This is a genomic window from Pseudomonas sp. ANT_J12 (genome assembly GCF_008370045.1).
Classification (GTDB): Bacteria; Pseudomonadota; Gammaproteobacteria; order Pseudomonadales; family Pseudomonadaceae; genus Aquipseudomonas.
This window is the reverse complement of record NZ_VOBN01000008.1, coordinates 167012-223195: the sequence shown is the minus strand read 5'-3', so window position 1 is coordinate 223195 and position 56184 is coordinate 167012. Positions and strand designations below refer to the sequence as shown.

54 protein-coding genes and 1 pseudogene (2 of these 55 only partly in view) are annotated in these 56184 nt (G+C 60.3%); 16 read left to right on the top strand and 39 right to left on the bottom strand.

The window, feature by feature from the left end; translation table 11 throughout:
• From nuoN to FQ192_RS18835, 22 genes are all read right to left on the bottom strand, one after another.
• Positions 1-843: the 5' portion of an NADH-quinone oxidoreductase subunit NuoN gene (nuoN, locus tag FQ192_RS18945; protein ID WP_123403085.1), read on the bottom strand. The gene continues 621 nt to the left of window position 1, outside the view; the window shows 843 of its 1464 coding nt (coding positions 1-843); the start codon lies at positions 841-843; its stop codon lies beyond the left edge, outside the window.
• A 7-nt stretch (positions 844-850) separates the two neighbouring features.
• A complete protein-coding gene (nuoM, locus tag FQ192_RS18940; protein ID WP_123403083.1) occupies positions 851-2383 on the bottom strand; it encodes an NADH-quinone oxidoreductase subunit M in 1533 nt (510 codons plus the stop codon).
• Between the two features lie 40 nt (positions 2384-2423).
• Positions 2424-4277: an NADH-quinone oxidoreductase subunit L gene (gene nuoL / locus FQ192_RS18935; protein WP_149659923.1), complete on the bottom strand. Its 1854-nt coding sequence runs from the start codon at positions 4275-4277 to the stop codon at positions 2424-2426.
• Positions 4274-4582, bottom strand: a complete 309-nt coding sequence (gene nuoK, locus FQ192_RS18930; RefSeq protein ID WP_133838688.1) for an NADH-quinone oxidoreductase subunit NuoK — start codon at positions 4580-4582, stop codon at positions 4274-4276. Before nuoK ends, nuoL begins: the two co-directional genes overlap by 4 nt.
• Before the next feature lie 2 nt (positions 4583-4584).
• Positions 4585-5088 (bottom strand): NADH-quinone oxidoreductase subunit J, encoded by a 504-nt coding sequence (gene nuoJ / locus FQ192_RS18925; protein WP_149659922.1) that lies wholly within the window; start codon positions 5086-5088, stop codon positions 4585-4587.
• Between the two features lie 9 nt (positions 5089-5097).
• A complete protein-coding gene (gene nuoI, locus FQ192_RS18920) occupies positions 5098-5643 on the bottom strand; it encodes an NADH-quinone oxidoreductase subunit NuoI (RefSeq protein WP_007946418.1) in 546 nt (181 codons plus the stop codon).
• 12 nt (positions 5644-5655) lie between these two features.
• On the bottom strand, positions 5656-6663 hold the full coding sequence (nuoH, locus tag FQ192_RS18915) for an NADH-quinone oxidoreductase subunit NuoH (protein WP_149659921.1): 1008 nt from the start codon (positions 6661-6663) through the stop codon (positions 5656-5658).
• Positions 6660-9374 (bottom strand): NADH-quinone oxidoreductase subunit NuoG, encoded by a 2715-nt coding sequence (nuoG, locus tag FQ192_RS18910; RefSeq protein ID WP_149659920.1) that lies wholly within the window; start codon positions 9372-9374, stop codon positions 6660-6662. The genes nuoH and nuoG overlap by 4 nt, the downstream gene beginning before the upstream one ends.
• A 137-nt stretch (positions 9375-9511) precedes the next feature.
• A complete protein-coding gene (gene nuoF, locus FQ192_RS18905) occupies positions 9512-10867 on the bottom strand; it encodes an NADH-quinone oxidoreductase subunit NuoF (RefSeq protein ID WP_123403075.1) in 1356 nt (451 codons plus the stop codon).
• Complete coding sequence (gene nuoE, locus FQ192_RS18900) at positions 10864-11361, bottom strand: NADH-quinone oxidoreductase subunit NuoE (protein WP_149659919.1); 498 nt, start codon at positions 11359-11361, stop codon at positions 10864-10866. Before nuoE ends, nuoF begins: the two co-directional genes overlap by 4 nt.
• Positions 11362-11363: 2 nt before the next feature.
• Positions 11364-13148 (bottom strand): NADH-quinone oxidoreductase subunit C/D, encoded by a 1785-nt coding sequence (gene nuoC / locus FQ192_RS18895; RefSeq protein WP_133838684.1) that lies wholly within the window; start codon positions 13146-13148, stop codon positions 11364-11366.
• A gap of 72 nt (positions 13149-13220) precedes the next feature.
• Positions 13221-13895: an NADH-quinone oxidoreductase subunit B family protein gene (locus FQ192_RS18890; RefSeq protein WP_008146035.1), complete on the bottom strand. Its 675-nt coding sequence runs from the start codon at positions 13893-13895 to the stop codon at positions 13221-13223.
• 10 nt (positions 13896-13905) lie between these two features.
• Entirely contained in the window at positions 13906-14319 is a 414-nt protein-coding gene (locus FQ192_RS18885) for an NADH-quinone oxidoreductase subunit A (protein ID WP_003223812.1), read from the bottom strand.
• 615 nt (positions 14320-14934) lie between these two features.
• Complete coding sequence (gene aceA / locus FQ192_RS18880) at positions 14935-16260, bottom strand: isocitrate lyase (RefSeq protein WP_123403070.1); 1326 nt, start codon at positions 16258-16260, stop codon at positions 14935-14937.
• Positions 16261-16759: 499 nt separating this feature from the next.
• Positions 16760-17521 carry a secretin N-terminal domain-containing protein gene (locus tag FQ192_RS18870; RefSeq protein WP_149659918.1) on the bottom strand — a complete coding sequence of 254 codons (762 nt, stop codon included), beginning with the start codon at positions 17519-17521 and terminating at the stop codon, positions 16760-16762.
• A gap of 235 nt (positions 17522-17756) precedes the next feature.
• Positions 17757-18182, bottom strand: a complete 426-nt coding sequence (locus tag FQ192_RS18865; RefSeq protein ID WP_133838672.1) for a GNAT family N-acetyltransferase — start codon at positions 18180-18182, stop codon at positions 17757-17759.
• Complete coding sequence (locus tag FQ192_RS18860; protein ID WP_149659917.1) at positions 18175-19344, bottom strand: cupin domain-containing protein; 1170 nt, start codon at positions 19342-19344, stop codon at positions 18175-18177. Before FQ192_RS18860 ends, FQ192_RS18865 begins: the two co-directional genes overlap by 8 nt.
• Before the next feature lie 86 nt (positions 19345-19430).
• Positions 19431-20801, bottom strand: a complete 1371-nt coding sequence (gene purB / locus FQ192_RS18855) for an adenylosuccinate lyase (protein WP_054614119.1) — start codon at positions 20799-20801, stop codon at positions 19431-19433.
• A 126-nt stretch (positions 20802-20927) separates the two neighbouring features.
• Entirely contained in the window at positions 20928-21551 is a 624-nt protein-coding gene (hflD, locus tag FQ192_RS18850) for a high frequency lysogenization protein HflD (protein WP_054053662.1), read from the bottom strand.
• Positions 21548-22693, bottom strand: a complete 1146-nt coding sequence (gene mnmA, locus FQ192_RS18845) for a tRNA 2-thiouridine(34) synthase MnmA (protein WP_149659916.1) — start codon at positions 22691-22693, stop codon at positions 21548-21550. Before mnmA ends, hflD begins: the two co-directional genes overlap by 4 nt.
• A gap of 59 nt (positions 22694-22752) precedes the next feature.
• Positions 22753-23199, bottom strand: coding sequence for an NUDIX hydrolase (locus FQ192_RS18840; protein ID WP_149659915.1), 447 nt, complete (start codon positions 23197-23199; stop codon positions 22753-22755).
• 176 nt (positions 23200-23375) lie between these two features.
• A complete protein-coding gene (locus tag FQ192_RS18835) occupies positions 23376-25601 on the bottom strand; it encodes an NADP-dependent isocitrate dehydrogenase (RefSeq protein ID WP_149659914.1) in 2226 nt (741 codons plus the stop codon).
• Between the two features lie 493 nt (positions 25602-26094).
• On the opposite strand from FQ192_RS18835, the gene icd reads away from it, so the two are divergent.
• Entirely contained in the window at positions 26095-27351 is a 1257-nt protein-coding gene (icd, locus tag FQ192_RS18825; protein WP_010458895.1) for an NADP-dependent isocitrate dehydrogenase, read from the top strand.
• 81 nt (positions 27352-27432) lie between these two features.
• Here icd and cspD read toward each other — a convergent pair whose 3' ends face one another.
• The gene (cspD, locus tag FQ192_RS18820; RefSeq protein ID WP_149659913.1) at positions 27433-27723 is read right to left on the bottom strand and encodes a cold shock domain-containing protein CspD; all 291 of its coding nucleotides are present in this window, start codon (positions 27721-27723) and stop codon (positions 27433-27435) included.
• A 225-nt stretch (positions 27724-27948) separates the two neighbouring features.
• Between cspD and clpS the strand changes: the two genes are divergently transcribed.
• Both clpS and clpA read left to right on the top strand, forming a co-directional pair.
• Positions 27949-28332: an ATP-dependent Clp protease adapter ClpS gene (gene clpS, locus FQ192_RS18815; RefSeq protein WP_020799529.1), complete on the top strand. Its 384-nt coding sequence runs from the start codon at positions 27949-27951 to the stop codon at positions 28330-28332.
• A gap of 30 nt (positions 28333-28362) precedes the next feature.
• Positions 28363-30633: an ATP-dependent Clp protease ATP-binding subunit ClpA gene (gene clpA, locus FQ192_RS18810; RefSeq protein ID WP_123508924.1), complete on the top strand. Its 2271-nt coding sequence runs from the start codon at positions 28363-28365 to the stop codon at positions 30631-30633.
• A 246-nt stretch (positions 30634-30879) separates the two neighbouring features.
• Here clpA and infA read toward each other — a convergent pair whose 3' ends face one another.
• The 4 genes from infA to trxB all read right to left on the bottom strand — a co-directional run bounded on the left by infA (position 30880) and on the right by trxB (position 33679).
• Positions 30880-31098, bottom strand: coding sequence for a translation initiation factor IF-1 (gene infA, locus FQ192_RS18805; RefSeq protein ID WP_002553999.1), 219 nt, complete (start codon positions 31096-31098; stop codon positions 30880-30882).
• Positions 31099-31209: 111 nt separating this feature from the next.
• The gene (locus tag FQ192_RS18800; RefSeq protein ID WP_149659912.1) at positions 31210-31917 is read right to left on the bottom strand and encodes an arginyltransferase; all 708 of its coding nucleotides are present in this window, start codon (positions 31915-31917) and stop codon (positions 31210-31212) included.
• A gap of 57 nt (positions 31918-31974) precedes the next feature.
• The gene (gene aat / locus FQ192_RS18795) at positions 31975-32655 is read right to left on the bottom strand and encodes a leucyl/phenylalanyl-tRNA--protein transferase (protein WP_149659911.1); all 681 of its coding nucleotides are present in this window, start codon (positions 32653-32655) and stop codon (positions 31975-31977) included.
• 64 nt (positions 32656-32719) lie between these two features.
• The gene (gene trxB / locus FQ192_RS18790; protein ID WP_149659910.1) at positions 32720-33679 is read right to left on the bottom strand and encodes a thioredoxin-disulfide reductase; all 960 of its coding nucleotides are present in this window, start codon (positions 33677-33679) and stop codon (positions 32720-32722) included.
• Between the two features lie 99 nt (positions 33680-33778).
• Here trxB and FQ192_RS34070 point away from each other — a divergent pair, with 99 nt between their 5' ends.
• From FQ192_RS34070 to cysG, 7 genes are all read left to right on the top strand, one after another.
• A complete protein-coding gene (locus FQ192_RS34070) occupies positions 33779-33991 on the top strand; it encodes a hypothetical protein (protein ID WP_178129163.1) in 213 nt (70 codons plus the stop codon).
• On the top strand, positions 33988-36396 hold the full coding sequence (locus tag FQ192_RS18785; RefSeq protein WP_149659909.1) for a DNA translocase FtsK: 2409 nt from the start codon (positions 33988-33990) through the stop codon (positions 36394-36396). Before FQ192_RS34070 ends, FQ192_RS18785 begins: the two co-directional genes overlap by 4 nt.
• A gap of 64 nt (positions 36397-36460) precedes the next feature.
• Complete coding sequence (gene lolA, locus FQ192_RS18780) at positions 36461-37084, top strand: outer membrane lipoprotein chaperone LolA (RefSeq protein ID WP_149659908.1); 624 nt, start codon at positions 36461-36463, stop codon at positions 37082-37084.
• Between the two features lie 215 nt (positions 37085-37299).
• Positions 37300-38622: a replication-associated recombination protein A gene (locus FQ192_RS18775; RefSeq protein ID WP_149659953.1), complete on the top strand. Its 1323-nt coding sequence runs from the start codon at positions 37300-37302 to the stop codon at positions 38620-38622.
• On the top strand, positions 38622-38996 hold the full coding sequence (gene crcB, locus FQ192_RS18770; protein ID WP_149659907.1) for a fluoride efflux transporter CrcB: 375 nt from the start codon (positions 38622-38624) through the stop codon (positions 38994-38996). The genes FQ192_RS18775 and crcB overlap by 1 nt, the downstream gene beginning before the upstream one ends.
• 16 nt (positions 38997-39012) lie before the next feature.
• The gene (serS, locus tag FQ192_RS18765; protein ID WP_149659906.1) at positions 39013-40293 is read left to right on the top strand and encodes a serine--tRNA ligase; all 1281 of its coding nucleotides are present in this window, start codon (positions 39013-39015) and stop codon (positions 40291-40293) included.
• Complete coding sequence (cysG, locus tag FQ192_RS18760) at positions 40294-41688, top strand: siroheme synthase CysG (RefSeq protein ID WP_149659905.1); 1395 nt, start codon at positions 40294-40296, stop codon at positions 41686-41688.
• Positions 41689-41816: 128 nt separating this feature from the next.
• Here cysG and FQ192_RS18755 read toward each other — a convergent pair whose 3' ends face one another.
• From FQ192_RS18755 to FQ192_RS18715, 9 genes are all read right to left on the bottom strand, one after another.
• Positions 41817-42818: a glutathione S-transferase family protein gene (locus FQ192_RS18755; protein WP_149659904.1), complete on the bottom strand. Its 1002-nt coding sequence runs from the start codon at positions 42816-42818 to the stop codon at positions 41817-41819.
• Between the two features lie 89 nt (positions 42819-42907).
• Positions 42908-43909: a glycosyl transferase family protein gene (locus FQ192_RS18750; RefSeq protein ID WP_149659903.1), complete on the bottom strand. Its 1002-nt coding sequence runs from the start codon at positions 43907-43909 to the stop codon at positions 42908-42910.
• Complete coding sequence (locus FQ192_RS18745; protein WP_149659902.1) at positions 43906-44241, bottom strand: TusE/DsrC/DsvC family sulfur relay protein; 336 nt, start codon at positions 44239-44241, stop codon at positions 43906-43908. The genes FQ192_RS18750 and FQ192_RS18745 overlap by 4 nt, the downstream gene beginning before the upstream one ends.
• Positions 44238-44531, bottom strand: a complete 294-nt coding sequence (gene tusB, locus FQ192_RS18740; RefSeq protein ID WP_149659901.1) for a sulfurtransferase complex subunit TusB — start codon at positions 44529-44531, stop codon at positions 44238-44240. The genes FQ192_RS18745 and tusB overlap by 4 nt, the downstream gene beginning before the upstream one ends.
• On the bottom strand, positions 44531-44893 hold the full coding sequence (gene tusC, locus FQ192_RS18735) for a sulfurtransferase complex subunit TusC (RefSeq protein ID WP_149659900.1): 363 nt from the start codon (positions 44891-44893) through the stop codon (positions 44531-44533). The genes tusB and tusC overlap by 1 nt, the downstream gene beginning before the upstream one ends.
• 1 nt (position 44894) lies before the next feature.
• Positions 44895-45287 (bottom strand): sulfurtransferase complex subunit TusD, encoded by a 393-nt coding sequence (tusD, locus tag FQ192_RS18730; protein WP_149659899.1) that lies wholly within the window; start codon positions 45285-45287, stop codon positions 44895-44897.
• A 188-nt stretch (positions 45288-45475) separates the two neighbouring features.
• Positions 45476-46180 carry a YoaK family protein gene (locus FQ192_RS18725; RefSeq protein ID WP_149659898.1) on the bottom strand — a complete coding sequence of 235 codons (705 nt, stop codon included), beginning with the start codon at positions 46178-46180 and terminating at the stop codon, positions 45476-45478.
• A gap of 35 nt (positions 46181-46215) precedes the next feature.
• Positions 46216-46545: a DUF6388 family protein gene (locus FQ192_RS18720; RefSeq protein WP_149659897.1), complete on the bottom strand. Its 330-nt coding sequence runs from the start codon at positions 46543-46545 to the stop codon at positions 46216-46218.
• Positions 46546-46566: 21 nt separating this feature from the next.
• The gene (locus tag FQ192_RS18715; RefSeq protein ID WP_054053620.1) at positions 46567-46812 is read right to left on the bottom strand and encodes a hypothetical protein; all 246 of its coding nucleotides are present in this window, start codon (positions 46810-46812) and stop codon (positions 46567-46569) included.
• A 149-nt stretch (positions 46813-46961) separates the two neighbouring features.
• On the opposite strand from FQ192_RS18715, the gene FQ192_RS18705 reads away from it, so the two are divergent.
• Positions 46962-47312 (top strand): hypothetical protein, encoded by a 351-nt coding sequence (locus FQ192_RS18705; protein WP_149659895.1) that lies wholly within the window; start codon positions 46962-46964, stop codon positions 47310-47312.
• 105 nt (positions 47313-47417) lie between these two features.
• Here FQ192_RS18705 and FQ192_RS18700 read toward each other — a convergent pair whose 3' ends face one another.
• On the bottom strand, positions 47418-47846 hold the full coding sequence (locus FQ192_RS18700; RefSeq protein ID WP_149659894.1) for a GNAT family N-acetyltransferase: 429 nt from the start codon (positions 47844-47846) through the stop codon (positions 47418-47420).
• A gap of 144 nt (positions 47847-47990) precedes the next feature.
• Here FQ192_RS18700 and FQ192_RS18695 point away from each other — a divergent pair, with 144 nt between their 5' ends.
• From FQ192_RS18695 to FQ192_RS18680, 4 genes and pseudogenes are all read left to right on the top strand, one after another.
• On the top strand, positions 47991-48428 hold the full coding sequence (locus FQ192_RS18695; protein ID WP_149659893.1) for a hemerythrin domain-containing protein: 438 nt from the start codon (positions 47991-47993) through the stop codon (positions 48426-48428).
• A gap of 221 nt (positions 48429-48649) precedes the next feature.
• The gene (locus FQ192_RS18690) at positions 48650-49285 is read left to right on the top strand and encodes a lytic polysaccharide monooxygenase auxiliary activity family 9 protein (RefSeq protein ID WP_149659892.1); all 636 of its coding nucleotides are present in this window, start codon (positions 48650-48652) and stop codon (positions 49283-49285) included.
• A gap of 42 nt (positions 49286-49327) precedes the next feature.
• Positions 49328-50329: pseudogene (locus FQ192_RS18685) on the top strand (chitinase); the annotation flags it as partial.
• A gap of 142 nt (positions 50330-50471) precedes the next feature.
• On the top strand, positions 50472-51065 hold the full coding sequence (locus FQ192_RS18680; RefSeq protein WP_149659890.1) for an NUDIX domain-containing protein: 594 nt from the start codon (positions 50472-50474) through the stop codon (positions 51063-51065).
• Between the two features lie 169 nt (positions 51066-51234).
• Here FQ192_RS18680 and FQ192_RS18675 read toward each other — a convergent pair whose 3' ends face one another.
• Positions 51235-51750: a methylated-DNA--[protein]-cysteine S-methyltransferase gene (locus FQ192_RS18675; RefSeq protein ID WP_149659889.1), complete on the bottom strand. Its 516-nt coding sequence runs from the start codon at positions 51748-51750 to the stop codon at positions 51235-51237.
• 149 nt (positions 51751-51899) lie between these two features.
• Between FQ192_RS18675 and ggt the strand changes: the two genes are divergently transcribed.
• The gene (ggt, locus tag FQ192_RS18670; protein ID WP_149659888.1) at positions 51900-53627 is read left to right on the top strand and encodes a gamma-glutamyltransferase; all 1728 of its coding nucleotides are present in this window, start codon (positions 51900-51902) and stop codon (positions 53625-53627) included.
• A 36-nt stretch (positions 53628-53663) separates the two neighbouring features.
• Here ggt and FQ192_RS18665 read toward each other — a convergent pair whose 3' ends face one another.
• Positions 53664-56184, bottom strand: partial view of an Ice nucleation protein gene (locus tag FQ192_RS18665; protein WP_149659887.1) — the 3' portion only. The gene runs 437 nt beyond the window's last position; only the last 2521 of its 2958 coding nucleotides appear in the window; its start codon lies beyond the right edge, outside the window; the stop codon is at positions 53664-53666.

Sequence of the window (56184 nt, the reverse complement as noted above, 5' to 3'; positions counted from 1 at the left end):
GGCGATGATGGTCAGCACGTCGCTCAGGACACCGCTGCTTGCGGCAGGGGAGATCTGGAACAGACGCACCATCACGGCAAACACGGCGACTTTCGAAGCGGTCGCGAGGAACGCTGCAACCGGTGCCGGAGCCCCTTCGTAAACGTCCGGGGTCCAGAGGTGGAACGGTACCAGCGACAGTTTGAACGCCAGGCCGATCAACATCATGCCCAGGCCCATTTGCGCCAGGGAGCTTGGCAGGCCAGTGGCCGCCAGCGCTTGACCGATACCGACGAAGCTCAGGCTGCCGGAGTCGGCGTAGAGCAGGGCCATACCGAACAACAGGAACGCAGAGCCGGCGGCCGACAGCACCATGTACTTGATACCGGCTTCCAGCGAACGCTTGTTGAAGAAGGCATACGCCACCAGACCGTAGACCGGCACCGACAACAGTTCCAGACCGATGAACAACCCGGCCAGGTGTTGCGCGCTGACCAGAACCAGGCCACCGGCGGCGGCCATCAGGATCAGCAGGTACAGTTCTTCGCGGTTGCCCGGGTAACCCGTGCCGCCATCGCCGAGGTAGGCGTGGGCGAGGGTCACACAAGCGAGGGTGGCGACCAGGATCAGCGCCATATACAAGCAAGCGAAGTTATCGATCTGCAGCAGCGGGGTCACGGCCAGGGGCGCGACCTTCAAGGCTGGCAGGATCGACAGCAACGCCAGGTTCAAACCCGCCACGGAAATCAGGAAGGTCTGCGAGTGGTTGCGGCGCCAGGCGATGGCCAGCATCACCACGATGATCGTGGCGGTGGTGATCAACAACGGCGCGAGCGCGATAAAGTGTTGAGTCGTGAATTCCATAGCGCTCTTACCGGGCCGAAGCGAGTTGAGTGAAGGCGGTACCGAGCCACTGCTGCACGCCATGCATCGTCGCGGCAGAAGTGTCGAGGAACGGCTGCGGGTACACGCCGATGTAAATCAGCAGTACCGCCAGGCCGACCACCATGATCAGTTCGCGACCATCCATGCCGTGCAACACCGCGTCCGACTTGGACGGGCCGAAGTAGGCACGGTGGATCATGATCAGCGAGTAGACCGAACCGAACACCAGGCCCGACGTCGCGATCGCGGTGATCCACGGCGCAGCGGCAAAGGTGCCGATCAGGATCAGGAACTCACCGACGAAGTTACCGGTACCCGGCAAGCCCAGGGACGCGGCCGCGAAGAACAGGCTGATAGCCGGCAGGTAAGCGATCTTCGACCACAGGCCACCCATCTCACGCATGTCGCGGGTGTGGGTGCGTTCGTACAACTGACCACTGAGGATAAAGAGTGCTGCCGCCGAAACACCGTGCGCCAGCATCTGCATCACCGCGCCCTGCAGCGCCAGTTGGCTGCCGGAGTAGATGCCAATCAACACGAAGCCCATGTGGGAAACGGAGGAATAGGCGATCAGACGCTTGATGTCGGTTTGGGCGAAGGCCAGGAACGCACCGTAGAAGATCCCGACCAGACCGAGGGTCATGGCGATCGGCGCGAACTCGGCCGAGGCATTCGGGAACAGCGGCAGGGCGAAACGCAGCAGACCGTAAGCCGCCGTCTTCAACAAGATACCCGCGAGATCGACCGAACCCGCCGTTGGCGCCTGGGCGTGAGCATCAGGCAACCAGGAATGGAACGGTACGACCGGCAGCTTCACCGCGAAGGCGATGAAGAAGCCGAGCATCAGGATGTACTCGGTGGTGAGCGACATCTTGGTTTTCAGCAGGTCGGCGTAGTTGAACGTGATCACGCCAGTGCTGTTGAAGTTGACCAGCACCAGACCCAGGATCGCCACCAACATGATCAGGCCGGAAGCCTGGGTGAAGATGAAGAACTTGGTCGCCGCGTAGATCCGGGTTTTCTTGCCGTCCGAAGAACTGTGACCCCAGAGCGCGATGAGGAAGTACATCGGCACCAGCATCATTTCCCAGAAGAAGAAGAACATGAACAGGTCGAGGGCGAGGAACACGCCGACCACACCGCCCAGGATCCACATCAGGTTCAAGTGGAAGAAGCCGACGTGACGCTGGATCTCTTTCCACGAGCAGAGTACCGAGAGGATACCCAGCAAACCGGTCAGCAGGATCATCAGCAGCGACAGGCCATCGAGGGCCAGGTGCACGCTGATGCCGAAGCGCTGGATCCAGATGTGCTTGAACTCAAGCGCCCAGACCGGATCGGCGCCAGGCGCCGGAGCAAATGAATAGTTACCGTGGGCCCACAGCCAGAGGCCGAGTGCGAGTTCCAGGGTCATGGTCAACAGCGCAATCCAGCGGGGGAGGGTGGCGCCGAAGCGCTCACCCATCCAGCACAGCAGGCCGCCGATGAAGGGGATCAGGATTAGCCAAGGCAGAATCATGACGGGCTCAATTCCTTTCGCAAGTTCGCAAGGTTCATATTCAGACCGCTACCAGCACGATGGCGCCGATGACCAGCACGGAGCCGGCTGCCATCGAGGCCGCGTACCAACGCAGTTGACCGGTTTCGGTACGGCTCAGGGCGGTGTGGCCGCCCTTGGCCATACGCGGGATCAAACCGATGGTCTGATCGAGCGGGTCTTTGCGCAGTGCGTGGCTGATCGCAAGGTATGGCTTGACGAACAGTTTGTCGTAGATCCAGTCGAAGCCCCAGGCAGCGAACCACCAGGCCGAAAGGAAGCGGCCGATGCCGCTGTTGGCGATTGCAGTGACGAAACGACGCTTGCCGAGGAACAGCAGCGCGGCCAGCAGGATCCCGGCCAGGGCGATGGCGCCCGAGGCGATTTCCAGACTGTGCTTGGCTTCGCCGCCGGCATGGCCGACGCTCTCTGGCAACACGCCGTGCAGCGGTGGCACGATCATCGCGCCGACGAAGGTCGACAACACGATCAGCACCGACAGTGGCAGCCAGTGAGCGATGCCGTGACCGGCGTGGGCTTCGGTCTTCGCTTCACCGTGGAACGCGATGAAGATCAGGCGGAAGGTGTACAGCGAAGTCATGAACGCGCCGACCAGACCTGCGTAGAGCAGACCGTGGTTGCCGCTGGCGAACGCTTCCCAGAGGATTTCGTCCTTGGAGTAGAAGCCTGCGGTCACCAGTGGCAGGGCAGACAGGGCCGCGCCGCCGACGATGAAGCTGGTGTAGGCCAGCGGCAGTTTCTTCCACAGGCCGCCCATCTTGAAGATGTTCTGCTCGTGGTGGCAGGCAACGATCACCGCGCCGGACGCCAGGAACAGCAGCGCCTTGAAGAAGGCGTGGGTCATCAGGTGGAAAATCGCGCCATCCCATGCGCCAACGCCCAGTGCCAGGAACATGTAGCCGATCTGGCTCATGGTCGAATAGGCGAGGATACGTTTGATGTCGGTCTGGACCAGCGCGGCAAAACCGGCGAGAACCAGGGTCACGCCACCGACAACGCCGACCAGGTGCAGGATATCCGGCGCCAGGGCGAACAAGCCGTGGGTCCGGGCAATCAGGTAGACGCCTGCGGTCACCATGGTTGCGGCGTGGATCAGGGCCGAAACCGGGGTAGGACCGGCCATCGCATCCGCCAGCCAGGTTTGCAGCGGCAGTTGCGCGGATTTACCCACAGCGCCGCCCAGCAGCATCAGAGTCGCCAGGACGATCCAGAAGTCGCCGACCTGGAACTTCTGCGGTGCCAGCACCAGCAGTTCCTGGACGTTCAGCGTGCCCAACTGTTGGAACAGGATGAACAGGCCGATGGCCATGAACACGTCGCCGATCCGGGTCACGATAAAGGCTTTGAGTGCCGCGTTACCGTTGTTGCGGTTGCTGTAGTAGAAACCGATCAACAGGTACGAGCACAGGCCCACGCCTTCCCAGCCGAAGTACAGGAACAACAGGTTATCGCCCAGGATCAGGAACAGCATGCTGGCGATAAACAGGTTGGTGTAGGCGAAGAAGCGCGAGTAACCGTCTTCACCGCGCATGTACCAGGACGCGAACAGGTGGATCAGGAAGCCGACGCCGACCACCACACCGAGCATGGTGACCGACAGGCCATCCAGGTACAGGGCGAAGTTCGGCGTAAAGCCTTCAACCGCCATCCACTGCCACAACACTTGCGTGTAGTGGCCGCCTTCCGGCGGGGCGACGTTGAATTGCCAGATCACGTAAGCGGCGACAATCGCCGACAGACCGATGGAGCCGACGCCAATCAGCGCCGACAGGTTTTCCGAGAAGCGGCCGCGTGAGAACGACAGCAGCAGGAAACCTATGAGAGGGAATACGAAAGTCAGATAGAGAAGATTCATCCGCGCATCTCGCTGGCAGCGTCGATATCGAGAGTGTGGAAGCGGCGATACAGCTGCAACAGAATCGCCAGGCCAATACTGGCCTCGGCGGCTGCCAGGCTGATCACCAGGATGAACATGATCTGTCCATCCGGCTGGCCCCAGCGGCTACCGGCGACGATGAACGCCAACGCGGAGGCATTCATCATGACCTCCAGGCTCATCAGCACGAAGAGAATGTTGCGCCGGACCATCAGGCCGACCAGACCGAGGCAGAACAGGATGCCGGCGACCGCCAGACCATGCTCCATAGGGATAGCAGGCATCGTCATTGCTCCTTGGCTTCGTTGCGGCCCAAGTGGAACGCCGTGACGGCTGCGGCGAGCAGCAACATCGAGGCGAGTTCGACCACCAGCAGGTACGGACCGAACAGGCTGATGCCCACGGCCTTTGCGTCTACGGTGGTGTGGCCGACGGCCTGACCGCTGGAGTGGCTGAACAGTACGTACAGCAGTTCAGCCAGCAGCAGGGCGCCGAGAATCACCGGGCCGAGCCAGATGCCGGGCTTGAGCCAGACGCGCTCTTGCTGAACCGAGGCAGGGCCAAGGTTGAGCATCATTACCACGAACACGAACAGCACCATGATGGCGCCAGCGTAGGCGATCACTTCCAGCACACCGGCAAACGGCGCGCCGAGGGCGAAAAAGGTCATCGCCACGGCAATCAGCGAAATGATCAGGTAGAGCAGGGCGTGCACAGGGTTGGTGTTGGTGATCACGCGAAGCGTGGCCACAACCGCGATACCCGATGCGAAATAGAAAGCGAATTCCATCTTTCTTCCTTAAGGCAGCAAGCTCTTCACGTTGATCGGCTGGGCTTCGTTCTGCGCGGAGCCTTTCGGCTTCCCGGCAATCGCCATACCTGCAACACGATAGAAGTTGTAATCAGGGTTTTTGCCGGGGCCGGAGATCAGCAGATCTTCTTTCTCGTAAACCAGGTCCTGACGTTTGAACTCGGCCATCTCGAAATCCGGTGTCAGCTGGATCGCGGTGGTCGGGCAGGCTTCCTCGCAGAGGCCGCAAAAGATGCAGCGCGAGAAGTTGATGCGGAAGAAGTCCGGGTACCAGCGACCGTCTTCGGTTTCGGCTTTCTGCAGCGAGATGCAACCGACCGGGCACGCCACGGCGCACAGGTTGCAGGCAACACAACGCTCTTCGCCATCAGGGTCGCGGGTCAGGACGATACGGCCACGGTAGCGCGGCGGCAGGTACACGGCTTCTTCCGGGTACTGCAGCGTGTCGCGCTTGCGGAAGGCGTGGCCGAAGATCATCACCAGGCTGCGAAGCTGGGTGAAGAAGCCATGCACGATGTCAAATATGTACTTCATGATTCTCTATCCTCACTGAGCCGCGATGGCGGGCGTGTTGAGCAACACGATCGCAGCGGTCACCAGCATGTTGACGAGGGTCAGCGGCAGGCAGAACTTCCAGCTGAAATCCATCACTTGGTCATACCGTGGGCGCGGGATCGAGGCGCGCAGCAGGATGAAGATCATGATGAAGAACGCGGTTTTGAGCGCGAACCAGATGAACGGGATCTGCGGCAGAATGCCGAACGGACCGTGCCAGCCACCGAAGAACAGGGTCACCAGCAGCGCCGAAATCAACACGATGCCGATGTACTCACCCACGAAGAACATGCCCCATTTCATGCCGGCGTATTCAATGTGGTAACCGTCGGCCAGTTCCTGTTCCGCTTCCGGCTGGTCGAACGGGTGACGGTGAGTCACGGCGACGCCAGCGATGAAGAAGGTCAGGAAACCGAAGATCTGTGGGATGATGAACCACAGGTTCTGCGCTTGATATTCAACGATGTCGCGCATGTTGAACGAGCCGACCTGGATCACGATGCCCATCAGCGACAGGCCCATGAACACTTCGTACGACACGGTTTGTGCCGAGGCCCGCAAGCTGCCCAGCAGGGCGAACTTGTTGTTACTCGACCAGCCGGCGAACAACACCGCGTAGACCGACAGACCGGCCATGGCGAAGAAGAACAGGATGCCGATGTTGATGTCCGCCACGCCCCAGGTCGGGGTGATCGGGATGATCGCGAAGGCAATCAGCAGGGCGCTCATGGCGACTACCGGTGCCAGGGTGAAGATCATCTTGTCGGCGAACGGCGGCGTCCAGTCTTCCTTGAAGAACATCTTGATCATGTCGGCCGCGATCTGGAACGCGCCGAACGGGCCGACGCGGTTCGGACCGTAACGGTCCTGCCAGAGGGCGAGCAGACGACGCTCGACCCAGCTCAGCAGCGCGCCGCACACCACCACGGCGAGCAGAATCACGATGGCCTTGAGGACCGCGATGATCACGTCAATCACTTCAGGCGTGAACCAGGTCATTGAGCTGCCTCCTGCAGACCGTCAACGGTTTTGCCAAAGATCGCCGCCGGGATGCCGGCGATACCCGCAGGCAACGCCACCAGGCCAGCGCCCAACTCTTCGTTGATACGCAGCGGCAGACGCAAGGTCTGGCCATCCACGTTCACGCTGAGCAGGGCACCGTCATTGACACCCAGGCGATCGGCTTCGGATTTGGCCAGGGCGACGTAGGCGGCCGGGATGCGTTCCTGAACCGGTGCGGCTTTGGAAGAGTTCTCTTCGCTGCCGAGCAGGTGGAAGAACGGCACGACTTGCCAGGTGCCCGGCGCCGGGTTGAACGCACGTGGAACACTGGCGAACCAGTTCAGCGAGTCACCGGTGCTTTCGATCAGGCGGGTGCCCGGGTCGCCAGCGCGGATGTGACCACCGACTTCGTCCTGGAACTTGTTCCAGGCCTGCGGCGAGTTCCAGCCCGGAGACCAGGCGAATGGCACTTGCTGACGCGGTTCGACCGAGCCCGAGTAACCTTCCATCGAGAAGTTGAACGCGGTGTCGTTGTCTTGCGGGGTACGCGGTTCGTGCACGCTGATGTCAGCGCGCATGGCGGTACGACCGGAGTAACGCAGCGGTTCGCGGGCCAGCTTCATGCCCTTGATGCGGAACGCGGCGGACGGTGCGGCATCAACGATACGCGCCAGTTGCGGCGTGCTCGAAGCGACGGCAGCGGTGACGTGGTCCAGTTGGGTCCAGTCGATCGGCTGGTTCAACAGGGTTGCGCGCAGGGCGTGCAGCCAGCGCCAGCCTTCGTGAACCAGGATGCTCGCGTCCATGTATTTCGGGTCGAAGACCTGGAAGAAGCGCTGGGCGCGGCCTTCCTGGCTGACCAAGGTACCGTCGCCTTCAGCGAAGCTGGCGGCTGGCAGAACCAGGTGCGCGCGATCGCTGGTGGCGGTTTTCTGGTGGTCCGCCACGATCACCACTTTCGCGGCGTTCAGGGCAGCATCAACCTTGGCTTTGTCGGTACGGGTGTACAGATCGTTTTCCAGCACGACGATGGCGTCGGCCTTGCCATCGATCACCGCTTGCAGCGCGTCGTCGACCGAGTTGCCACCGAGCATGGCCAGGCCGAGGCTGTTGGCCTCTGGCACGATCAGGCTGATGGAACCGTTCTTCTCGCGCAGCTTCAGGGCCTTGGCGATGTTGGCGGCAGCTTCGATCAAGGCTTTGGAGCCCAACGAAGTACCGGCGATGATCAGCGGACGCTTGGCAGCGAGCAGGGCGTCGGCAATGCGCTTGGCCAGGTCGAGGGCTTCAGTATCGAGGCCTTCAACTGCTGGCGCGCTGGCGTCGAGGGCGTGAGCCACGGCGAAACCGATGCGGGCCAGATCGTCCGGGGCAGCGTGGACACATTCTTCGGCGATGTCGTCGAGCTTGGTTTCAGCCAGGCTGGCGATGAACAGCGGGTTCAGTTCTTTCTGACCGATGTTCTTCACCGCAGCGTCGAGCCACGGCTGAACGCGCATGGCGTCGGCCATGTCTTCGGCCTTGCCCTTGACCGATTGACGCAGGGACAGCGCCATACGGGCAGCGGTCTGGGTCAGGTCTTCACCGAGGACGAAGATCGCGTCGTGGTCTTCGATGTCGCGCATGTTCGGGATCGGCAGCGGGCTGTCTTTCAGCACCTGCATCACCAGGCGAATGCGTTCCAGCTCGGCGGCTTCGATACCGGAGTAGAAGTGCTCGGCGCCGACCAGTTCGCGCAACGCGAAGTTGCTTTCGAGGCTGGCGCGGGGCGAACCGATACCGACGATGTTGCGACCGCGCAGCAGGTCGGCGGCTTTATCCAGCGCTTCGTCGAGGCTCAGCTTGGCGCCATTGGCCAGCAATGGCTGACGCGGGCGGTCTTCGCGGTTGACATAGCCATAGCCGAAACGGCCACGGTCGCACAGGAAGTACTGGTTGACCGAACCGTTGAAACGGTTTTCGATCCGACGCAGTTCACCGTAGCGTTCGCCCGGGGAGATGTTGCAACCGCTGGAGCAGCCATGGCAGATGCTCGGCGAGAACTGCATATCCCACTTGCGGTTGTAGCGCTCGGAGTGAGTCTTGTCGGTGAACACACCGGTCGGGCAGACCTCGGTGAGGTTGCCGGAGAACTCGCTTTCCAGGGTGCCGTCTTCAACGCGACCGAAGTACACGTTGTCGTGGGCGCCGAACACACCGAGGTCGGTGCCGCCGGCGTAGTCCTTATAGAAGCGCACGCAACGGTAGCAAGCGATGCAGCGGTTCATCTCGTGACCGATGAACGGGCCGAGATCCTGGTTCTGGTGGGTACGCTTGGTGAAGCGGTAACGGCGCTCGTTGTGGCCGGTCATTACCGTCATGTCTTGCAGGTGGCAGTGACCGCCTTCCTCACAGACCGGGCAGTCGTGGGGGTGGTTGGTCATCAGCCATTCGACGACGCTGGCGCGGAATACTTTCGCCTCTTCGTCTTCGATGGAGATCCAGCTGCCGTCGGTGGCGGGGGTCATGCAGGACATGACGATCCGACCACGGGTGTCGTTGGCGTCGGTGTACTGCTTGACCGCGCACTGGCGGCAAGCGCCAACGCTGCCAAGGGCGGGGTGCCAGCAGAAATAAGGGATATCGAGGCCTAGCGACAGACATGCCTGTAACAGGTTGTCTGCCCCATCGACTTCGAGCTCTTTGCCGTCTACGTGGATAGTGGCCATGGTTCAAAGTTCTTCGTTGGCCCGGTGTCAGCGGGCGTGGCTAATGGAATCTTGTTATTCGTCCGAATCCAAACAGCCCATAAAGGCGTCATCGAACGAGAAGGCGAAGGGCACGGACCCTTCGCCTTTTTAAGCGTTTACGCGCCGACTACGATCGGCCTTGCCAGAGGCGGGACGACGGCGCTGGTTGGCGCGATGCCGGCTTCGAACTCATGGCGGAAGTATTTGATTGCGCTGCCCAATGGCTCCACGGCGCCCGGTGCGTGAGCACAGAAGGTCTTGCCAGGGCCGAGGAAACCGACCAGACCCAGGAGGGTCTCGATATCGCCGGCTTGCCCTTCACCGTTCTCGATGGCGCGCAGGAGCTTGACGCTCCATGGCAGACCGTCACGGCACGGGGTGCAGAAGCCGCACGACTCGCGGGAGAAGAACTCTTCCATGTTGCGCAGCAGGGACACCATGTTGACGCTGTCGTCCACCGCCATGGCCAGGCCGGTACCCATGCGGGTGCCCACTTTGGCGATGCCGCCGGCGTACATTTGTGCGTCGAGGTGTTCCGGCAACAGGAAACCGGTACCGGCGCCGCCTGGCTGCCAGGCCTTGAGCGTGAAGCCGTCGCGCATGCCTCCGGCGTAGTCTTCGAACAGCTCGCGACCGGTGATGCCGAACGGCAATTCCCACAGGCCCGGGTTCTTGACCTTGCCGGAGAAGCCCATGAGCTTGGTGCCCATGTCTTCGCTGCCTTCGCGGGCCAACGATTTGTACCAGTCCACGCCGTCGGCAATGATCGCCGGGACGTTGCACAGGGTTTCAACGTTGTTCACGCAAGTCGGCTTGCCCCACACGCCAACGGCGGCAGGGAAGGGCGGCTTGGAGCGCGGGTTGGCGCGGCGGCCTTCGAGGGAGTTGATCAGTGCGGTTTCTTCACCGCAGATGTAACGCCCGGCGCCAGTGTGGACGAACAGCTCGAAATCGAAGCCGCTGCCCAGGATGTTCTTGCCCAGCAGACCGGCTGCCTTGGCTTCTTCCACGGCACGGTTCAGGTGCTTGGCGGCGGTGGTGTATTCGCCACGCAGGAAGATGTAGCCACGGTAGGTTTTCAGCGCGCGGGCACTGATCAGCATGCCTTCGATCAGCAGATGGGGCAGTTGCTCCATCAGCATGCGGTCTTTCCAGGTGTTCGGTTCCATCTCGTCCGCGTTGCACAGCAGGTAGCGGATGTTGATGGATTCGTCTTTGGGCATCAGGCCCCACTTCACGCCCGTGGGGAAGCCTGCACCGCCGCGACCTTTCAGGCCGGCGTCTTTCACGGTCTGGACGATGTCGTCCTGGGCCATGTCGGCGAAGGCCTTGCGCGCCGCCGCGTAACCGTTCTTGGCCTGGTACTCGTCGAGCCACACGGCCTCGCCGTCGTCACGCAGGCGCCAGGTCAGCGGGTGAGTCTCGGCCGAACGCTTGATGCGGTTGGCAGGACCGAAGGAAGTCAGGGTCATACGTAGCCCTCGAGCAAGTTGGCGACGCCAGCAGGCTGCACATCACCGAATGTGTCGTCGTCGATCATCAACGCCGGCGCCTTGTCGCAGTTGCCGAGGCAGCAGACCGGCAGCAGGGTGAAACGACCGTCGGCGGTGGTTTCACCCAGGCCGATGACGAGCTTGCTCTGGATTTCGCTGACCACCGACTCGTGGCCGCCGATGAAGCAGACCATGCTGTCGCAGACGCGAATGATGTGGCGGCCGACCGGCTGACGGAAGATCTGGCTATAGAACGTCGCCACCCCTTCAACGTCGCTCGCCGGGATGCCGAGGATTTCGCCAATGGCGTAGAGCGCGCCGTCGGGCACCCAGCCACGTTCCTTCTGGACGATCTTCAAGGCTTCGATCGACGCCGCGCGCGGGTCTTCGTAGTGATGCAGCTCGTGCTCGATGGCCGAGCGCTCGGTTTCACTCAAGGTGAAACGGTCTGTCTGGATAAGCGTGCTGTTCATGCTTAGCGGTCCACGTCGGCCATAACGAAATCGATACTACCCAGGTACGCGATCAAGTCCGCGACCATGCTGCCTTTGATCACCGAAGGGATCTGCTGCAAGTGCGGGAAGCTTGGGGTACGAATCCGGGTGCGGTAGCTCATGGTGCCGCCATCGCTCGTCAGGTAATAACTGTTGATGCCCTTGGTCGCTTCGATCATCTGGAAGGATTCGTTGGCCGGCATGACCGGGCCCCACGAAACTTGCAGGAAGTGCGTGATCAAGGTCTCGATGTGCTGCAGCGTGCGTTCTTTGGGCGGCGGCGTGGTCAGCGGGTGATCCGCCTTGTACGGGCCTTCCGGCATGTTGCGCATGCACTGCTCGATGATCTTCAGGCTCTGGCGCATTTCTTCGACGCGCACGATGCAACGGTCGTAGGCATCGCCATTGGCCGCCAGCGGAACTTCGAATTCGAAGTTCTCGTAGCCGGAGTACGGACGTGCTTTACGCAGGTCGAAGTCGCAACCGGTCGAACGCAGGCCGGCACCGGTGACGCCCCATTCCAGGGCTTCTTTGGTGTTGTAGGCCGCGACGCCGATGGTCCGGCCCTTGAGGATGCTGTTGTCGAGGGCGGCTTTCTGGTATTCGTCCAGACGCTTTGGCATCCACTCGACGAAGTCTTTCACCAGTTTTTCCCAGCCGCGCGGCAGGTCGTGGGCGACGCCGCCGATGCGGTACCAGGCCGGGTGCAGACGGAAACCGGTGATGGCTTCGATCACCGTGTACGCCTTCTGGCGGTCGGTGAAGGTGAAGAACACCGGGGTCATGGCGCCAACGTCCTGGATGTACGTCCCCAGGAACAGCAGGTGGCTGGTGATCCGGAAGAACTCGGCCATCATGATGCGGATGACGTCGACCTTCTCAGGCACCTTGATGCCGGCCAGCTTCTCGACCGAGAGCACGTACGGCAGGTTGTTCATCACGCCGCCGAGGTAGTCGATACGGTCGGTGTACGGGATGAAACTGTGCCAGGACTGACGCTCGGCCATCTTCTCGGCACCACGGTGGTGGTAGCCAACGTCCGGCACGCAATCGACGATTTCTTCACCGTCCAGCTGCAGGATGATGCGGAACGCACCGTGAGCGGAAGGGTGGTTGGGACCGAGGTTGAGGAACATGTAGTCCTCGTTCGCCCCGGAACGCTTCATGCCCCAGTCTTCAGGCTTGAAGCGTGCGGCTTCTTCCTCAAGCTGTTGCTTGGCCAGGTTCAGGGTGAACGGGTCGAATTCGGTGGCACGGGCCGGGAAGTCCTTGCGCAGCGGGTGACCTTCCCAGGTCGGCGGCATCATGATGCGGGTCAGGTGCGGGTGACCTTTGAAGTCGATCCCGTACATGTCCCACACTTCGCGCTCGTACCAGTTGGCGTTCGGCCAGAGGCCGGTCACGGTCGGCACGCTGAGGTCGCTCTCGGACAAGGCGACCTTGATCATCACGTCACTATTACGTTCGATCGACATCAAGTGATAGAACACAGTGAAGTCGGCGCCGCTTGGCAGCCCTTGACGCTTGGTGCGCAGACGCTCGTCCACGCCGTGCAAGTCATAGAGCATGACGTACGGCTTGGGCAGGTTGCGCAGGAAGGTCAGGACTTCGACGAGTTTGGCGCGGGCAACCCAAAGCACCGGCATGCCGGTGCGGGTAGGCTGGGCGGTGAACGCCTCGGGGCCAAAACGGTTGTTCAGTTCGACGACCACATCCTGGTCGTCTGCCTTATAAGGCGGGATGTACAGAGCACTGCCTGTAGTCATGGTTATTTATCGCTTTCGGTCAACGTAAAGAATGAAGCCAGTGTCTCGTTCTGTAAAAGAAGCAGAGCTGGATCAGACTTCGTCGGGGCTGCGCAGGTTGGTGACTGCGATTCGCTGTTCGCGGCGCTGTTCCTTTTGCGAAGGCATCTCGGCGCGATAAACGCCTTGATCACCGACGACCCAGGAAAGCGGACGACGCTCCTGTCCAATCGACTCTTGCAAGAGCATCAAGCCTTGCAGAAAAGCTTCGGGACGGGGCGGGCAGCCAGGCACGTAGACGTCCACGGGCAGGAACTTGTCCACCCCTTGAACGACGGAGTAGATGTCGTACATGCCACCGGAGTTGGCGCACGAACCCATGGAGATAACCCATTTCGGTTCGAGCATTTGCTCGTAGAGACGCTGAATGATCGGCGCCATCTTGATGAAGCAGGTACCGGCGATAACCATGAAATCCGCCTGACGCGGCGATGCCCGGATAACTTCGGCGCCAAAGCGCGCGATGTCGTGGGGCGCCGTGAAGGCGGTGGTCATTTCCACGTAGCAGCACGAAAGACCGAAGTTATACGGCCACAGGGAGTTCTTGCGCCCCCAGTTGATCGTGCCGTTAAGCACGTCTTCGAGCTTGCCCATGAAGATGTTTTTGTGGACTTGATCTTCTAACGGATCGGAAACGGTTTCCCGCTCGCCAATCGGATACTGCTCGTTAGGAGCATCGGGGTCGATCCTGGTGAGATTGTATTGCATTGCCAAAGCCTCATTGTTTCAGCTTCGCCTGCCGCTTGCGACGAGCTTCCGGAGCCCAGTCAAGGGCGCCCACTCGGAACAGGTAGACAAGACCTGCCAACAGAATTGCTATGAAAACGAGAGCTTCGACGAATCCGGTCCAGCCGCTTTCGCGGACGGACACAGACCAGGCAAAGAGAAAGAGGGCTTCGATATCGAAGATCACGAAGAGCATCGCGACCAGATAGAATTTGGCTGAGAGCCGCAAGCGGGCGCCACCTGTAGGTAGCATGCCGGACTCGAACGGTTCGTTTTTGCTGCGGCCCCAGGCTTTTGACCCGAGGAGGCTGGAGACGCCGAGCATGAAGGCGCAAAGGCCGACAACGCCCAGAAGGAAAATGGCAAAGCCCCAGTTGTGGGCCATGAGTCCTGTCGCTTCGGGCATGCTGGTAATCCTTAACAGAGAGCAAAGGTCTCTGAGCTTGATAAAGAAACAAAGCAGTGACGATATGTCGCAGCAATCAATCGCGGTGATTTTATGGCACAACACCGTGCAAGTAAAATTCCTATAGCGAAATTATTTATAGGAATAAGGACATAGCACACCTCCACAGCCCTGTAGCCCATGCCATGCGGGCATTAGCCGGTTTTTCATCAATATTGTTTTGTAGGAAATGTAACGAACATAGTTGCGTCTAAATGATAATCAATACTGTTTGGCTCGGTTTTTAAACTGTTTAACGGGTGAGGGGTTGGGAAGTTGTCTTATATAGCCGTTACTGCAAGTAGCAGCGTTGCCCGTTTTACCGCGTTTTTCTGATCGCGATACCGCTCTGGATCAATGTTTTTTGCCACCGCTCTTGTAGGGGCAAGGCTTGCCCGCGATGAACGATGACGCGGTTTCCCTGATGCACCGCGGCGTCCCCTTCGCGGGCAAGCCTCGCTCCTACAGGGGGGGGTGAATTTCGGGCAAAAAAACGCCCCGAACCAGTCGGGGCGTTAGTTGTGCGACGTTGCGGTTAGCTTTCTATCGGGTCCGCAACGACCGTTTGCTCAGGTATCAGTGGAACTGTTCTTCTTCAGTCGAACCGGTCAGCGCGGTTACCGAGGACGAGCCACCTTGAATCACGGTGGTCATGTCATCGAAGTAGCCGGTGCCCACTTCCTGCTGGTGAGCCACGAAGGTGTAACCCTTGGCCGCGTCAGCGAACTCTTGTTCCTGCAGCTTCACGTAGGCAGTCATGTCGTTGCGGGCGTAGTCGTGCGCCAGGTTGAACATGCTGTGCCACATGTTGTGAATGCCGGCCAGGGTGATGAACTGGTGCTTGTAGCCCATGGCGGACAGTTCGCGCTGGAACTTGGCGATGGTCGCGTCGTCCAGGTTTTTCTTCCAGTTGAAGGAAGGCGAGCAGTTGTACGACAGCAGTTGGTCCGGGTATTCCTTTTTGATCGCTTCAGCGAAGCGACGAGCTTCGTCCAGATCCGGCTTGGCGGTTTCGCACCAGATCAGGTCGGCGTACGGCGCATAGGCCAGGCCGCGAGCGATGGCCTGGTCGAGGCCGGCGCGTACTTTGTAGAAGCCTTCCTGGGTGCGTTCGCCAGTCACGAATGGCTGGTCGTACGGGTCGCAATCGGAAGTCAGCAGGTCAGCCGCGTTAGCGTCGGTACGAGCCAGGATGATGGTCGGCGTACCGGCAACGTCAGCCGCCAGACGAGCAGCGGTCAGCTTCTGTACAGCTTCCTGGGTAGGAACCAGTACTTTGCCGCCCATGTGGCCGCATTTTTTCACGGAAGCCAGTTGGTCTTCGAAGTGAACGCCGGCGGCGCCTGCTTCGATCATGCTTTTCATCAGCTCGTAAGCGTTCAGTACGCCGCCGAAACCGGCTTCAGCGTCAGCCACGATCGGTGCGAAGTAGTCGATGTAGCCTTCGTCGCCCGGACCTTTACCGGCTTTCCACTGGATCTGGTCGGCACGACGGAACGAGTTGTTGATGCGCTTGACCACGGTTGGAACCGAATCCACTGGGTACAGGGACTGGTCCGGGTACATCGATTCGGCGGAGTTGTTGTCCGCAGCAACCTGCCAGCCCGACAGGTAAATCGCCTGGATACCGGCCTTGACCTGTTGTACAGCCTGGCCGCCGGTCAGGGCGCCCATGCAGTTGACGAAATCTTTCTCAGGGCGGAAGGACGGGTGGGCACCCTGGGTGACCAGGTTCCACAGCTTCTCGGCGCCCAGTTTTGCAAAGGTGTGCTCAGGTTGAACCGAGCCGCGCAGGCGGACGACGTCAGCAGCGGAGTAAGCGCGTGTCACGCCTTTCCAGCGTGGGTTTTCAGCCCAATCTTTTTCGAGGGCTGCAATTTGCTGTTCGCGTGTCAGTGCCATGGAGATAAACCTCGTCGCATAGGTCTTGGGTGGAAAATTCCTGCTCCTGCCGGTTACGCCTATCAAGGAAGCGTAAAAGGCTGCTCGCTGACCAGAAGCTTAGGCGGTCAAGTCGGATTTGGCGGGGATGGCGACGGGATGAACGATGGGCTCGAGGGGAAGTGAGCAGGTAAGGGCGAACTGGCGGGCGCATTCGGGCATCGTGGGCCTTGGTGCGAACATCAGAGTGGTGCCGGGTTACCTAATTACGCTTCCGTCCCTCGGGACAACTTCGTTCCAGTCGGCAACCTCGTCAAACACACCTTGTGGGCGGTACAGACACGAAGCGTCTCGCGGGGTAGATGCGAGCGGCGCCTCGAAGGCCCTTGCCAGGGCCCCTGATTAGCGGGAGCGAGGCCATCATGCCTTTGCTTTTTTGGATCGTCAAACATTTTGTAGTGCTTTTTTTCAAGCACTACATCTTTAGTCTAATAAGACTTATCAGTCAGTTTTTGGTGCTTTAGTCCAGGGTGTCGACTTTCACCCGCAAGGTCATGTCATCCCGGCCCTGAGTAGAGTAGCTGCGGGTCTGGCCCTGTTTGTCGGCCTGAGTCTGGCGATTCACGCCGGCCAGGGTGATCCACTCGCCCAGACGCCCCGTGACAGTTGTGTCGGTACTTTGCACATTCACTACATCGGGACGTTCCTGGCTCATACGGTCACGATTGGTGCTGATCGCCAGATGAACGATGTCGCCGGTAACGCTGGCGGTGACGTAGAAGCCTTGGGTGACGTTGCGGTATTCGGTCTGGCTCTGCAGGCGACCGTAGGTATCGGTCTGCGTGCTGGTCAGCGGGACGCTCTGGCCGACCTGGATCAGCGCCGGCGTGCCTTCACTGGCCTGCACCTGCTGAATGCCGCCGTCACGGCTGTCGGTGCTGCGGTTGATGATCCGAGTCTGGTTCGGTTTGGCACCGTTCACCGAGTAGCCCTGGTCACCCTGGAAGTTGTTTTCGTTGGTGTCGACTGTGATCAACAGGCGTTTGGCGGCCACGTCGAGTTGGCTGATCAAGGCCTTAAGTTCGTCGATCTTGCGTTGATCGGCATTGACAATCAGTTGGTTGCCATAGGCGCTGACCTGGCCATCCTTGCCGATAAAATTCTGCGCTACCGGCAGCATATCGGTGCTGGTGCGGTAGTTCAGGGGCACGATCTCGGTGGCGGCCATGACCGAAAAACTGCAGGTCAGCAGCAACGTGGTGAGCAGGGTGCGTAGGGACATGTCCGTTATCTCCGCTTTCGAAAGGCTTGATATTGCCAGTTTGTCGGCCCGGGGTGGGGCAAGTTGAATCCTGGACAGCAAAACGCCCCGACATCCGAAGATGGCGGGGCGTGATCGTTCCCACGCTCCGCGTGGGAATGCAGCCCGTGACGCTCTGCGTCACCTGCCGCGATGGGACGCGGAGCGTCCCGAGAGGCATTCCCACGCGGAGCGTGGGAACGATCAGTGCAGTGTCTCAGGCCGAATGCCGAACCATGTCCACATGCGGAATCCCGGCTTCCAGGAACTCCTCACTGACCAGGCTGAAGCCCAAACGCTCATAGAACGCCGTGGCCTGCACCTGCGCGCTCAGCTTCTGCTGCTTCAGCCCGCGCTTTTCGGCTTCACCGATCACCGCTTGCATCAGCGCATCGCCAACCTTCAAGCCGCGCCAATCCTTCAGCACCGAGACCCGGCCAATATGCCCGTCGGGCAGCAGGCGGGCGGTGCCAATCGGAAAGTCGCCTTCGAAAGCGAGGAAATGCACAGCTGTCGCGTCATCGGCATCCCATTCCAGTTCAGGTGGAACGGATTGCTCGGCGATGAACACCGTCTCACGAATGCGCCGGATCTCGGCGATGTCCTTCTGCCAGTCTGCGACACGAACGTGGATTTTATTCATCAGCAAACCCCAGGCTGCCTTGCTTGACCAGCTCGCACAGCAGGCCGCGGCCGTCTTCGTCCTTCAGCCAGTCGCCGAGGTTATCGGTGTGCAGGGCGTCGGCGGCGCAGATCAATTTCAGCAGCTCGCGCAGTTTGCCCGGCAGGTAACGGCTCTGGCCGCTGGCGAACAGCAGCAGGTCGTCATCGACTTCGGACCAGGCCATGCGCGCGCTCGGGTTGCGAATCAGCACGGCGCCTTGTTCCAGGCTCGCGAGGAAGTCTTCTTCCTCGATTTCTTCCGGACCGACCACCAGTTCCGGGTAGCGCGGCTCGGTCATGTACTGGCCGAACCAGGTCAGCAGCAGGCGTTCGTCGCTCATGTGCTCGGCCAGCAACGCTTTCAAGCGATCAAGGGCGTCGTGCTGAATCTGGTGCGGATCGACCGCCGGCAGGGCGTCAGCATCGGTGTAGCGCTCTTCATCGGTCAGGAACTGGCTGAGGAAGTCGGTGAAGTGGGTCAGCACTTCAGAGGCGCTCGGGGCGCGGAAGCCGACCGAGTAGGTCATGCAGTCATCCACCGCAACGCCGCAATGGGCCAGGCGCGGTGGCAGGTAGAGCATGTCGCCCGGCTCCAGGACCCACTCGTCGGTAGCTTCGAAGTCGGCGAGGATGCGCAGGTCCGCGTGTGGCAGCAGCTTGCTCTCGGAGTCGCACATCTGGCCGATCTTCCAGTTGCGCTTGCCGTGACCTTGCAGCAGGAACACATCGTAGTTATCGAAATGCGGGCCGACGCTGCCACCCGGGGCGGCGAAGCTGATCATCACGTCGTCGACGCGCCAGCTCGGCAGAAAGCGGAAGTTCTCCAGCAGTTCGCTGACTTCTGGCACGAACTGGTCGACCGCTTGCACCAGCAGGGTCCATTCGGTTTCCGGCAACTTGCTGAATTCGTCTTCGGCAAACGGGCCGCGACGCATTTCCCAGGGACGCTCGCCGTGCTCGATCACCAGGCGCGATTCAACTTCTTCTTCCAGCGCCAGGCCGGCCAGTTCGTCTGGATCGATCGGGCTTTCGAAATCAGGGATCGCCTGGCGGATCAGCAGCGGTTTTTTCTGCCAGTAGTCACGCAGGAATTCGCGCGCCGTGATGCCGCCCAGAAGTTGAAGAGGAATATCAGGATTCATGTGTAACCTATTGAAAAAATGCACTTTTCAGACGGGAATAAAAACGCCCGGCGCTGCCGGGCGTCTCAAAAGGGTCAAGCGGTCGATCAGATGCGTTTGGCTTGCTCTACAGCGTTGCCGATGTAGTTCGCCGGGGTGAGCAATTTCAGCTCGGCCTTGGCCGCGGCTGGCATGTCCAGGCCGTCGATGAAAGTTTGCAGTGCTTCAGGGCTGATGCCTTTGCCGCGCGTCAACTCTTTCAGCTTCTCGTACGGGTTTTCGATGTTGTAGCGGCGCATCACGGTCTGGATTGGCTCGGCCAAGACTTCCCAACATGCGTCCAGGTCAGCAGCGATTTTCTGAGCATTGAGCTCAAGCTTGCTGATGCCTTTGAGGCTGGCTTCGTACGCGATCACGCTGTGGGCGAAGCCGACACCGAGGTTACGCAGTACGGTGGAGTCGGTCAGGTCGCGCTGCCAGCGGGAGATCGGCAGCTTGCTCGCCAGGTGCTGGAACAATGCGTTGGCGATACCCAGGTTGCCTTCGGAGTTTTCGAAGTCGATCGGGTTGACCTTGTGCGGCATGGTCGAGGAACCGATTTCGCCAGCGATGGTGCGCTGTTTGAAATAACCCAGGGAGATGTAGCCCCAGATATCACGGTCGAAGTCGATCAGGATGGTGTTGAAGCGCGCAATCGCGTCGAACAGCTCGGCAATGTAGTCGTGCGGTTCGATCTGCGTGGTGTACGGGTTGAAGCCCAGGCCCAGCTCGTCTTCGATAAAGGCGCGGGCGTTCTCTTCCCAGTCGATTTCCGGGTAGGCAGAGATGTGTGCGTTGTAGTTGCCGACAGCGCCGTTGATCTTGCCCAGCAACGGCACGGCAGCGACCTGGGCGATTTGACGCTCCAGACGGTAAACCACGTTCGCCAGCTCTTTGCCCAAAGTGGTCGGGGAGGCCGGTTGACCGTGGGTGCGCGACAGCATCGGCACGTCAGCGAAACGGATCGCCAGTTCACGGATGGCTTCGGCGGTCTGGCGCATCAGCGGCAGCATCACGTCATCACGGCCTTCGCGCAGCATCAGGGCGTGGGACAGGTTGTTGATGTCCTCGCTGGTGCAGGCAAAGTGGATGAACTCGCTGACTTTGGCCAGTTCCGGCAGCTTGGCCGCTTGCTCTTTGAGCAGGTATTCGATGGCTTTGACGTCGTGGTTGGTGGTGCGCTCGATCTCTTTGACACGCTCGGCGTGCTCCAGAGCGAAGTTGTCCGCCAAGGTGTTCAGCACCGCGTTGGCTTCGGCGGAGAACGCCGGCACTTCGCTGATGCCTGGGTGAGCGGCCAGGCGCTGGAGCCAGCGCACTTCAACCAGAACGCGAGCACGGATCAGGCCGTATTCGCTGAAAATTGGGCGCAGGGCCTGGGTTTTGCCGGCGTAGCGGCCGTCAACAGGGGAAACCGCAGTGAGCGAAGAAAGCTGCATGGGGTGTTCTCGGACAGTCGGGCAACGAAATGGGGCGCGTATCATACATGAAAAAATCCGCCGGTCCGTTGCCAACTGACCGGCGTATTACGCGTTACAGATCTAAAGCAGTGTTGCGGGCGCGGTTCAGCTGCTGCGCATCAGCGGGTAAAGCTCTTTGAGCAACTTGCGACGGCTGATCACCAACTGCCAGCGATGACCGCCCAACTGTCGCCACAGGCGCGCCGAACGAATCCCGGCCAGCAACAGGGCGCGGATCTTCGAGGCGTTGCTCGGTTGCTGCAGGTTGCGCATGTCGCCGTGGACCTGGATCCGTTGGCGCAGGGTGCTCAGGGTATCCTGGTACAGCGCGCCGCAAGCGGCGATCACGTTTTCGTGGGCCGGGCCGAAGTGTTCGACCTGGGACTGGATCTGCGGCAGACGCTTGCCGATCACGCCGAGCATGTCGTCGCGCTTGGCCAGTTGACGCTCAAGACCCAGCATCGCCAGGGCATAACGCAGCGGCTCACGCTGCAAGGTGCTCGGGTCGCGTTCCAGGGCGCCGATCAAGGCGCGATAGCCTTCGCGCAGATTGATGTCGTCGCCGCCGTAGACTTCCAGGGTGTCCTTGGGGTCGCGGATCAGCAGGCTACCGAGCATGCAGGTCAGGCCGGCTTCGCTGGTCTGGCCGCTCTTGGCGATCTTGTCCACCAGCACTGCGGCGAGGAACACGCCACCGAGTGCCGTCAGTTGCTCCTGAGTGGGGCTCATTGCTGTGCGCCTTGCGCAGTGTCTTTGCTGGTCCATGGCTCGGCGATTTCGATCACGCCGCCGCCGAGGCAGATTTCACCGTCGTAGAACACCACGGATTGGCCTGGAGTGACCGCGCGTTGCGGGTCATCGAAGGTCGCGCGGTAGCCGCTGGCGGTTTTCTCCAGCGTGCACGGCTGGTCGCTCTGGCGATAACGCACTTTGGCGGTCAGTCGGCGCGGTTCGCTCAGATCGATTGGGTTGACCCAATAGATGTCCGAGGCGAGCAGGGCGCGGGAGAACAGGTACGGGTGGTCATTGCCCTGGCCAACGATCAGTTCGTTGTTGACCAGGTCCTTGATCAGCACATACCACGGCTCGTCACTCGCGTCTTTCAAACCGCCAATACCCAGGCCCTGGCGCTGACCGATGGTGTGGTACATCAAGCCGTGGTGACGGCCGATGACTTCGCCTTCGGTGGTCTTGATCTCGCCTGGCTGGGCCGGCAGGTATTGCTTGAGAAAGTCGCTGAAGCGGCGTTCGCCGATAAAGCAGATCCCGGTGGAATCCTTTTTCTTCGCGGTGGCGAGTTCGTGTTTCTCGGCAATCGCGCGCACTTCGGGCTTTTCCAGCTCGCCGACCGGGAACAGGGTCTTGGCGATTTGTTCACCGCCCACGGCGTGCAGGAAGTAGCTCTGGTCCTTGTTCGGGTCCAGGCCCTTGAGCAGTTCGGTGCGGCCATCGATGTCGCGGCGGCGTACGTAGTGGCCGGTGGCGATCAGGTCGGCGCCGAGGATCATGGCGTAGTCGAGGAACGCCTTGAACTTGATCTCGCGGTTGCACAGGATGTCCGGGTTCGGCGTGCGACCGGCCTTGTATTCGGCCAGGAAGTGCTCGAACACGTTGTCCCAGTACTCGGCGGCGAAGTTGGCGGTGTGCAGCTTGATGCCAATTTTGTCGCACACGGCCTGCGCATCCGCCAGGTCGTCCATGGCAGTGCAGTATTCCGTTCCATCGTCTTCTTCCCAGTTCTTCATGAACAGGCCTTCCACCTCATAACCCTGCTCGATCAGCAGGAGAGCGGAAACGGAAGAGTCCACGCCGCCGGACATGCCGACAATGACGCGCTTCTTTTGTATGTCAGAAGGGGCTGGATCACGCATAGGGATTCAATGAGTGTCTTGAAAAAGGACGCGATTCTAACAGGCCGAAGCCCGCAAGGCTAAAGAGAAGGGCAGATCAGTTCGAGACTGAAGTGTTTACCGTCCAGATAATCATCGATGCAGCGGATGATCAGCTCACTGCGCCAGTTTGCGCGCTGTTCCATGAGTTCGCCACGGGTCAGCCATTTGGCGCCGAGGATACCGTCGTCCAGTTGATAGTCGGGGTGGTGTTTGATGGCCTTGGCGGTGAAGCAGACCCGTTGATAGGTCACGCCGTTGCTCGGGGCGGTGTAGAGGTAAATGCCCACCACGCCGGTTGGCTCGACGTCCCAGCCGGTTTCCTCGAGGGTTTCGCGCACGGCGGCTTCGATCAGGGTTTCATCCGGGTCAAGGTGGCCGGCGGGCTGATTGAGCACCGCTCGTCCGCCCTTGGATTCTTCGACCATCAGGAAGCGGCCATTTTCTTCGACAATGGTGGCGACGGTGATGTGGGGTAGCCAGGTCATGAAATATCCTCCGGTCGAAAATCTGTAGGAGCGAGGCTTGCCCGCGAAGGCGGTGTGTCAGTCGACATCATCGTTATTGACACACCGCCTTCGCGGGCAAGCCTCGCTCCTACAGGAATAGGGGTGGAAACAGAAACCCCGGCACTGGGCCGGGGCTTCTTTGCATCCTTACAACCTTAAACCAACGCGGAGATCGCGGCGTTGAAGGTGTTGCTCGGGCGCATGGCCTTGCTGATCAGCTCGGCATTGGCGTGGTAGTAACCGCCGATGTCCACTGGCTTGCCCTGAACGGCGTTGAGCTCGGCAACGATGGTCGCTTCGTTCTCGGTCAGGGTTTTTGCCAGCTGACCAAACTGCGCTTGCAATGCAGTGTCTTCGCTCTGGGCGGCCAGGGCTTGTGCCCAGTACAGCGCCAGGTAGAAGTGGCTGCCGCGGTTGTCGATGTTGCCGACTTTGCGCGATGGCGACTTGTTGTTGTCCAGGAACTGGCCGGTGGCCTGGTCCAGAGTCTTGGCCAACACCAGCGCTTTAGGGTTGTTGTAAGTAACACCCAGATGCTCAAGGGACGCGGCCAGGGCCAGGAACTCGCCCAGGGAATCCCAGCGCAGGAAGTTTTCTTCCAGCAACTGCTGAACGTGCTTCGGTGCCGAACCGCCGGCGCCGGTTTCGAACAGACCACCGCCATTCATCAGCGGGACGATCGACAGCATCTTGGCGCTGGTGCCCAGTTCCATGATCGGGAACAGGTCAGTCAGGTAGTCGCGCAGTACGTTGCCGGTCACCGAGATGGTGTCCTTGCCTTCGCGGGTGCGCTGCAGGGTGAACTTCATCGCGTCGACTGGCGCCATGATCTGGATATCCAGGCCGGCGGTGTCGTGATCCTTCAGGTAAGCCTGAACTTTCTCGATCACCACGCCGTCGTGTGCGCGCATTGGGTCCAGCCAGAAAATAGCCGGAGTTGCGCTGGCCCGAGCACGGTTGACGGCCAGTTTGACCCAGTCCTGGATCGGCGCGTCTTTGGTCTGGCACATGCGGAAGATGTCGCCGGCTTCAACCGACTGTTCCAGCAAGGTGCGGCCAGCACCGTCGGAAACCCGGACCACGCCGTTGCTCTTGATCTGGAAAGTCTTGTCGTGGGAGCCGTACTCTTCGGCTTTTTTCGCCATCAGGCCAACGTTTGGCACGCTGCCCATGGTGGTTGGGTCGAAAGCGCCGTTTACCTTGCAGTCTTCGATGACGGCCTGGTAGATGGTGGCGTAGCAGCGATCCGGGATCACAGCCTTGGTGTCGTGCAACTGACCGTCAGTGCCCCACATCTTGCCGGAGTCACGGATCATGGCCGGCATCGAGGCGTCGACGATCACGTCGCTCGGCACGTGCAGGTTGGTGATGCCTTTGTCGGAGTTGACCATGGCCAACGACGGACGAACGGCGTAGACCGCCTGGATGTCCGCTTCGATCTGCGCTTGCTGCTCGGCCGGCAAAGCCTTGATGCGAGCGTACAGGTCGCCGATGCCGTTGTTCAGGTTGAAGCCGATCTGCGCCAGCACGTCAGCGTGCTTGGCCAGTGCGTCTTTATAGAACTCAGCAACGATCTGGCCGAACATGATCGGGTCGGAGACCTTCATCATGGTGGCTTTGAGGTGAACCGACAGCAGCACGCCTTTGGCTTTGGCGTCTTCGATTTCGGCGGCGATGAAGCTGCGCAGGGCGTTTTTGCTCAGCACGGCGCAATCGAGGATCTCACCGGCTTGCACGGTGGTCTTTGCTTTCAGGACGGTGGTGGTGCCGTCTTGAGCGATCAGTTCGATTTTGACGGCGTCAGCGGCGTCGATCAGGGCAGCTTTTTCGCTGCCGTAGAAATCGCCGGTGCTCATGTGCGCAACGTGGGACTTGGAGTCCGCAGCCCAGGCGCCCATTTTGTGCGGGTGCTTGCGCGCATAGTTTTTAACCGACAGCGGCGCGCGACGATCGGAGTTGCCTTCGCGCAGGACCGGGTTCACGGCGCTGCCCTTGATCTTGTCGTAACGCGACTTGGCTTCTTTGTCGGCCTCGGTGGTTACGGTTTCCGGGTAGTCCGGCAGAGCGAAGCCCTGGGCTTGCAGTTCTTTGATGGCGGCTTGTAGCTGCGGAACCGAGGCGCTGATGTTCGGCAACTTGATGATGTTGGCTTCAGGCGTAACGGCCAGGTCGCCCAGTTCGGCGAGGTGGTCGGCTACGGCTTTGTCACCCAATTGCTCGGGGAAGCTGGCCAGGATGCGCCCTGCAAGAGAGATATCGCGGGTTTCCACGGCGATATCAGCGGAGGCGGTGAAAGCCTCTACGATAGGCAACAGTGAATAGGTGGCGAGGGCTGGGGCTTCGTCGGTGAAGGTATAGATGATCTTCGAGCGGGTGGGCATATTCGGATTAACTCTCTTCTTTGCTAAAGCGTGCGCAGAAAACTCGAGGGGCGCCGGGTAAGCGCGTTCGTTCAAAGTCATCCATGAGCCGAATGTCGAGGTTTCTTCGCGGTGATGTTGGGTGCATCAGTCGAGCGTCAAGCGGGTGGGCTGCGGTAACAACCCGGCTTCAATCTGGCTGAAAGTCTCGTAATAGAGAGCTTGGCCTTTGTGACCCTTCGGTCAGCGGCGGCATTATACATAGGTAGCTGGCAATCTGCCGATGGTTCATATGCAACGATTCTCGTCCATTGGTCTAAAGGTCGCAGGCGAGGGGGCGGCGTAGAGTCTTGCACCGTGCTTGAGTTTGGCGCTTTTCCCTTTGCTTTCAGGCTTGTAGATCGCGAACTGCACAGCTTTGCGGCAGATGGGTGGAACATAGGGTTTGCGCGCCGATTTAACTGGGGTACGCTCGAACGAAGCCAGATGTTCAATCCAAACAATGGAGTTCAGCATGGGATACAAGAAGATTCAGGTTCCAGCAGTCGGCGACAAAATCACCGTCAACGCGGACCATTCTCTCAATGTTCCTAACAACCCGATCATCCCCTTCATCGAAGGTGATGGTATTGGCGTTGATATCAGCCCGGTCATGATCAAGGTTGTCGATGCTGCTGTGAAGAAGGCTTACGGCGGCGAGCGCAAAATTTCCTGGATGGAAGTCTACGCCGGGGAAAAAGCGACTCAGGTTTACGATCAGGACACCTGGCTACCTCAGGAAACCCTGGACGCAGTCAAGGATTACGTGGTTTCCATCAAGGGCCCTCTGACCACTCCGGTCGGTGGCGGCATCCGTTCGCTGAACGTGGCCCTGCGTCAACAGCTCGACCTTTACGTCTGCCTGCGCCCGGTGCGCTGGTTCGAAGGTGTGCCAAGCCCGGTCAAGAAGCCAGGCGACGTCGACATGACGATCTTCCGCGAGAACTCGGAAGACATCTACGCCGGCATCGAGTGGAAGGCCGGTTCGCCGGAAGCGACCAAGGTCATCAAGTTCCTGAAAGATGAAATGGGCGTCACCAAGATCCGTTTCGACGAAAACTGCGGCATCGGCATCAAGCCGGTTTCACTGCAAGGCACCAAGCGTCTGGCGCGCAAGGCGCTGCAATATGTGGTCGACAACGACCGCGATTCGCTGACCATCGTGCACAAAGGCAACATCATGAAGTTCACCGAAGGTGCCTTCAAGGAATGGGCCTACGAAGTGGCGGCTGAAGAGTTCGGCGCGACCCTGCTCGACGGCGGTCCGTGGATGCAGTTCAAGAACCCGAAAACCGGCAAGAACGTCATCGTCAAGGATGCCATCGCCGACGCCATGCTCCAGCAGATCCTGCTGCGCCCGGCCGAGTACGATGTCATCGCGACCCTGAACCTGAACGGCGACTACCTCTCCGACGCCCTGGCGGCCGAAGTGGGCGGTATCGGTATCGCGCCGGGTGCCAACCTGTCCGACACCATTGCCATGTTCGAAGCGACTCACGGGACTGCGCCGAAATACGCCGGCAAGGACCAGGTCAACCCGGGTTCGCTGATCCTGTCCGCCGAAATGATGCTGCGACACATGGGCTGGACCGAAGCGGCTGACCTGATCATCAAGGGCACCAACGGCGCAATTTCCGCCAAGACCGTGACCTATGACTTCCACCGCTTGATGGAAGGCGCGAAGCTGCTGTCTTCTTCCGCGTTTGGTGATGCGCTGATTTCGCATATGTAAGCGAGTTCACGCACGACAAAAACCGCCCGATTCAGTGATTGAGTCGGGCGGTTTTTTTATGACTGGATGAGGTGTGCAGATTTACGCTGTAACGGTCTGCTGCGTGGCGGGCGCGGCGACCGGGGTAGCGTCTTCAGGCGCGCCAATATTGATCGCGTGCAGCCCTTTTGGTCCCTGAATGATGTTGAAGGTGACAGCTTGACCGGCTTTCAGGGTTTTATAACCATCCATCTGGATAGCCGAGTAATGGGCGAATAGATCTTCGCTGTGGCCATCCTCGATGATAAAGCCATAACCTTTGGCATTGTTAAACCACTTAACCTTACCTTTCGCAGTGCCTTTGATCTTCTCGTTGTCCTTGACACCTGACATACCCATATCCCTCTGCAACAGACTCCATCACTGGAGTATCATCCAGTACATCCGCAGTCTAATCTCACAAATAAGATTGACTCCGCGGACCTTTTTTACCCACTGTGGGCTCTATTGGTTGTAACACCGTTTTCCCGATAGTCAAGGTGACCGGGCAGTCGGAGTTGAAATCGTTGATAGCCGCCCCCACCACTGTATTTGCACAACTGACGAACCTTTCTTTCCATGCATGCAATCAGCCAGATTCGACTAACATTCAATCAGGATCGCCCGACTCTCCAAAAGGATCGCCCGGAGGAACACGACGACGATTCCGCAGGCATTGCTGTCCAGGAGGCCAAGCCTGCTTTACAGGCGCCGCCGATGTACAAGGTGGTTTTGTTTAATGATGACTACACACCGATGGATTTCGTCGTCGAAGTGCTCGAGGTGTTTTTTAACCTGAATCGCGAGCTGGCGACCAAGGTCATGCTGGCCGTCCACACAGAAGGACGGGCAGTATGTGGAGTGTTTACCCGCGACATCGCCGAGACGAAGGCCATGCAGGTCAACCAGTACGCCAGGGAAAGCCAGCATCCGCTACTCTGTGAAATCGAGAAGGACGGTTAATCGCCGACCACTTGGGTATGAGGTGAAGCTATGTTAAACCGCGAGCTCGAAGTCACCCTCAATTTAGCCTTCAAGGAGGCCCGTTCGAAACGTCATGAATTCATGACCGTCGAACATCTCCTGTTGGCCCTATTGGACAATGAGGCTGCCGCCACCGTTTTGCGTGCCTGCGGCGCAAACCTCGACAAACTCAAGCATGACCTGCAGGAGTTCATCGACTCCACCACGCCGTTGATCCCCGTCCATGACGAGGATCGCGAGACCCAACCCACCCTGGGCTTCCAGCGTGTTCTGCAGCGTGCTGTCTTTCACGTACAGAGCTCGGGCAAACGCGAAGTGACTGGCGCCAACGTGCTGGTCGCCATTTTCAGTGAGCAAGAAAGCCAGGCAGTGTTCCTGCTGAAACAGCAGAGCGTTGCACGCATTGATGTCGTCAACTACATCGCCCATGGCATTTCCAAAGTGCCGGGGCACGGCGATCACTCTGAAGGTGAGCAAGATATGCAGGACGACGAGGGCGGTGAGTCTTCTTCTTCAGGCAATCCTCTGGATGCTTATGCCAGCAACCTCAACGAACTTGCGCGCCAGGGTCGAATCGATCCGCTGGTAGGCCGTGAGATGGAAGTCGAGCGTGTCGCGCAGATCCTGGCGCGGCGCCGCAAAAACAATCCGCTGCTGGTGGGTGAGGCGGGCGTGGGTAAAACCGCGATTGCCGAAGGCCTGGCCAAGCGCATTGTCGACAACCAGGTGCCGGATTTGCTGGCCAATAGCGTGGTGTACTCCCTTGATCTCGGCGCCTTGCTGGCCGGGACCAAATACCGCGGCGATTTCGAGAAGCGCTTCAAGGCGTTGCTCAACGAACTGAAAAAACGTCCGCAGGCGATTCTGTTCATCGACGAGATCCACACCATCATTGGTGCGGGTGCCGCGTCCGGTGGCGTCATGGATGCTTCTAACCTGCTCAAACCGTTGCTGTCGTCCGGCGATATCCGTTGCATCGGTTCGACCACGTTCCAGGAATTCCGCGGGATCTTCGAGAAGGATCGTGCCTTGGCACGGCGCTTCCAGAAGGTCGATGTGTCCGAGCCTTCGGTCGAAGACACCATCAGCATCCTGCGCGGCCTGAAAGGGCGTTTCGAAACGCACCACGGTATCGAGTACAGCGATGAAGCGTTGCGTGCGGCGGCTGAACTGGCTTCACGCTACATCAATGATCGGCACATGCCGGACAAGGCCATCGACGTCATCGACGAGGCGGGGGCCTACCAGCGCCTGCAACCGATCGAAAAACGCGTGAAACGCATCGAAGTGCCTCAGGTCGAGGACATCGTGGCGAAAATCGCGCGGATTCCGCCTAAGCACGTCAACAGCTCTGATAGAGAGTTGCTGCGTAACCTTGAGCGTGACCTGAAGCTGACGGTATTTGGCCAGGATGCCGCGATCGACTCGTTGTCGACTGCGATCAAACTGTCCCGTGCCGGCCTCAAGTCACCAGACAAGCCAGTCGGTTCGTTCCTGTTCGCAGGTCCTACCGGTGTCGGTAAAACCGAAGCGGCGCGTCAGTTGGCCAAGGCGCTGGGCATCGAGCTGGTTCGTTTCGACATGTCCGAGTACATGGAGCGCCACACCGTATCGCGTCTGATCGGTGCACCGCCAGGCTATGTCGGGTTCGATCAGGGCGGTCTGCTGACCGAAGCCATCACCAAGCAGCCTCATTGCGTGCTGTTGCTCGATGAAATCGAGAAGGCGCATCCGGAAGTCTTCAACCTGCTGTTGCAGGTCATGGATCACGGTACGCTCACCGACAACAACGGGCGCAAGGCGGATTTCCGTAACGTAATCGTCATCATGACGACCAACGCCGGCGCCGAAACCGCAGCGCGCGCTTCGATCGGTTTCACCCATCAGGACCACTCGTCCGATGCAATGGAAGTGATCAAGAAGAGCTTCACGCCAGAGTTCCGCAACCGTCTGGACACCATTATCCAGTTTGGTCGCCTCAGTCATGAGGTCATCAAAAGCGTGGTGGACAAGTTCCTTACCGAGCTTCAGGCGCAGCTGGAAGACAAGCGCGTGCAGCTGGAAGTGACCGACGCGGCACGCAGCTGGCTGGCAGCGGGTGGCTACGACTCGGCCATGGGTGCTCGACCAATGGCACGTTTGATCCAGGACAAGATCAAGCGTCCGCTGGCCGAAGAGATCCTCTTTGGCGAACTGGCCGACCATGGTGGTGTGGTTCACATCGACCTCAAGGACGGCGAGCTGACCTTCGAGTTCGAGACCACGGCTGAAATGGCCTGACGTTAACCGCAACAAAGCAAAAGGCGCCGAAAGGCGCCTTTTTGCTGTCTGCAGTTTGTGCGCCGTTGATCGTTCCCATGCTCCGCGTGGGAACGCAGCCCGGGACGCTCCGCGTCCCAAAGGACGAACGCGGAGCGTCCGTTGAGGGTTTCCCACGCAGAGCGTTAGAACGATCAATCGTGGCGGATGGTAAATCCCGCGCACACAAAAACGCCCGGCATAACCGGGCGTTTTGTATTGACTTGATTAACGAGCGCGGTAAGTGATGCGCCCTTTGCTCAAGTCATAGGGCGTCAGCTCGACGCGCACTTTGTCACCGGTAAGAATACGAATGTAGTTCTTGCGCATCTTGCCGGAAATATGCGCGGTTACGACGTGCCCATTTTCCAACTCCACACGAAACATGGTGTTGGGCAGGGTGTCGACGACAGTGCCTTCCATTTCGAAGCTGTCTTCTTTCGACATGCAGTAAAGCCCTCGGTATCCAATGAATGGCCCGGTGCAACTGCGCCAGGCAAAAGCGGCGTGCATTGTGCCCGAAAAATGGGGTTTACGCCAAGCGGTTTACAGATTGCCTTAGTTCAGGATGACCCAGCGCTGATTAATCAGCAGTTCGATGGGGCGATACTGGGTCTTGTAGTTCATCTTTTTGCAGTTTTTGATCCAGTAGCCGAGGTAAACCGCTTCCAGTCCCAGTCGCTGGGCTTCGGCGATTTGCCAGAGGATGGCGTAGCGCCCGAGGCTGCGATGGTCTTCGGCGGGCTCGTAGAAGGTGTAGACCGCCGACAGGCCATTGGGCAGCAAGTCGGTCACGGCCACGGCCACCAACCGACCGTTGAGACGAAATTCGTAGAATCGGGAAAACGGCAGGTCGCGTACCAGGAACGTCGAAAACTGATCGCGGCTCGGCGGGTACATGTCGCCGTCGGCATGACGCTGTTCGATGTAGCGCTGATAGAGATCGAAATACTCTTCGCTGAACTTCGGCCTGGCCGGGCGCACCTGTACATCGGCGTTGCGTTTGAAAATGCGCTTTTGCTGACGGTTGGGCGAAAACTGCGCCACGGGGATGCGCGCCGGCACACACGCATTGCAATTCTGGCAATGAGGCCGGTAGAGATGATCGCCGCTGCGACGAAAACCCATTTCCGACAGGTCTGCGTAGACATGCACATCCATGGGCTGGCTAGGATCGAGAAACAGGGTAGTGGCCTGCTCCTCGGGCAGATAACTGCAAGAGTGGGGCTGAGTGGCATAAAACTTCAGGCGCGCCAACTCGGTCATGATCAACCCTCGGGAAAAAGCTTTGAATTAAGTGTAAGCCACACACGCAAAAGTCGCTCAGTAAACCCAGGTGGCGCTATTGGGCTGATCCAGGTGTCGCGCCAGATAGTCGGCAAATTCCCTTCGGGGAATCGCCCGGGCACCGAGACTGTGCAGGTGATCAGTCGGCATCTGGCAATCGATCAGCACGAAACCCGAGTCTTTCAGATGTCGCACCAAGGTGGCAAAGCCAAATTTGGACGCGTTATCGGCGCGGCTGAACATCGATTCGCCGAAAAACAGCTGCCCCATGGCCAGGCCGTACAGCCCGCCGACCAGCTCGCCCTGGTCCCAGACCTCGACCGAGTGCGCATAGCCGCGCCGGTGCAGCTCCAGGTAGGCGTCCTGCATGGCTTCGGTGATCCAGGTGCCGTCGGCGTAATCCCGTGGTGCGGCGCAGGCGCTGATGACCGCGGCGAAATCCTGATCGAAGGTCACTTGATAGCGTTGTTGGCGCAGCAGTTTGCCGAGGCTGCGGGAAACGTGCAGTTCGTCGGGAAACAGAACCGTGCGCGGGTCCGGCGACCACCAGAGAATCGGCTGGCCTTCGGAAAACCACGGAAAGCAACCGTGGCGATAGGCCTGGATCAGGCGGTCGGCGGACAGATCGCCGCCCGCCGCCAACAATCCGTTGGGATCGCGCATGGCTTTTTCCAGGGGCGGGAAAGTCAGGGTGTTGCGTTGTAACCAAGTCAGCATGGCATCCGGGCTTGCAGAAGGGGAGGGCAGTGGCGGGCTTGTCGGTCCGCCGTGAATTGGAGCGTCACACGGTTGGAATATCGTCGAGGTATTTCTCGGCGTCCAGTGCGGCCATGCAACCGGCACCGGCAGACGTCACGGCCTGACGGTAAACGTGATCGGCCACGTCGCCCGCGGCGAATACGCCCGGGATCTCGGTAGCGGTGGCATCGCCTTCGTTGCCACCCTTGATCAGCAGATAGCCGTCACGCATCGGCAGCTGGCCCTGGAACAGATCGGTGTTGGGCTTGTGGCCGATGGCGATGAACACGCCGGCCAGCGGTAATTCGCTCATCTCACCGGTATGGCTGTCGCGCAGACGGGCGCCGGTCACGCCGCTGGCGTCGCCCAGCACTTCATCGAGGTTCTGGTTCCAGTGCAGGCGGATATTGCCGTTGGCGGCTTTCTCGAACAGCTTGTCCTGAAGAATCTTCTCCGAGCGCAGTTTGTCGCGCCGGTGCACCAGATGGACTTCCTTGGCGATGTTCGACAGGTACAGCGCTTCTTCAACCGCCGTGTTGCCGCCGCCGACCACCGCGACCACCTGATTGCGGTAGAAGAAGCCGTCGCACGTTGCGCAGGCCGAAACCCCTTTGCCGGCAAAGGCTTCTTCCGAGGGCAGCCCCAGGTATTGCGCCGAAGCGCCGGTGGCGATAATCAGCGCGTCGCAGGTGTAGGTGCCGCTGTCGCCGATGAGTTCGAACGGGCGCTGCTGCAACTTGGCGGTGTGGATGTGGTCGTAAACGATCTCTGTGTCAAAGCGTTCGGCGTGTTTTTGCATGCGTTCCATCAGCACCGGGCCGGTGAGGCCTTCGACGTCACCGGGCCAGTTGTCGACTTCGACGGTGGTGGTGAGCTGGCCACCTGCCTGTATGCCGGTTATGACCACCGGTTTGAGGTTGGCCCGGGCGGCATAAACGGCGGCGCTGTAACCGGCAGGGCCGGAACCCAGAATGATCAGGCGTGAATGCTTGGACTCGCTCATAAAAACACCTCATAAGCCTTTGTCACAAAAGAGAATGCGTGCTCAAATTGAACCGTGTGTCATATGCGTTTGGCTATGCTACACCCAAGGACTGCCAGCATGGCATCGGGCGAACAAACCCGTACAATGCCTGCTTGTTACAGCGCTTGTATTAAAAAAAGCACTGCCTGCCCTGTTTTGAAACATCGGGGTGCAGTGTTAAAAGTAGTCCCAGTTGCATCGGTTAACTTTTTTACCTGCCTGGATTGGGCAGTTTTTTATAGTCATTCAACAGATGGACGCGCCATAGGCGCAGGAAAAGAAGCGTTTTGAAGAAATCCACCGCAGCACCTAAACCAGCCGTTGTACCGCTTTGGCGCCAGCATCTGCACTACCGACTCAAGGAAGGTGCATTGATCGCCATCGGCGCCCTGTGCCTGTTCCTGATGATGGCCTTGTTAACCTATGGCAAGGACGATCCGGGCTGGAGTCATAACAGCAAGATCGAGGACGTCCAGAACTTCGGCGGCCCGGTGGGCTCCTACAGCGCCGATATCCTGTTCATGGTGTTGGGTTACTTCGCCTACATCTTCCCGCTGTTGCTGGCGGTCAAGATCTACCAGATTTTTCGTCAACGCCATGAACCGTGGCAGTGGAGCGGCTGGTTGTTCTCCTGGCGGCTGATCGGCCTGGTGTTCCTGGTGCTGTCAGGCGCGGCCCTGGCCCACATCCATTTCCATGCGGCGACCGGCCTGCCGGCCGGTGCCGGCGGCGCATTGGGCGAAAGCCTGGGCGACCTGGCCCGCAATGCCCTGAACATCCAGGGCAGCACGCTGCTGTTCATCGCCCTGTTCCTGTTCGGCCTGACGGTGTTCACCGACCTGTCATGGTTCAAGGTGATGGACGTCACCGGCAAGATCACCCTCGACCTGTTCGAACTGTTCCAGGGCGCCGCCAATCGCTGGTGGGCGGCACGGGTCGAGCGCAAACAACTGGTCGCGCAATTGCGTGAAGTCGATGACCGTGTGCATGACGTGGTCGCCCCGACAGTCACCGATAAACGTGAGCAGGCCAAGGTCAAGGAACGCCTGATCGAGCGCGAGCAGGCCCTGAGCAAGCACATGTCGGATCGCGAGAAGCAGGTGCCGCCCGTGATTGCCCCGGCACCGCCGAAACCGGCCGCGCCGAGCAAGCGTGTGGAAAAAGAGAAGCAGGCGCCGTTGTTCGTCGACAGCGCCGTCGAAGGCACCTTGCCACCGATCTCGATCCTCGACCCGGCGGAAAAGAAACAGCTCAACTATTCCCCGGAGTCGCTGGCAGCCGTCGGCCACTTGCTGGAAATCAAGCTCAAGGAATTCGGCGTCGAAGTCTCGGTGGATTCGATTCACCCAGGCCCGGTCATTACCCGTTACGAAATCCAGCCGGCCGCCGGCGTCAAGGTCAGCCGCATCTCCAACCTGGCCAAAGACCTGGCGCGTTCCCTGGCCGTGACCAGCGTGCGGGTGGTGGAAGTGATTCCGGGCAAGACCACCGTCGGTATCGAGATCCCTAACGAAGACCGCCAGATCGTGCGCTTCTCCGAAGTGCTGTCGACCCCGGAATACGACAACTTCAAATCCCCGGTGACCCTGGCCCTGGGCCACGACATCGGCGGCAAGCCGGTCATCACCGACCTGGCGAAAATGCCGCACTTGCTGGTGGCCGGTACCACCGGTTCCGGTAAGTCGGTGGGTGTGAACGCGATGATCCTGTCGATCCTGTTCAAGTCTGGCCCGGAAGACGCCAAGCTGATCATGATCGACCCGAAAATGCTTGAGCTGTCGATCTACGAAGGCATTCCGCATCTGCTCTGCCCAGTGGTCACCGACATGAAGGACGCAGCCAACGCCCTGCGCTGGAGCGTGGCGGAGATGGAGCGTCGCTACAAACTGATGGCGAAGATGGGCGTGCGTAACCTGTCGGGCTTCAACGCCAAGGTCAAGGAAGCCCAGGACGCCGGTACGCCGTTGACCGATCCTTTGTACAAGCGCGAAAGCATTCACGACGAAGCGCCGCTGCTGACCAAGCTGCCGACCATTGTCGTGGTCGTCGACGAATTCGCCGACATGATGATGATCGTCGGCAAGAAGGTCGAAGAACTGATCGCCCGTATCGCCCAGAAGGCCCGTGCGGCCGGTATCCACTTGATTCTCGCGACCCAGCGTCCGTCGGTTGACGTGATCACCGGTCTGATCAAGGCCAATATTCCGACCCGCATGGCGTTCCAGGTCTCGAGCAAAATCGACTCCCGGACCATCATCGACCAGGGTGGCGCCGAGCAATTGCTGGGCCACGGTGACATGCTCTACATGCCGCCGGGCACCAGCCTGCCGATCCGGGTTCACGGCGCGTTCGTGTCCGATGACGAGGTACACCGGGTGGTTGAAGCCTGGAAACTGCGCGGCGCACCGGAATACAACGATGAAATCCTCGCCGGTGTCGAAGAAGCCGGTAGCGGTTTCGACGGCGGCAGCGGTGGTGGCGATGACGACAGCGAATCCGATGCGCTGTACGACGAAGCCGTGCAGTTCGTGCTGGAAAGCCGTCGCGCGTCCATTTCGGCGGTTCAGCGCAAGCTGAAAATCGGCTACAACCGCGCCGCGCGCATGATCGAAGCCATGGAAATGGCCGGGGTCGTGACGTCCATGAACACCAACGGTTCGCGAGAAGTCCTGGCCCCTGGCCCGGTGCGCGACTGATTTGAATTGAAGGGGGGCGCAATGACGCGCCTCCGCAACCCCCACGCATCTCAAGAGGACTCCCATGCGTCTTATCCGCATGCTGTTGCTGCCGGTTCTGGCTTTGACCACGCTCTCGGCCCACGCCGACGACAAGGACGTGGCGCGCCTGACCCAACTGCTGGAAACATCCAAGACCCTGACCGCGCGCTTCTCCCAGCTGACGCTCGATGGCAGCGGCACCCAGTTGCAGGAAACCGCTGGTGAAATGTCGCTGCAGCGTCCGGGCCTGTTCTACTGGCACACCGATGCACCTGCCGAACAAACCATGGTCTCCGATGGCAAGAAGGTCACCCTGTGGGACCCGGATCTGGAACAGGTCACCATCAAGACCCTCGACCAGCGCCTGACCCAGACCCCCGCCCTGCTGCTGTCCGGTGACGTGTCCAAGATCAAGGAGAGCTTCGACATCAGCGCCAAGGAAGCCGGTGGCGTGATCGACTTCACCCTGAAGCCGAAAACCAAGGACACCCTGTTCGACAGCCTGCGCTTGTCGTTCCGCAACGGCCTGGTCAATGACATGCAAATGATCGACAGCGTCGGTCAGCGCACCAACCTCCTGTTCACCGGCGTGAAGGCCAACGAGCCGATCCCGGCGTCCAAGTTCAAGTTCGACATCCCTAAAGGGGCGGACGTGATCCAGGAGTAAAATGCGGGATTTGTGGGCGCTGCTTTTGTGGCGAGGGGGCTTGCCCCCGTTGGGTCGCGAAGCGACCCCAAACCTGCAAACGCGGTGTAACAGTCATACAGCGATTGCTGGTTTTTACGACTGCTTCGCAGCCGAACGGGGGGTACGCCCCCTCGCCACAGAGTATTCGGCAGATTTGAGAATTTGGTAATAAAGCGAGGTTTCAACCGTACGTGATGGACCTGTTTCGCAGTGCCCCGATTGCTCAGCCCTTGGCCGCCCGCTTGCGTGCCGCCAATCTGGATGAGTACGTCGGTCAGGAACACCTGCTCGCTCGCGGCAAGCCTTTGCGCGAAGCGTTGGAGCAGGGTGCCCTGCATTCGATGATTTTCTGGGGCCCGCCGGGCGTGGGTAAGACCACTCTGGCGCGGCTGCTGGCGGAAGTCTCGGATGCGCACTTCGAAACGGTCTCGGCGGTGCTGGCCGGCGTGAAGGAAATCCGTCAGGCGGTGGAAATTGCCAAGCAACAGGCGGGGCAGTACGGCCGACGGACCATTCTGTTTGTCGATGAAGTGCACCGCTTCAACAAATCCCAGCAGGATGCGTTCCTGCCCTACGTCGAGGACGGCACGCTGATTTTCATCGGCGCGACCACCGAAAACCCGTCCTTCGAACTCAACAACGCCTTGCTCTCCCGGGCCCGCGTCTACGTGCTCAAAAGCCTCGACGAAGCGGCCCTGCGCAAACTGGTGCGCCGAGCGCTGACCGAAGAGCGGGGCCTGGGCAAGCGGCAATTGACCCTCAGCGACGAAGGCTTCCAGATGTTGCTGTCCGCCGCCGATGGCGATGGCCGACGCCTGCTCAATCTGCTGGAAAACGCCTCCGACCTGGCCGAAGACAACAGTGAGATCGGCATCGATCTGCTGCAAAGTCTGCTCGGCGATACCCGTCGGCGTTTCGATAAGGGCGGCGAAGCGTTCTACGACCAGATTTCCGCGCTGCACAAATCCGTGCGCGGCTCCAACCCCGACGGCGCGCTGTACTGGTTCGCGCGCATGATCGACGGCGGTTGCGATCCGCTTTACCTGGCACGGCGCGTGGTGCGCATGGCCAGCGAAGACATCGGCAACGCCGACCCCCGCGCCCTGAGCCTGTGCCTGGCGGCGTGGGAAGTGCAGGAGCGTCTCGGCAGCCCCGAAGGCGAATTGGCGGTGGCCCAGGCCATCACTTATCTGGCTTGCGCGCCGAAAAGCAACGCGGTGTACATGGGTTTCAAAGCGGCGATGCGTAGCGCCACCGAACATGGTTCGCTGGAAGTGCCGCTGCACTTGCGCAATGCACCGACCAAGCTGATGAAGCAACTGGGTTACGGCGACGAATACCGCTATGCCCACGATGAGCCGGACGCCTATGCCGCCGGTGAAGACTACTTCCCGGATGAGTTGGAGCCACAACCCTTCTATCAGCCGGTGCCCCGTGGCCTGGAGCTGAAGATCGGCGAGAAGCTCAACCACCTCGCGCAACTTGATCGTCTGAGCCCCCGGCAGCGGAGAAAATAGTGATTCCCTTGATCGTTGCAGTTTCCATCGGCGGGATCGCCGGCACGCTGTTGCGCTTTGCTACCGGTAACTGGATCAACGCTAATTGGCCGCGGCACTTCTATACCGCGACGCTGGCCGTTAATATCGTCGGCTGTTTGCTGATCGGCGTTTTATACGGTCTGTTTTTGATACGCCCGGAGGTGCCGATCGAGGTGCGCGCCGGGTTGATCGTCGGCTTCCTCGGGGGGCTGACGACTTTTTCATCCTTTTCACTGGATACGGTGCGCCTGCTCGAAAGCGGGCAAGTGCCGCTGGCCCTGGGCTATGCTGCGATCAGCGTATTCGGCGGGCTGCTCGCCACCTGGGCTGGCCTGTCCCTGACCAAACTTTGATAAACGAGAGACCGACATGCTCGATTCCAAACTGTTACGTAGCAACCTTCAGGACGTAGCGGACCGCCTGGCATCCCGTGGCTTTGTGCTGGATGTTGCGCGCATCGAAGCGCTGGAAGAACAGCGCAAGACCGTCCAGACCCGCACCGAAGCACTGCAGGCTGAACGTAATGCGCGCTCCAAATCCATCGGCCAGGCCAAGCAGCGCGGCGAAGACATCGCACCGTTGATGGCTGACGTCGAGCGCATGGCGAACGAATTGAGCGCCGGCAAGGTTGAACTGGACCAGATCCAGACCGACCTGGACTCGATCCTGCTCGGCATCCCGAACCTGCCCCACGAATCCGTGCCAATCGGCGCCGATGAGGACGGCAACGTCGAAGTGCGCCGCTGGGGCACCCCGACTGCATTCGATTTCCCGGTTCAGGACCACGTGGCCCTGGGCGAGAAGTTCGGTTGGCTCGACTTCGAAACCGCCGCCAAACTGTCCGGCGCCCGTTTCGCTCTGTTGCGCGGCCCGATCGCCCGTCTGCACCGTGCCCTGGCGCAGTTCATGATCAACCTGCACACCACCGAACACGGTTACGAAGAGGCCTACACGCCGTATCTGGTCCAGGCGCCGGCACTGCAAGGCACTGGCCAGTTGCCGAAGTTCGAAGAAGACCTGTTCAAGATCACCCGCGAAGGCGAAGCCGATCTGTACTTGATCCCGACCGCTGAAGTGTCGCTGACCAACATCGTTGCTGGCGAAATCATCGATTCGAAACTGCTGCCGATCAAGTTCGTCGCCCACACCCCATGCTTTCGCAGCGAAGCCGGCGCGTCGGGTCGCGATACCCGCGGCATGATCCGCCAGCACCAGTTCGACAAAGTTGAAATGGTCCAGATCGTTGAACCATCGACCTCGATGGACGCGCTGGAAGGCCTGACCGCCAACGCCGAGAAAGTCCTGCAACTGTTGGAACTGCCTTACCGCACCCTCGCGCTGTGTACCGGCGACATGGGCTTTAGTGCCGTGAAGACTTACGACCTGGAAGTGTGGATTCCGAGCCAGGACAAGTACCGCGAAATCTCGTCGTGCTCCAACTGCGGCGATTTCCAGGCCCGGCGCATGCAAGCGCGTTTCCGTAACCCGGAAACCGGCAAGCCTGAACTGGTGCACACCCTGAACGGTTCCGGCCTGGCGGTCGGTCGTACCCTGGTGGCCGTGCTGGAAAACTACCAGCAGGCCGACGGTTCGATCCGTGTGCCTGAGGTACTGAAGCCGTACATGGGTGGCCTCGAGGTCATCGGCTAAATGGATTATCTGCCGCTGTTTCATAACCTGCGCGGCAGTCGTGTGTTGGTCGTCGGCGGCGGGGAGATTGCATTGCGCAAGTCCCGCCTGCTGGCCGAAGCCGGTGCGCTGCTGCGGGTGGTCGCACCTGAAATCGAAGCGCAACTGCGTGAATTGGTGGTCGGTAGCGGCGGCGAGTGCCTGTTGCGTGGCTACGTCGAAGCGGACCTGGACGATTGCGGGCTGATCATTGCCGCCACCGACGACGAACCGCTGAACGCGCAGGTCTCCGCCGATGCCCATCGGCGTTGCGTGCCGGTCAACGTGGTGGATGCGCCGGCCCTGTGCAGCGTGATCTTCCCGGCGATTGTCGACCGTTCCCCGCTGATCGTTGCCATCTCCAGCGGCGGCGATGCGCCGGTGCTGGCGCGGCTGATTCGGGCGAAAATCGAAACCTGGATTCCTTCCACCTACGGTCAACTGGCCGGTCTGGCCGCGCGTTTTCGCAGTCAGGTCAAAGGCCTGTTCCCGGATGTGCAGCAGCGTCGGGCGTTCTGGGAAGATGTGTTCCAGGGCCCGATCGCCGACCGGCAACTGGCCGGGCAGGGCGCTGAAGCCGAACGCCTGATGCTGGCGAAAATCGCCGGTGACGCTCCGAAAGCCACGGGTGAGGTGTATTTGGTCGGCGCTGGCCCCGGTGATCCGGACCTGCTGACCTTCCGCGCCTTGCGTCTGATGCAGCAAGCCGATGTGGTGCTTTACGACCGCTTGGTGGCGCCGGCGATTCTGGATTTGTGCCGTCGCGATGCCGAGCGGATCTACGTCGGCAAGCGCCGCGCCGATCACGCGGTGCCACAGGATCAGATCAACAAGCAACTGGTGGATCTGGCCAAGGCTGGTAAGCGTGTGGTGCGGTTGAAGGGCGGCGATCCGTTCATCTTCGGCCGTGGCGGTGAAGAGATCGAAGAGCTGGCGGCCCATGGCATCCCGTTCCAGGTCGTGCCGGGTATCACCGCAGCCAGTGGCTGCGCGGCGTATGCCGGGATTCCGCTGACGCACCGCGATTATGCGCAGTCCGTGCGGTTCGTTACCGGGCACTTGAAGGACGGTTCCACCGATCTGCCCTGGGCCGACCTGGTCGCCCCGGCGCAAACCCTGGTGTTTTACATGGGGCTGGTGGGCTTGCCGATTATCTGCGAGCAGTTGATCAAGCATGGTCGTGGTGCGGACACCCCGGCGGCGTTGATCCAGCAGGGCACCACGGTCAATCAGCGGGTGTTTACCGGCACGTTGGCCGACCTTCCACGGCTGGTGGCGGAGCATGAAGTGCATGCGCCGACGCTGGTGATTGTTGGGGAAGTGGTGCAACTGCGCGAGAAACTGGCGTGGTTTGAAGGGGCTCAGGCGCAGGTCTGAACACCCGGTAACCGATCGTTCCCACGCTCTGCGTGGGAATGCAGCCCGGGACGCTCCGCGTCCCCTCCAGAACTGGAACGCGGAGCGTCCCTTGAGGCATTCCCACGCGGAGCGTGGGAACGATCATCTTAGGCGTTACGCCAAACCCCTTTCCCTCTCAACCGTGCCCGATCATGCGCAACGGTAAAGTCCTGCGCCGGCCCTTTCGGCACAATCCCCGTCGGGTTAATGGTCTTGTGGCTGCCGTAGTAGTGGTTCTTGATGTGCTCGAAATCCACCGTCTCGGCAATCCCTGGCCACTGATACAGCTCCCGCAGCCAGTTCGACAGATTCGGATAATCGGCAATGCGCCGCAGGTTGCACTTGAAGTGCCCGTAGTACACCGCATCAAAGCGAATCAGCGTGGTGAACAACCGAATGTCCGCTTCCGTCAGGTATTCGCCGACCAGGTAACGGTTCTCGCCTAGTAGCGATTCCAGTCGATCCAGCTCGGCAAACACCTCATCGAATGCCTCTTCATAGGCCTTCTGCGACGTGGCAAACCCTGCGCGGTAAACGCCGTTGTTCACCGCCGGGTAAATCCGCTCGTTCAGCGCATCGATTTCGCTACGCAGCGGCGCCGGGTAGAAATCCAGGTCATTGCCGGTCAAATCATCGAAAGCGCTGTTGAACATGCGGATGATCTCCGCCGATTCATTGTTGACGATGCGCTTTTGCTGTTTGTCCCACAGCACCGGCACGGTGACGCGGCCGGTGTAGTCGGCGCTATCGGCGGTGTAGCGCTGGTGCATGAAATTGAAGTGATCGAGCTTGTCGCCGGTCGAGCCCAGGCCCTGGTCGAAGGTCCAGCCGTTTTCCAGCATCAACCAACTGACCACCGACACGTCGATCAGGCTTTCGAGGCCTTTGAGTTTGCGCAGGATCAGCGTGCGATGTGCCCACGGGCAGGCGAGGGAGACGTAGAGGTGATAGCGCCCGGCCTCGGCCGCAAAGCCACCGACACCGGTCGGGCCGGGCTGACCGTCGGCGGTCAGCCAATTGCGGCGTTGCGCCTGTTCGCGCTGGAATGCGCCGTCCTTGCTGCTTTCGTACCACTGGTCGTGCCACTGGCCTTCAACTAACAAACCCATTTCAAGACTCCTCAACCAATAAGCGTTGGAGAGGAGTCTATGCGCATAGGTTCGATTAAATAGCGCAAAGGTTGGGCAGTTATGATCGGTTAAATCGATCTGTCTCGCGCATCCCAGTACTGCTGGGCGGTTTCGAACGCTTGCTCGCGGGTCTGGCCGAGGCCGCGCAAGGCCAGGGCCATGGTCGAGATCAACGCCATTTGCGGGTAGCTGTCGACCACCTCACCGCGCCACACCGCTTTCAAATGCTCAGGGTCAAGGGTTGCCGGTTTGACGTGGCGCTGCGCGGAAAGCTGCGGCCATTCCTCGTCCCAGCTTTCGCCACCCGTGGTGCCGTACAGGTGACTGTCGGCGTCCGGGTTGATCTCGATTTCGCCGCCATCGCCCTTGACCACAATCGCGGTGTCGCCGAGCAAGCCGCTGGCATCGCGATGCACGGCCTGGTAGCCGGGGTGGAAGATGCTTTGCAGGCCGCAGCGTGCGCCCAGCGGGTTGAGGATCCGAGTGAGGGAGTGGATCGGCGAACGCAGGCCCAGGGTGTTGCGCAGGTCGATCATGCGCTGAAGTTGTGGCGCCCAATCGACTAACGGCATAAACGCCAGACCGCCGTTATCCAGCGCATCGCCCACCTGTTGCCAGTTGCGGCACAGCGGGATGTTCAACTCATTCAGCAGTTGCTCGCTGTACAGCCGACCGGACGTGTGCGCGCCGCCGCCGTGCATGAAAATCCGCACGCCGTTCTGCGCCAGGCACTTGGCCGCCAACAGGAACCACGGCAGATGACGCTTCTTACCGGCATAAGTCGGCCAGTCCAGGTCGACATTCAAGGCCGGCGCCTTCAACCGTGCGCGCAAGGCTTCGGTGAAACCGGCCATCTCTTCGGCGCTTTCTTCCTTGTGCCGCAACAGCATCAGGAACGCGCCGAGCTGGGTGTCCTCGACCTGGTCGTCGAGCACGAAGCCCATGGCTTGGCGGGCTTCTTCGCGAGTCAGGTCACGGGCGCCACGCTTGCCTTTGCCCAGGATCCGCACGAACTGGGCGAACGGGTGCTCGGCGGGCGTTTCGAGGGTCAATGCGGGGTAGTCGGTCATAAGCAATTCGTCGGTTTGGGCAGGCCCGCCAGTTTTGCGGCGAGTTTGGCAGGGGTGCCTTTGAACAGTCGGTTCAGGTGCAGGCTGTTGCCTTTTTCCGGGCCGAGCTTCAACGCGGTGTACTTGATCAGCGGACGGGTGGCCGGGGACAGCTGGAATTCGTCGTAGAAATTGCGCAGCAGTTCGAGGATTTCCCAGTGCTCGGGGCTCAACTCGATGTCTTCGGCAGTGGCCAATGCACTGGCCACCTCAAAGGACCAGTCGCTTAGTTCGACCAGGAAGCCGTCCTTGTCCAGCTCGATGGCGCGAGCGCCGACGGTCAGGGAATTCATAGCCAACTGTTGACCTTGTCGTAGTGAATCGACAGCTCGACGAAGGCGGGGTAATCGATGGCCCTGGCCCAGTCAGGTACATTCAGTGCGCGGGCCTGGGCATCTTCGGCCAGCACGAACAGCTTGAGGCCGCGAGCGTTCAGCGCGTTGAACGGCGCGGTGCCAGGCTGCAAGGCGTACGCTGCGTCGCCAGACAGCAGCAGCGCATCATGGGCGCCGATCACGCGCAGGCAACTGCTCAGGCGATCGTCGCCGAACGGGGAATGAGACAACACATGCAAAGTCGACATCAGAGGGTGATCACCTGGTCATAACGGTCGATAAGGGCGGTGATTTCGTCGGCGGCCAGAACCTGGGCTTCTTCCAGCGCCAGAGCGCTCGGGTCCAGGCCCCGTTCAGCGGCGCTGTCGGCGCAGACAAACAGGTCTTCGACACCGAACATCGGCAAGGCTTGCAGGTTGGCGCTCAGGTCTTTCTGTTGCAGGGCCTTGGCGTCCTGACGGGCAGCTAGCTGCAAGACGCCGTCATCGAGAAACAGCAGGCCGATCGGCAGGTCGAACGCGCCGCCGGCGAGGACGATGTCCAGCGCTTCCCGCGCACTCGGGCCGGACCACGGCGCCTGGCGGCTGATAATCAGCAAGGATTTAGCCATCTCAAGCGCCTCCGAAACAGATCAGGCGGTCGGCGTCTTGCACCGCGTCATGCAACTGACCGAGGCCGGACAATTCCCACGGCGCGCTGACGGCGACCGCTTCGCGCTGATAGCGCCGGGCTTCTTCTTCATTCAACACGCCACGACGCAGGGCCGCCGCGATGCACACGACGCCGTCCAATTGATGCTCGGCGACAAACCCGCGCCATTGCTTGGGCAGGTCCTGTTCATCCTGGGGCGTGACCACGCTGTCGGACGCGTTATAGACGCCGTCCTGATAGAAAAACAGCCGGACAATCTCATGCCCACCGGCCAGCGCGGCCTGGGCGAACAACAAGGCACGGCGCGAGGAGGGCGCATGGGCAGCGGAAAACAGCGCAATGGCGAACTTCATGACGGACTCGATCAGCAAAACTGCGGCCATGATAAAGCTTTATCGCCGGGGCGGCGAAGGGCGATTACGCTCTCGCTGATCGTGCCCACGCTCTGCGTGGGAATGCCTCAAGGGACGCTCCGCGCTCCAATGGGACGCAGAGCGTCCCGGGCTGCATTCCCACGCAGAGCGTGGGAACGATCGCTGTGTCAGCGTGGCATGTAGCCCAACTGCCAACGCCGCGGGATTTTCAGCGACAAGAACCCGATCACCCCGGCCAGCAAGCCGCTGACAAACAGCGCCTTGAGCCCCAGATGATGTTCCAGCAGCGCCCCGATCACCGCGCCGGCGAACATGCCGGTCCAGGGAATCAGCTGGACCCGCCAGCCGTTGCGCCGCTCGCCCAGCAGCCAGCGGCCCAGGCCACGACCGAAGCGCGATAAGGCACCGGTGACGTAGGTCAGGCCCACCGGCAGCCCGTTCACATCTTCCACGGCGGCGTTGAGCATGCCCATGGCGATGATCGCGGCCAGCAGCGCCGGCAGTTGTTCTTCGTACGGCCATGCGGCTGCACCGCACAGCAGGGTGGCGATGCACAGCAATAACGGCAACGCCCGTCGTCCGCCGAGTCGGCTGACCACAATACCCAGCGCATTGCCGAGGATGAACGTGGCCACCAGGATCAACAGGCGCAAGGTCAGCCCCAGGTCACCATCGCTGATCGCCACGGCGAGCCGGGTGGTGTTGCCGCTCATGAAGGACACGAAGTCGCCGCTGGCCATGAAGCCGATGGCGTCGGTCATGCCGGCGAGCACCGACAGCGCGGCCACCAGCGACAGGCCGATGCGTCCGCGCCATTTCTGGATATGCAGATGACCCGGGCTGGCCCGGTGGGAGGAGGCGGATGGCAGCATCGGTGCAGGTCGTCCTCAGGCAGCAACCGTGGTGGTCACTTGCTCAATCCATATAACTCGCAATACTCCAGCCAGTCCATGCCAGCCATCTCCGCCACTTCCTTGTGCACTTCCATGCGCTGGGCCTGATAGGCCTCGGCGGTGGCGGCGGTCAGTTGCAGGGTCAACTCCCAGGCAAACAGACCCAGGCGTTCGGCCTCGGCTTCGAAGGCTTCGTGCAGGCGCTCCTCGCGATACTGCGCGGCGGTCTCGCCCTTGGCCTGGGCCAACAGCGGATTGAGGTTGTCGAGCTCGTGGCGCAACTCCGGGCGCTCATCGAGAAACTTCTTCAGCGCCTGTTCGTGTTGCTGTTCGGTGGCTGCCATGGTCGCTCCTTGATGGCCGGGTTACGAAGACTGCTTCTTGGCCTTGGCTGCGGCGGCCAGGCATTCGAGGGCGAACTGCTCGGGGTAGGTCATCTGGATTGGCGTGGTTTCGCCCTTGACGGTGCGTTCGCCGTCGAGGATGTAGCGAATCCGCTTGTCGGTGACGCCGATGCGCTTGGCGATCCAGGACGGGGTCTGGCCGATCTGGCTGATCAGCTTGTCGGCGTATTCGGCGGTCGGTTTGTAGAATTCGGCGTTGGGTGTCATGTGGCTTTCCAGAAAAAGAGGCGATGCGTTGTTAATTGCGCGACAGGGTGCGCGAATCGTCACCCGGTGTCGCGGTATAAATGAAGTAAAGCAGAACGATACGCCGCGCCACGGTGATACAGTCCGCTTTTTCCTGATGAGCGAACACAATGCGAATTCTGATGGTGGCGCTGGCCGCCACCCTGCTGGCGGGATGCGCCGGTTCGGTGATGGACGACTCCCGCACCAAGGCCCCGACCAAAACCATGACCTCGGACAAACCGGAAAAAGTCGTCGCCCAGTGCGTGCAATTCGCCTGGCAGGACGAAGCGGTGTTCGGGGTGGACGCCGGGGCTTATCTGCAACCGGGCAAGAAGGGTGGTTCGACGGTTTATACGCGGTCGGCGGAATCGTTCGTGGACTTGAGCAGCGATGCCTCCGGGACGCAGTTGGATTACTACGCGCAGCACGATGATTTCGTGGCCAAGCGCCGGTTGGCAGCGTTGGCGACCTGTTTGTAACAGTGGATCTCTGTAGGAGCGAAGCTTGCTCGCGAAGGCGGCAGCGTTGACACACCGCGTTATCGTTCTTCGCGAGCAAGTTTCGCTCCTACAAAGGTTTGTGTATTACGCCGATGTCAGGCGCTTCTGAAAGAAGAAACGCTGGTGCCCCGGTGGATAGTCAGCGATGTGCCCGAATTCGCTATAGCCAAGCTTTTTGTAGAAATCCGGCGCCTGGAAATCGAAGGTGTCGAGCCAGATCCCCACGCATGCTTTTTCCCGCGCCAGTTCTTCGGCCATGTGCATCAGTTTCGAGCCCAGGCCCTGTCCCCGAGCCTGCTCCGGCACGGACAGCAACTCGATAAACAGCCACTGATAAAACACGCGGCCATAGAGTCCGCCCAGAATCTCGCCCTTGTCGTCACGCACCAGCAAGGCCACCGGTTGCGGATTGGCCGCTCCCGCTTGCGCCGCGTTGTAGAGACGCAACGGTGCAAGGATCGCCTCGCGTTCTTCGTTGGTCGGGTCCTGCGAGCGTTCGATACGCAATGTCATGGCTATGTCCTTATGGCGGTGAGCCCGCAGGTTATCGGGCTCCTCGACTTTGTTCCATCCCCGAACGCCGGTGGAACCGCCGCAAGCGCGCAGGTGTCTAGCCTCAAGAGCGTCATTTCCCGAACGCAGCCATGAGGACCGCCCATGAATATTTTCGAAGCCTTGCGCGAAAGCCACGATCGCCAGCGCGGTTACGCCGATGCGCTGATCCAGACCAGCGGCGATACCCCGGAGCGGGTTGAAGCCTACAAGCGGCTCAAGGCCGAGCTGCAGGCCCATGAAACCGCCGAGGAACGGCATTTCTACATCCCGCTGATGGAGTTCGACAACGGTGTCGACCTGAGTCGCCATGCCATTTCCGAACACCATGAGATGGACGAAATGATGGAGACCCTGGACGAGACCGAAATGTCAGATCCGACCTGGCTGGTGACGGCGAAAAAGCTCTCCGAGAAGGTGCATCACCACTTGAAAGAAGAAGAGCAGAAGTTCTTCCAGATGGCCGGCAAGCTGCTCGACGAGAAGCAGAAACAAGCCCTCGCCGGGCAATATGAAAAGGAATACAAGGCACAGCTTTCCTGAGCTGCGAATCGTTCCGATTGCTGCCTCGCGGTGTAGGCCTTCTGCTACAAGCGCCGTAGGACTTGGCTCAACCAGCTGGTTGTATATCCAGTATTTGCGAGCCGTTGGCCCTCTCCGCATCAGCAGAATCGATAAAGGGGTCGGTGGACAAAAAAAGCAGCTCCGTTAGGTTGAAGGCCTCTCCTCAGGAAGGAGAGTTCTTAAATCAACGGAGTGAAAAAATGAACCAACCACAGACTCAACCCGTATTACGCCATGGTCGCATTACGTCCCCTAAAAGCCGCGGTGCGGTCGCCATGGAGCTGGGGCTGCTGGGGGACTGGCAAGTCAACGAAATGGAAGGCGGCAAGAACTTCCCGTCGTTGACCGCCGGCCCGTTCCCGGCGCCGTATCAAACCGACACCGCCAGTGACGTGCCACCTGCCGACGGTCATATCCTGAGCGGCGGCAAAGTGGATCAGCGTGATTGCGTCAACTTCACCAACGAAGAACTGAGCCGGCAACTGGACCGCCCGGTCGCCTGGCCGCTGCTGAACGTCGATCCGGGCCAGATTTTCAAAGTCACCTGGAAATACACAGCACCCCACGTCACCCGTGGCTACAGCTGGTTCATCACCAAGGATGGCTGGGATCCGAAACAGCGCATCAGCCGTGCACAGCTGGAGCCGAAATCGTTCGCCGACGATTTCTACACCCAGGTCCCGTATTACAGCCACTCGGCTGAGATGGTGGCCAAGGTCAACCACGAAGTGAAACTGCCGGCCAACAAAAAAGGCCATCACGTGATCGTGCTGGTGTGGATCGTGGCCAACACTGGCAACGCCTTCTACCAAGCGTTCGACGTGGACTTCAAGTAAGCCCGACGCGTTTACCCTCCACACGTTCTGAAGGAATAGAACATGTCTACATTCGACTTTACGTTATTGAAATCCACCGTCAGCGATGCCGCTTCGTTGATGCCGACCATTGCCGGCAAAAAGATCCTCATGGGCTTCTGGCACAACTGGCCAGCGGGGCCGAGTGACGGTTACCAGCGTGGCCAGTTCGCCAACATCGCACTGCAAGATGTACCGAAGGATTACAACGTGGTGGCCGTGGCCTTCATGAAGGGCAATGGCATCCCGACCTTCAAGCCTTACAACCTGTCCGACGCCGAATTCCGCCGCCAGGTCGGCGTGCTCAACAGTCAGGGCCGGGCGGTGCTGATTTCCCTCGGTGGCGCCGACGCGCATATCGAGCTGCACAAAGGCAATGAACAACCACTGGCCAATGAAATCATCCGCCTGGTGGAAACCTATGGCTTTGATGGGCTGGACATCGATCTTGAACAGAGCGCGATTGATTTCGCCGACAACAAGACCGTCCTGCCTGGCGCGCTGAAACTGGTCAAGGATCATTACGCCGGTGAGGGCAAACACTTCATCATCAGCATGGCGCCGGAATTCCCGTACCTGACCACCGCCGGCAAATACGTCGGTTACATTCAGGCCCTGGAAGGCTATTACGACTTCATCGCCCCGCAGTATTACAACCAGGGCGGTGACGGGATCTGGGTGCAGGAAGCCAATAACGGTAATGGCGCATGGATTGCCCAGAACAACGACGCGATGAAAGAGGACTTCCTGTTTTACCTGACTGAAAGTCTGGTGAGCGGCACTCGCGGGTTCACCAAGATCCCGGCGGACAAATTCGTGATCGGCCTGCCCGCCAACATCGACGCGGCAGCCACCGGTTACGTGATCAACCCGGCAGCCGTGGTGAACGCCTTCAAGCGTCTCGACGCCAAGGGGCTGTCGATCAAGGGCCTGATGACCTGGTCGGTGAACTGGGACAATGGTGTCAACAAGGACCACGTGCCCTACAACTGGGAGTTCAGTCGTCGTTACGGGCCGTTGATCAACGGCAAGCGACTCGCTTCCCACGAGGAAGAACTCGCGGCGCCTGAAGCCGCCAACCAGCGCTAATAATAAGCCCGGCAGAGATGCCGGGCTTTTTGATTTTGGTCTACCATGCGCGTCCGCTTACGGAAAAGGATGCGTTGTGATGGCGAATACAGCCGATCGGGTCAACATCATCGAAACTCAGATGCTGTCCGACAACTGGTATGTGCTCAAGAAATTCACCTTCGACTATCTGCGAAACAACGGCGAGTGGCAGCGCCAGACTCGCGAGGTCTATGACCGTGGCAATGGCGCGGCGATTCTGTTGTTCAACCGTAAGAAGCGAACCGTCGTGCTGACGCGCCAGTTTCGCTTGCCGGTGTTCGTCAACGGTCACGATGGCTTGCTGATCGAAGTGGCGGCCGGATTACTTGAGGGCGCCGACCCCGAAGAACGCATCCGGGCGGAAGCCGAAGAGGAAACCGGCTATCGCGTGCACCATGTGCAAAAGGTCTTCGAGTCCTACATGAGCCCCGGCTCGGTCACCGAAAAACTGCACTTCTTCATCGCCGAATATGACGCAGCGTCGAAAGTCAGCGATGGCGGTGGGCTGGAGGAAGAGACCGAAGAGCTGGAAGTGCTGGAGTGGCAGTTTGATGAGGCGCTTGAGGCGTTTTATCGCGGTGAGATCTGCGATGCGAAGACCATCATGCTGCTGCAATACGCGGCGATGAAAAACATCTTCGCCGCTACCTGAGCAGGCTGGGCTTTTGTGGCGAGGGGGCTTGCCCCCGTTGGGCTGCGAAGCGGTCCCAAAACCTGGCACCGCGACTCTTCAGATATTCCGCATAATCGGGTTTACGGCTGCTGCTGCGCAGCCGAACGGGGGCAAGCCCCCTCGCCACAAAGGCTGCGGGTGAATCCAGTCAGAACAGCTCGCCCGTCCGGCTAGCCCCGGACCACTCGCAACCTTCCAGCGTCAGCAACCGCTCCTTCGCCTCGAGCCCTCCGGCAAACCCCGTCAATTTCCCCGAAGCGCCGATCACCCGATGGCACGGCGCCACAATCGAGATCGGGTTCTTGCCATTCGCCGCGCCCACCGCGCGAACCGCGCTTGGATTACCGATCTGCTCGGCAATCTCGCTGTAGCTGCGGGTTTCGCCGAACGGGATGGTCAGCAGCGCCTGCCAGACCTTTTTCTGAAAGTCCGTCCCGGCAAAATCCAGCTCCAGGTCGAACCGGTTTCGCGTGCCGGCAAAATATTCCTGCAACTGTTGGACGGCCCGTTTCAGGATCGGGTTGTCCGCCGCCTCAGTCATCGGCCCGAGGCGTACGCGGTTCGGTTTGTCGTTTTCCCAGAGGATGGCTGCCAGTCTTGAACCGTTCGCAACCAGCTTCAACTCGCCGACCGGGGAGGCCATGGTGGTGAAGGTATAACTCATGCTGGCGAACTCCGAAAACGGCTGAACAGAGGGCAAGCATACTGCCTCACCGGGGAGGCGCAATACGCAATCCCAGCCATACTGGCTACTGCTCTTGAAGCGTTCCCTCTGTTCTGTACAGAGCCAAAAAACAAAAAAGAGACCGAATCATGAAGTTCGAACCTTTTGCCAAAACGCTGGTGGCGACCTCGTTGGCGCTCAGCTGCCTCAGTGCCTACGCGGCCTCCGTGGCGCCGGTTGCAGCCGAAAACGGCATGGTGGTCACGGCCCAGCACCTGGCCACGCATGTGGGCGTGGATGAATTGAAGAACGGCGGCAACGCCGTGGATGCCGCGGTCGCGGTGGCCTATGCACTGGCGGTGGTTTATCCCGCGGCGGGCAACCTGGGCGGCGGCGGTTTCATGACCATTCAACTGGCGGACGGGCGCAAGACCTTCCTCGATTTCCGCGAAAAAGCGCCATTGGCCGCTACGGCGAACATGTACCTGGACAAGGACGGCAACGTCGTCCCGGACCTGAGCACCCGTGGCCACCTGGCCGTTGGCGTGCCGGGCACGGTGTCCGGGATGGAGCTGGCCCTGAGCAAATACGGGACCAAGCCGCGCAAGGAAGTGATTGCCCCGGCGATCAAACTGGCTGAAGACGGTTTCGAGCTGGAGCAGGGCGATGTCGATCTGCTGGAGTACGCCACCGACGTGTTCAAAAAGGACATGCGCGATTCGGGCTCGATTTTCCTGAATAAGGGCGAGCCGATGCAGGTCGGGCAGACATTGGTGCAAAAAGACTTGGGCAAAACCCTGCGGGAAATCTCCGAAAAGGGCGCTGACGGTTTCTATAAAGGGTGGGTGGCCGACGCCATCGTCACCTCCAGCCAGGCCAACAAAGGCATCATCACCCAGGCTGACCTCGACAAGTACAAGACCCGCGAACTGGCGCCGGTGGAGTGCGATTATCGCGGCTACCACGTGGTCTCGGCGCCACCGCCAAGCTCCGGTGGGGTGGTGATCTGCGAGATCATGAACATCCTCGACGGTTACCCGATGAAGGACTTGGGTTATCACTCGGCCCAGGGCATGCATTACCAGATCGAAGCGATGCGCCACGCCTATGTGGACCGCAACAGCTACCTCGGCGACCCGGATTTCGTGAAAAATCCGCTCGACCACCTGCTGGACAAAAACTACGCCACCAAACTGCGCGCCGCGATCCAGCCGCAAAAGGCCGGTGTGTCCAAGGAGATCAAACCCGGCGTAGCACCGCATGAGGGCAGCAACACCACGCATTTCTCCATCGTCGACAAATGGGGCAACGCGGTGTCGATGACCTACACCCTCAACGACTGGTTCGGCGCAGGCGTCATGGCCAGCAAGACCGGGGTGATCCTCAATGACGAGATGGACGATTTCACCTCGAAAATCGGCGTGCCGAACATGTATGGCCTGGTCCAGGGTGAAGCCAACGCCATCGCCCCCGGCAAGGCGCCGCTGTCGTCCATGAGCCCGACCATCGTCACCAAGGACGGCAAAGTGGTGATGGTCGTGGGTACTCCGGGCGGTAGTCGCATCATTACCGCAACGCTGCTGACCATCCTCAACGTGATCGACTACGGCATGAACATCCAGGAAGCGGTGGACGCGCCGCGTTTCCACCAGCAGTGGTTGCCGGAAGAGACCAACCTGGAGACCTTCACCACCAGCCCGGATACGGTGAAACTGCTCGAAAGCTGGGGGCATAAATTCGCCGGGCCGCAGGACGCCAACCATGTGGCGGCCATCCTGGTCGGCGCGCCTTCACTGGGCGGCAAACCGGTGGGCAAAAACCGCTACTACGGCGCGAATGATCCGCGCCGCAATACCGGTTTGTCGCTGGGCTACTGAGGCTCTTGAAAAGGGGACGGATTTATTTTCCGTCCCTTATTCATCCGCCTTGGTGACGATGTTATCCGCCTCATCCACCTGATAAGGCACATGCGCTTCCACGCCATCCTTGCCGGTATGCGCCACGACATTCTTGTAACGCTTGCCGTTCCAGCAGCGGAAAATCAGCGTCGCGTTCTCGCCGCCGGTCAGGGTCGAACCCAGGCTGCCAATCAGCTTGCTGCGTGCGCCGCCCACCAGAATGCTGTTCCTGCCCGCCGTCAACACGCTTTTATCGCCGCCCATCAACGTACAGTCATCACCTGCCGTGAGCTTGCTGCGATCACCCGCCGTGAGGTGACTGTTACTGCCCGCCAATAGCTTGCTGCGGTCGCCGGCGATTTGCGTGCTGTCCTTGCCGGCGATCAATTTGCTGCGATCGCCTGCGGTCTGGATGCTCCCGGCACCGGCAATGAGCGTGCTGCGATAACCGGCGGTTTGGGAACTGTCCTTGCCCGCAATCAGCATGCTTTTGTGCCCGGCGATTTGCGTGCTGTCGGGGCCGGCGATCAGGGAGCTTTGATGACTGGCAATCTGGTTGCTGCCGTAGCCGGCGGTCAGCGTGCTTTCGTAACCGGCGGTTTGCGAGCTGCCGTATCCGGCTGTCAATACGCTGCGCAAGCCGCTGATCAGCGTGCTGCCGTAGCCCGCCGTGAGGAAGCTGCGGATGCCGGAGGTCAAGCTGCTGCCGTAGCCGGCGATCAACGAACTGTCCTGGCCCGCGGTTTCCGTGCTGCCATAACCGGCGGTGAGCGAGCTGTTGTCCTGGGCGGTGAGGGTACTGCCGTAGCCCGCCGTCAATGTACTGCTGTAACCGGCGGTTTGCGTGCTGCCGTACCCGGCGATCAGCGAACTTTCGTAGCCGGCGGTTTCGGTGCTGCCATAGCCGGCGGTGAGGGAGCTGTTGTCCTGCGCCGTGAGGGTGCTGCCGTATCCGGCCGTCAGGGTGCTTTCGTAGCCAGCGGTTTGCGTGCTGCCGTACCCGGCGATCAGCGAACTGTCGCTGCCGGCGGTTTCAGTACTGCCATACCCGGCGGTCAGTTCGCTACTTTCCCGAGCGGTAAGCGTGCTGCCATAGCCTGCGGTCAGGGTGCTTTTATAACCGGCCGTCTCCGTGCTGCCATAACCGGCGGTGAGCGAGCTGTGTTCCCGGGCGGTGAGGGTGCTGCCGTAGCCTGCTGTCAGCGTGCTGTCGTGACCGGCGGTTTGGGTGCTGCCGTAGCCGGCGATCAGCGAACTTTCATGCCCGGCGGTTTCCGTGGTGCCGTAACCCGCCGTGAGGGAACTGCCATCCTGAGCGGTTTGGGTGCTGCCATAGCCCGCCGTCAACGTGCTGTCGTACCCGGCGGTTTGCGTGCTGCCATACCCGGCGATCAACGAACTGTCACTGCCAGCGGTTTCGGTGCTGCCATAACCGGCGGTGAGGGAGCTGCTTTCCTGGGCCGTGAGCGTGCTGCCATAGCCGGCGGTGAGGCTGCTTTGATAGCCGGCAGTCTGCGTCGTGCCGTAACCGGCGATCAGCGAGCTACCGTGCCCGGCGGTTCCAGTGCTGCCATAGCCTGCCGTAAGAGAGCTGCTGTCCTGCGCGGTCTGGGTGCTGCCGTAGCCCGCCGTCAGCGTGCTTTCGTAACCGGCGGTTTGTGTGCTGCCGTAACCGGCGATCAGCGAACTGTCGTGCCCGGCGGTGGCGGTGCTGCCATAGCCGGCGGTGAGTGAACTGCTTTCCTGAGCGGTCTGCGTGGTGCCATAACCTGCGGTCAGCGTGCTTTCGTGGCCGGCGGTCTGGGTGCTGCCGTATCCCGCTGTGAGTGAACTGCTTTCCTGAGCCGTCTGGGTACTGCCGTATCCAGCGGTCAGCGTACTTTCGTGCCCGGCAGTCTGGGTGCTGCCGTAACCGGCGATCAACGAACTTTCCGGCCCGGCCGTGCCCGTACTGCCGTAGCCGGCGGTGAGGGCGCTGCTGTCCTGGGCGGTTTGGGTGGTGCCGTAACCCGCCGTCAGCGTGCTGTCCTGACCTGCTGTTTGCGTGCTGCCATAACCGGCGATCAAGGAGCTTTCCGCTCCGGCGGTTTCAGTGCTGCCATAGCCCGCCGTGAGGGCGCTGCCATCCTTGGCGGTCTGGGTACTGCCGTAACCTGCGGTCAACGAGCTGTCGCGTCCCGCCGTTGCCGTGCTGCCATAACCGGCGATGAGGGTGCTGTCGTCCTGGGCGGTTTGCGTGCTGCCGTAATCGGCGGTCAGGGTGCTTTTCTGGCCGGCAATCTGGGTGCTGCCATAGCCGGCGATGAGCGCGCTGTCGTTGCCGGCCATCTCCGTGCTGCCATAGCCGGCGGTCAACGAACTGCTGTCGGCGGCGGTCAAGGTGCTGCCGTAACCGGCAATCAACGAACTCTGGCCGCCCGCCGTTTCAGTGCTGCCATAGCCCGCCAGCAAATAACTTTGATGTCCGCCGGTCAGGGTGCTGCCATAAACCGCCGTTTCGAACTTTTGCGAAGCATCAACTTTTGCGCCGATACCG

What these genes read in the sequence shown, in the direction of transcription:
- nuoM (WP_123403083.1), bottom strand. Translation starts at nt 2,383, where the DNA reads ATGATTCTGCCTTGGCTAATCCTGATCCCCTTCATCGGCGGCCTGCTG.
- nuoL (WP_149659923.1), bottom strand. Translation starts at nt 4,277, where the DNA reads ATGAATCTTCTCTATCTGACTTTCGTATTCCCTCTCATAGGTTTCCTG.
- nuoK (WP_133838688.1), bottom strand. Translation starts at nt 4,582, where the DNA reads ATGCCTGCTATCCCTATGGAGCATGGTCTGGCGGTCGCCGGCATCCTG.
- nuoJ (WP_149659922.1), bottom strand. Translation starts at nt 5,088, where the DNA reads ATGGAATTCGCTTTCTATTTCGCATCGGGTATCGCGGTTGTGGCCACG.
- nuoI (WP_007946418.1), bottom strand. Translation starts at nt 5,643, where the DNA reads ATGAAGTACATATTTGACATCGTGCATGGCTTCTTCACCCAGCTTCGC.
- nuoH (WP_149659921.1), bottom strand. Translation starts at nt 6,663, where the DNA reads ATGACCTGGTTCACGCCTGAAGTGATTGACGTGATCATCGCGGTCCTC.
- nuoG (WP_149659920.1), bottom strand. Translation starts at nt 9,374, where the DNA reads ATGGCCACTATCCACGTAGACGGCAAAGAGCTCGAAGTCGATGGGGCA.
- nuoF (WP_123403075.1), bottom strand. Translation starts at nt 10,867, where the DNA reads ATGACCCTGACTTCCTTCGGTCCTGCCAACCGCATCAAGCGTTCGGCC.
- nuoE (WP_149659919.1), bottom strand. Translation starts at nt 11,361, where the DNA reads ATGAACAGCACGCTTATCCAGACAGACCGTTTCACCTTGAGTGAAACC.
- nuoC (WP_133838684.1), bottom strand. Translation starts at nt 13,148, where the DNA reads ATGACTACAGGCAGTGCTCTGTACATCCCGCCTTATAAGGCAGACGAC.
- FQ192_RS18890 (WP_008146035.1), bottom strand. Translation starts at nt 13,895, where the DNA reads ATGCAATACAATCTCACCAGGATCGACCCCGATGCTCCTAACGAGCAG.
- FQ192_RS18885 (WP_003223812.1), bottom strand. Translation starts at nt 14,319, where the DNA reads ATGCCCGAAGCGACAGGACTCATGGCCCACAACTGGGGCTTTGCCATT.
- aceA (WP_123403070.1), bottom strand. Translation starts at nt 16,260, where the DNA reads ATGGCACTGACACGCGAACAGCAAATTGCAGCCCTCGAAAAAGATTGG.
- FQ192_RS18870 (WP_149659918.1), bottom strand. Translation starts at nt 17,521, where the DNA reads ATGTCCCTACGCACCCTGCTCACCACGTTGCTGCTGACCTGCAGTTTT.
- FQ192_RS18865 (WP_133838672.1), bottom strand. Translation starts at nt 18,182, where the DNA reads ATGAATAAAATCCACGTTCGTGTCGCAGACTGGCAGAAGGACATCGCC.
- FQ192_RS18860 (WP_149659917.1), bottom strand. Translation starts at nt 19,344, where the DNA reads ATGAATCCTGATATTCCTCTTCAACTTCTGGGCGGCATCACGGCGCGC.
- purB (WP_054614119.1), bottom strand. Translation starts at nt 20,801, where the DNA reads ATGCAGCTTTCTTCGCTCACTGCGGTTTCCCCTGTTGACGGCCGCTAC.
- hflD (WP_054053662.1), bottom strand. Translation starts at nt 21,551, where the DNA reads ATGAGCCCCACTCAGGAGCAACTGACGGCACTCGGTGGCGTGTTCCTC.
- mnmA (WP_149659916.1), bottom strand. Translation starts at nt 22,693, where the DNA reads ATGCGTGATCCAGCCCCTTCTGACATACAAAAGAAGCGCGTCATTGTC.
- FQ192_RS18840 (WP_149659915.1), bottom strand. Translation starts at nt 23,199, where the DNA reads ATGACCTGGCTACCCCACATCACCGTCGCCACCATTGTCGAAGAAAAT.
- FQ192_RS18835 (WP_149659914.1), bottom strand. Translation starts at nt 25,601, where the DNA reads ATGCCCACCCGCTCGAAGATCATCTATACCTTCACCGACGAAGCCCCA.
- icd (WP_010458895.1), top strand. Translation starts at nt 26,095, where the DNA reads ATGGGATACAAGAAGATTCAGGTTCCAGCAGTCGGCGACAAAATCACC.
- cspD (WP_149659913.1), bottom strand. Translation starts at nt 27,723, where the DNA reads ATGTCAGGTGTCAAGGACAACGAGAAGATCAAAGGCACTGCGAAAGGT.
- clpS (WP_020799529.1), top strand. Translation starts at nt 27,949, where the DNA reads ATGCATGCAATCAGCCAGATTCGACTAACATTCAATCAGGATCGCCCG.
- clpA (WP_123508924.1), top strand. Translation starts at nt 28,363, where the DNA reads ATGTTAAACCGCGAGCTCGAAGTCACCCTCAATTTAGCCTTCAAGGAG.
- infA (WP_002553999.1), bottom strand. Translation starts at nt 31,098, where the DNA reads ATGTCGAAAGAAGACAGCTTCGAAATGGAAGGCACTGTCGTCGACACC.
- FQ192_RS18800 (WP_149659912.1), bottom strand. Translation starts at nt 31,917, where the DNA reads ATGACCGAGTTGGCGCGCCTGAAGTTTTATGCCACTCAGCCCCACTCT.
- aat (WP_149659911.1), bottom strand. Translation starts at nt 32,655, where the DNA reads ATGCTGACTTGGTTACAACGCAACACCCTGACTTTCCCGCCCCTGGAA.
- trxB (WP_149659910.1), bottom strand. Translation starts at nt 33,679, where the DNA reads ATGAGCGAGTCCAAGCATTCACGCCTGATCATTCTGGGTTCCGGCCCT.
- FQ192_RS34070 (WP_178129163.1), top strand. Translation starts at nt 33,779, where the DNA reads ATGGCATCGGGCGAACAAACCCGTACAATGCCTGCTTGTTACAGCGCT.
- lolA (WP_149659908.1), top strand. Translation starts at nt 36,461, where the DNA reads ATGCGTCTTATCCGCATGCTGTTGCTGCCGGTTCTGGCTTTGACCACG.
- FQ192_RS18775 (WP_149659953.1), top strand. Translation starts at nt 37,300, where the DNA reads ATGGACCTGTTTCGCAGTGCCCCGATTGCTCAGCCCTTGGCCGCCCGC.
- serS (WP_149659906.1), top strand. Translation starts at nt 39,013, where the DNA reads ATGCTCGATTCCAAACTGTTACGTAGCAACCTTCAGGACGTAGCGGAC.
- cysG (WP_149659905.1), top strand. Translation starts at nt 40,294, where the DNA reads ATGGATTATCTGCCGCTGTTTCATAACCTGCGCGGCAGTCGTGTGTTG.
- FQ192_RS18755 (WP_149659904.1), bottom strand. Translation starts at nt 42,818, where the DNA reads ATGGGTTTGTTAGTTGAAGGCCAGTGGCACGACCAGTGGTACGAAAGC.
- FQ192_RS18750 (WP_149659903.1), bottom strand. Translation starts at nt 43,909, where the DNA reads ATGACCGACTACCCCGCATTGACCCTCGAAACGCCCGCCGAGCACCCG.
- FQ192_RS18745 (WP_149659902.1), bottom strand. Translation starts at nt 44,241, where the DNA reads ATGAATTCCCTGACCGTCGGCGCTCGCGCCATCGAGCTGGACAAGGAC.
- tusB (WP_149659901.1), bottom strand. Translation starts at nt 44,531, where the DNA reads ATGTCGACTTTGCATGTGTTGTCTCATTCCCCGTTCGGCGACGATCGC.
- tusC (WP_149659900.1), bottom strand. Translation starts at nt 44,893, where the DNA reads ATGGCTAAATCCTTGCTGATTATCAGCCGCCAGGCGCCGTGGTCCGGC.
- tusD (WP_149659899.1), bottom strand. Translation starts at nt 45,287, where the DNA reads ATGAAGTTCGCCATTGCGCTGTTTTCCGCTGCCCATGCGCCCTCCTCG.
- FQ192_RS18725 (WP_149659898.1), bottom strand. Translation starts at nt 46,180, where the DNA reads ATGCTGCCATCCGCCTCCTCCCACCGGGCCAGCCCGGGTCATCTGCAT.
- FQ192_RS18720 (WP_149659897.1), bottom strand. Translation starts at nt 46,545, where the DNA reads ATGGCAGCCACCGAACAGCAACACGAACAGGCGCTGAAGAAGTTTCTC.
- FQ192_RS18715 (WP_054053620.1), bottom strand. Translation starts at nt 46,812, where the DNA reads ATGACACCCAACGCCGAATTCTACAAACCGACCGCCGAATACGCCGAC.
- FQ192_RS18705 (WP_149659895.1), top strand. Translation starts at nt 46,962, where the DNA reads ATGCGAATTCTGATGGTGGCGCTGGCCGCCACCCTGCTGGCGGGATGC.
- FQ192_RS18700 (WP_149659894.1), bottom strand. Translation starts at nt 47,846, where the DNA reads ATGACATTGCGTATCGAACGCTCGCAGGACCCGACCAACGAAGAACGC.
- FQ192_RS18695 (WP_149659893.1), top strand. Translation starts at nt 47,991, where the DNA reads ATGAATATTTTCGAAGCCTTGCGCGAAAGCCACGATCGCCAGCGCGGT.
- FQ192_RS18690 (WP_149659892.1), top strand. Translation starts at nt 48,650, where the DNA reads ATGAACCAACCACAGACTCAACCCGTATTACGCCATGGTCGCATTACG.
- FQ192_RS18680 (WP_149659890.1), top strand. Translation starts at nt 50,472, where the DNA reads ATGGCGAATACAGCCGATCGGGTCAACATCATCGAAACTCAGATGCTG.
- FQ192_RS18675 (WP_149659889.1), bottom strand. Translation starts at nt 51,750, where the DNA reads ATGAGTTATACCTTCACCACCATGGCCTCCCCGGTCGGCGAGTTGAAG.
- ggt (WP_149659888.1), top strand. Translation starts at nt 51,900, where the DNA reads ATGAAGTTCGAACCTTTTGCCAAAACGCTGGTGGCGACCTCGTTGGCG.